The organism is Actinoplanes aureus (assembly GCF_015704865.1).
Taxonomy (GTDB): Bacteria; Actinomycetota; Actinomycetes; order Mycobacteriales; family Micromonosporaceae; genus Actinoplanes; species Actinoplanes aureus.
Window position 1 is genome coordinate 1 of sequence record NZ_JADQTO010000023.1, and the last position, 56,593, is coordinate 56,593.

At 70.6% G+C, this 56,593-nt stretch carries 49 protein-coding genes, 1 tRNA gene and 1 riboswitch (1 of these 51 cut by a window edge); of the genes, 27 read left to right on the plus strand and 23 right to left on the minus strand.

Going from position 1 to position 56,593, the window contains the following annotated elements:
* Window positions 1-877: 877 nt before the first annotated feature.
* Window positions 878-951, minus strand: a tRNA-Thr gene (locus tag I4J89_RS35580).
* Between the two features lie 138 nt (window positions 952-1,089).
* Here I4J89_RS35580 and I4J89_RS35585 point away from each other — a divergent pair.
* Entirely contained in the window at window positions 1,090-2,178 is a 1,089-nt protein-coding gene (locus I4J89_RS35585) for an ABC transporter ATP-binding protein (RefSeq protein ID WP_196418564.1), read from the plus strand.
* A 75-nt stretch (window positions 2,179-2,253) separates the two neighbouring features.
* On the opposite strand, the gene I4J89_RS35590 is transcribed toward I4J89_RS35585, so the two are convergent.
* Window positions 2,254-3,867: an outer membrane protein assembly factor BamB family protein gene (locus I4J89_RS35590; RefSeq protein ID WP_196418565.1), complete on the minus strand. Its 1,614-nt coding sequence runs from the start codon at window positions 3,865-3,867 to the stop codon at window positions 2,254-2,256.
* Between the two features lie 118 nt (window positions 3,868-3,985).
* On the opposite strand from I4J89_RS35590, the gene I4J89_RS35595 reads away from it, so the two are divergent.
* Complete coding sequence (locus I4J89_RS35595) at window positions 3,986-4,405, plus strand: GNAT family N-acetyltransferase (RefSeq protein WP_196418566.1); 420 nt, start codon at window positions 3,986-3,988, stop codon at window positions 4,403-4,405.
* Here the strand turns inward: I4J89_RS35595 and I4J89_RS35600 are convergent.
* Both I4J89_RS35600 and I4J89_RS35605 read right to left on the minus strand, forming a co-directional pair.
* A complete protein-coding gene (locus I4J89_RS35600; RefSeq protein WP_196418567.1) occupies window positions 4,380-4,877 on the minus strand; it encodes an MSMEG_6728 family protein in 498 nt (165 codons plus the stop codon). The genes I4J89_RS35595 and I4J89_RS35600 overlap by 26 nt on opposite strands.
* A gap of 94 nt (window positions 4,878-4,971) precedes the next feature.
* Window positions 4,972-5,862, minus strand: coding sequence for a hypothetical protein (locus I4J89_RS35605; protein ID WP_196418568.1), 891 nt, complete (start codon window positions 5,860-5,862; stop codon window positions 4,972-4,974).
* Between the two features lie 121 nt (window positions 5,863-5,983).
* Between I4J89_RS35605 and I4J89_RS35610 the strand changes: the two genes are divergently transcribed.
* Entirely contained in the window at window positions 5,984-7,747 is a 1,764-nt protein-coding gene (locus I4J89_RS35610; RefSeq protein ID WP_196418569.1) for an NAD-binding protein, read from the plus strand.
* Here the strand turns inward: I4J89_RS35610 and I4J89_RS35615 are convergent.
* Complete coding sequence (locus tag I4J89_RS35615; RefSeq protein WP_196418570.1) at window positions 7,724-8,944, minus strand: DUF4032 domain-containing protein; 1,221 nt, start codon at window positions 8,942-8,944, stop codon at window positions 7,724-7,726. The two genes, I4J89_RS35610 and I4J89_RS35615, sit on opposite strands and share 24 nt — an antisense overlap.
* 91 nt (window positions 8,945-9,035) lie before the next feature.
* On the opposite strand from I4J89_RS35615, the gene I4J89_RS35620 reads away from it, so the two are divergent.
* Both I4J89_RS35620 and I4J89_RS35625 read left to right on the plus strand, forming a co-directional pair.
* Complete coding sequence (locus I4J89_RS35620; protein WP_196418571.1) at window positions 9,036-10,379, plus strand: trypsin-like serine peptidase; 1,344 nt, start codon at window positions 9,036-9,038, stop codon at window positions 10,377-10,379.
* Between the two features lie 10 nt (window positions 10,380-10,389).
* On the plus strand, window positions 10,390-11,097 hold the full coding sequence (locus I4J89_RS35625; RefSeq protein WP_196418572.1) for a phosphatase PAP2 family protein: 708 nt from the start codon (window positions 10,390-10,392) through the stop codon (window positions 11,095-11,097).
* 248 nt (window positions 11,098-11,345) lie between these two features.
* On the opposite strand, the gene nagA is transcribed toward I4J89_RS35625, so the two are convergent.
* Genes nagA through I4J89_RS35640 form a run of 3 tightly spaced genes read right to left on the minus strand, consistent with a single transcriptional unit; the run spans window position 11,346 to window position 14,286 of the window.
* Window positions 11,346-12,440 (minus strand): N-acetylglucosamine-6-phosphate deacetylase, encoded by a 1,095-nt coding sequence (gene nagA, locus I4J89_RS35630; RefSeq protein WP_196418573.1) that lies wholly within the window; start codon window positions 12,438-12,440, stop codon window positions 11,346-11,348.
* A 5-nt stretch (window positions 12,441-12,445) separates the two neighbouring features.
* Window positions 12,446-13,366, minus strand: coding sequence for an ROK family protein (locus I4J89_RS35635; protein ID WP_196418574.1), 921 nt, complete (start codon window positions 13,364-13,366; stop codon window positions 12,446-12,448).
* The gene (locus tag I4J89_RS35640) at window positions 13,363-14,286 is read right to left on the minus strand and encodes an SIS domain-containing protein (protein WP_196418575.1); all 924 of its coding nucleotides are present in this window, start codon (window positions 14,284-14,286) and stop codon (window positions 13,363-13,365) included. The genes I4J89_RS35635 and I4J89_RS35640 overlap by 4 nt, the downstream gene beginning before the upstream one ends.
* A 190-nt stretch (window positions 14,287-14,476) precedes the next feature.
* Here I4J89_RS35640 and I4J89_RS35645 point away from each other — a divergent pair, with 190 nt between their 5' ends.
* From I4J89_RS35645 to I4J89_RS35660, 4 genes are all read left to right on the plus strand, one after another.
* A complete protein-coding gene (locus I4J89_RS35645) occupies window positions 14,477-15,262 on the plus strand; it encodes a DeoR/GlpR family DNA-binding transcription regulator (protein WP_196418576.1) in 786 nt (261 codons plus the stop codon).
* 42 nt (window positions 15,263-15,304) lie between these two features.
* Window positions 15,305-16,294 carry an ABC transporter ATP-binding protein gene (locus tag I4J89_RS35650; RefSeq protein WP_196418577.1) on the plus strand — a complete coding sequence of 330 codons (990 nt, stop codon included), beginning with the start codon at window positions 15,305-15,307 and terminating at the stop codon, window positions 16,292-16,294.
* Window positions 16,291-17,298 (plus strand): ABC transporter permease subunit, encoded by a 1,008-nt coding sequence (locus I4J89_RS35655; RefSeq protein WP_196418578.1) that lies wholly within the window; start codon window positions 16,291-16,293, stop codon window positions 17,296-17,298. The genes I4J89_RS35650 and I4J89_RS35655 overlap by 4 nt, the downstream gene beginning before the upstream one ends.
* A 72-nt stretch (window positions 17,299-17,370) precedes the next feature.
* Complete coding sequence (locus I4J89_RS35660; protein ID WP_196418579.1) at window positions 17,371-17,679, plus strand: DUF3263 domain-containing protein; 309 nt, start codon at window positions 17,371-17,373, stop codon at window positions 17,677-17,679.
* Window positions 17,680-17,688: 9 nt separating this feature from the next.
* On the opposite strand, the gene I4J89_RS35665 is transcribed toward I4J89_RS35660, so the two are convergent.
* A complete protein-coding gene (locus I4J89_RS35665; RefSeq protein WP_196418721.1) occupies window positions 17,689-19,911 on the minus strand; it encodes an AAA family ATPase in 2,223 nt (740 codons plus the stop codon).
* A gap of 120 nt (window positions 19,912-20,031) precedes the next feature.
* Here I4J89_RS35665 and I4J89_RS35670 point away from each other — a divergent pair, with 120 nt between their 5' ends.
* The 5 genes from I4J89_RS35670 (at window position 20,032) to thrC (ending at window position 26,686) form a co-directional block, all read left to right on the plus strand.
* Window positions 20,032-20,625, plus strand: coding sequence for a hypothetical protein (locus tag I4J89_RS35670; RefSeq protein ID WP_196418580.1), 594 nt, complete (start codon window positions 20,032-20,034; stop codon window positions 20,623-20,625).
* 46 nt (window positions 20,626-20,671) lie between these two features.
* A complete protein-coding gene (locus I4J89_RS35675) occupies window positions 20,672-23,431 on the plus strand; it encodes an alpha/beta fold hydrolase (protein WP_196418581.1) in 2,760 nt (919 codons plus the stop codon).
* Window positions 23,428-24,294: an ABC transporter permease gene (locus I4J89_RS35680; protein ID WP_196418582.1), complete on the plus strand. Its 867-nt coding sequence runs from the start codon at window positions 23,428-23,430 to the stop codon at window positions 24,292-24,294. Before I4J89_RS35675 ends, I4J89_RS35680 begins: the two co-directional genes overlap by 4 nt.
* Window positions 24,294-25,181, plus strand: a complete 888-nt coding sequence (locus tag I4J89_RS35685) for a GNAT family N-acetyltransferase (protein ID WP_196418583.1) — start codon at window positions 24,294-24,296, stop codon at window positions 25,179-25,181. Before I4J89_RS35680 ends, I4J89_RS35685 begins: the two co-directional genes overlap by 1 nt.
* 76 nt (window positions 25,182-25,257) lie before the next feature.
* Window positions 25,258-25,394: riboswitch (SAM riboswitch) on the plus strand.
* An 11-nt stretch (window positions 25,395-25,405) separates the two neighbouring features.
* Window positions 25,406-26,686 carry a threonine synthase gene (gene thrC / locus I4J89_RS35690; RefSeq protein WP_196418584.1) on the plus strand — a complete coding sequence of 427 codons (1,281 nt, stop codon included), beginning with the start codon at window positions 25,406-25,408 and terminating at the stop codon, window positions 26,684-26,686.
* A 222-nt stretch (window positions 26,687-26,908) separates the two neighbouring features.
* On the opposite strand, the gene I4J89_RS35695 is transcribed toward thrC, so the two are convergent.
* Window positions 26,909-27,346, minus strand: a complete 438-nt coding sequence (locus tag I4J89_RS35695; RefSeq protein WP_196418585.1) for a hypothetical protein — start codon at window positions 27,344-27,346, stop codon at window positions 26,909-26,911.
* Window positions 27,346-27,849: a GNAT family N-acetyltransferase gene (locus tag I4J89_RS35700; RefSeq protein WP_230860145.1), complete on the minus strand. Its 504-nt coding sequence runs from the start codon at window positions 27,847-27,849 to the stop codon at window positions 27,346-27,348. The genes I4J89_RS35695 and I4J89_RS35700 overlap by 1 nt, the downstream gene beginning before the upstream one ends.
* Window positions 27,850-28,225: 376 nt before the next feature.
* On the opposite strand from I4J89_RS35700, the gene groL reads away from it, so the two are divergent.
* Complete coding sequence (gene groL / locus I4J89_RS35705; protein ID WP_196418586.1) at window positions 28,226-29,848, plus strand: chaperonin GroEL; 1,623 nt, start codon at window positions 28,226-28,228, stop codon at window positions 29,846-29,848.
* Window positions 29,849-29,903: 55 nt separating this feature from the next.
* Here groL and I4J89_RS35710 read toward each other — a convergent pair whose 3' ends face one another.
* Window positions 29,904-34,607: an Ig-like domain-containing protein gene (locus I4J89_RS35710; RefSeq protein ID WP_196418587.1), complete on the minus strand. Its 4,704-nt coding sequence runs from the start codon at window positions 34,605-34,607 to the stop codon at window positions 29,904-29,906.
* Between the two features lie 107 nt (window positions 34,608-34,714).
* Between I4J89_RS35710 and I4J89_RS35715 the strand changes: the two genes are divergently transcribed.
* On the plus strand, window positions 34,715-36,514 hold the full coding sequence (locus I4J89_RS35715) for a glycerol-3-phosphate dehydrogenase/oxidase (protein ID WP_196418588.1): 1,800 nt from the start codon (window positions 34,715-34,717) through the stop codon (window positions 36,512-36,514).
* Window positions 36,511-36,771: a DUF4031 domain-containing protein gene (locus I4J89_RS35720; protein ID WP_196418589.1), complete on the plus strand. Its 261-nt coding sequence runs from the start codon at window positions 36,511-36,513 to the stop codon at window positions 36,769-36,771. The genes I4J89_RS35715 and I4J89_RS35720 overlap by 4 nt, the downstream gene beginning before the upstream one ends.
* A gap of 71 nt (window positions 36,772-36,842) precedes the next feature.
* Here I4J89_RS35720 and I4J89_RS35725 read toward each other — a convergent pair whose 3' ends face one another.
* Entirely contained in the window at window positions 36,843-37,481 is a 639-nt protein-coding gene (locus tag I4J89_RS35725; protein WP_196418590.1) for an HD domain-containing protein, read from the minus strand.
* Between the two features lie 29 nt (window positions 37,482-37,510).
* Between I4J89_RS35725 and I4J89_RS35730 the strand changes: the two genes are divergently transcribed.
* Entirely contained in the window at window positions 37,511-38,668 is a 1,158-nt protein-coding gene (locus I4J89_RS35730; RefSeq protein WP_196418591.1) for an FUSC family protein, read from the plus strand.
* Window positions 38,669-38,725: 57 nt separating this feature from the next.
* Window positions 38,726-40,489, plus strand: a complete 1,764-nt coding sequence (locus I4J89_RS35735; RefSeq protein ID WP_230860146.1) for a PrsW family intramembrane metalloprotease — start codon at window positions 38,726-38,728, stop codon at window positions 40,487-40,489.
* Here I4J89_RS35735 and I4J89_RS35740 read toward each other — a convergent pair.
* Window positions 40,480-40,776: a GroES family chaperonin gene (locus I4J89_RS35740; protein ID WP_196418723.1), complete on the minus strand. Its 297-nt coding sequence runs from the start codon at window positions 40,774-40,776 to the stop codon at window positions 40,480-40,482. The genes I4J89_RS35735 and I4J89_RS35740 overlap by 10 nt on opposite strands.
* Window positions 40,777-40,924: 148 nt before the next feature.
* Between I4J89_RS35740 and I4J89_RS35745 the strand changes: the two genes are divergently transcribed.
* Window positions 40,925-42,202, plus strand: a complete 1,278-nt coding sequence (locus I4J89_RS35745) for an AI-2E family transporter (RefSeq protein ID WP_196418592.1) — start codon at window positions 40,925-40,927, stop codon at window positions 42,200-42,202.
* Window positions 42,203-42,247: 45 nt separating this feature from the next.
* Here I4J89_RS35745 and I4J89_RS35750 read toward each other — a convergent pair whose 3' ends face one another.
* The 5 genes from I4J89_RS35750 to I4J89_RS35765 form a co-directional block, all read right to left on the minus strand.
* Window positions 42,248-42,583, minus strand: coding sequence for a DUF1416 domain-containing protein (locus I4J89_RS35750; RefSeq protein ID WP_196418593.1), 336 nt, complete (start codon window positions 42,581-42,583; stop codon window positions 42,248-42,250).
* A 2-nt stretch (window positions 42,584-42,585) separates the two neighbouring features.
* Window positions 42,586-43,434 (minus strand): sulfurtransferase, encoded by an 849-nt coding sequence (locus tag I4J89_RS35755; RefSeq protein ID WP_196418594.1) that lies wholly within the window; start codon window positions 43,432-43,434, stop codon window positions 42,586-42,588.
* Between the two features lie 180 nt (window positions 43,435-43,614).
* Complete coding sequence (locus tag I4J89_RS52070) at window positions 43,615-43,689, minus strand: Ms5788A family Cys-rich leader peptide (RefSeq protein ID WP_373688186.1); 75 nt, start codon at window positions 43,687-43,689, stop codon at window positions 43,615-43,617.
* Window positions 43,690-43,768: 79 nt separating this feature from the next.
* A complete protein-coding gene (locus I4J89_RS35760) occupies window positions 43,769-44,602 on the minus strand; it encodes an LmeA family phospholipid-binding protein (protein ID WP_196418595.1) in 834 nt (277 codons plus the stop codon).
* 32 nt (window positions 44,603-44,634) lie between these two features.
* Window positions 44,635-45,627, minus strand: a complete 993-nt coding sequence (locus I4J89_RS35765) for a hypothetical protein (protein ID WP_196418725.1) — start codon at window positions 45,625-45,627, stop codon at window positions 44,635-44,637.
* Window positions 45,628-45,931: 304 nt separating this feature from the next.
* On the opposite strand from I4J89_RS35765, the gene I4J89_RS35770 reads away from it, so the two are divergent.
* The 6 genes from I4J89_RS35770 (at window position 45,932) to pstB (ending at window position 52,013) form a co-directional block, all read left to right on the plus strand.
* Window positions 45,932-46,648: a winged helix-turn-helix transcriptional regulator gene (locus I4J89_RS35770; RefSeq protein ID WP_196418596.1), complete on the plus strand. Its 717-nt coding sequence runs from the start codon at window positions 45,932-45,934 to the stop codon at window positions 46,646-46,648.
* A 14-nt stretch (window positions 46,649-46,662) separates the two neighbouring features.
* Complete coding sequence (gene mshD, locus I4J89_RS35775) at window positions 46,663-47,571, plus strand: mycothiol synthase (protein WP_196418597.1); 909 nt, start codon at window positions 46,663-46,665, stop codon at window positions 47,569-47,571.
* A 366-nt stretch (window positions 47,572-47,937) separates the two neighbouring features.
* On the plus strand, window positions 47,938-49,032 hold the full coding sequence (pstS, locus tag I4J89_RS35780; RefSeq protein WP_196418598.1) for a phosphate ABC transporter substrate-binding protein PstS: 1,095 nt from the start codon (window positions 47,938-47,940) through the stop codon (window positions 49,030-49,032).
* Between the two features lie 39 nt (window positions 49,033-49,071).
* The gene (pstC, locus tag I4J89_RS35785; protein WP_196418599.1) at window positions 49,072-50,142 is read left to right on the plus strand and encodes a phosphate ABC transporter permease subunit PstC; all 1,071 of its coding nucleotides are present in this window, start codon (window positions 49,072-49,074) and stop codon (window positions 50,140-50,142) included.
* Between the two features lie 32 nt (window positions 50,143-50,174).
* Window positions 50,175-51,224, plus strand: coding sequence for a phosphate ABC transporter permease PstA (pstA, locus tag I4J89_RS35790; RefSeq protein WP_373688187.1), 1,050 nt, complete (start codon window positions 50,175-50,177; stop codon window positions 51,222-51,224).
* A gap of 12 nt (window positions 51,225-51,236) precedes the next feature.
* Window positions 51,237-52,013 carry a phosphate ABC transporter ATP-binding protein PstB gene (gene pstB / locus I4J89_RS35795; RefSeq protein ID WP_196418601.1) on the plus strand — a complete coding sequence of 259 codons (777 nt, stop codon included), beginning with the start codon at window positions 51,237-51,239 and terminating at the stop codon, window positions 52,011-52,013.
* Between the two features lie 150 nt (window positions 52,014-52,163).
* Here the strand turns inward: pstB and I4J89_RS35800 are convergent, their stop codons facing one another.
* On the minus strand, window positions 52,164-52,946 hold the full coding sequence (locus tag I4J89_RS35800) for an NUDIX hydrolase (RefSeq protein ID WP_196418602.1): 783 nt from the start codon (window positions 52,944-52,946) through the stop codon (window positions 52,164-52,166).
* Window positions 52,947-53,032: 86 nt separating this feature from the next.
* Here I4J89_RS35800 and I4J89_RS35805 point away from each other — a divergent pair, with 86 nt between their 5' ends.
* Window positions 53,033-54,010, plus strand: a complete 978-nt coding sequence (locus tag I4J89_RS35805; RefSeq protein ID WP_196418603.1) for a Gfo/Idh/MocA family protein — start codon at window positions 53,033-53,035, stop codon at window positions 54,008-54,010.
* A 107-nt stretch (window positions 54,011-54,117) separates the two neighbouring features.
* On the opposite strand, the gene I4J89_RS35810 is transcribed toward I4J89_RS35805, so the two are convergent.
* From I4J89_RS35810 to I4J89_RS35820, 3 genes are all read right to left on the minus strand, one after another.
* Complete coding sequence (locus I4J89_RS35810; RefSeq protein WP_196418604.1) at window positions 54,118-55,125, minus strand: inorganic phosphate transporter; 1,008 nt, start codon at window positions 55,123-55,125, stop codon at window positions 54,118-54,120.
* A 3-nt stretch (window positions 55,126-55,128) separates the two neighbouring features.
* Window positions 55,129-55,755, minus strand: a complete 627-nt coding sequence (locus tag I4J89_RS35815) for a DUF47 domain-containing protein (RefSeq protein WP_196418605.1) — start codon at window positions 55,753-55,755, stop codon at window positions 55,129-55,131.
* A gap of 102 nt (window positions 55,756-55,857) precedes the next feature.
* Window positions 55,858-56,593, minus strand: partial view of a PI-PLC domain-containing protein gene (locus tag I4J89_RS35820; protein WP_196418606.1) — the 3' portion only. 206 nt of this gene lie beyond the right edge of the window; the window shows 736 of its 942 coding nt (coding positions 207-942); the start codon falls outside the window, past its right edge — the gene reads right to left on this strand; the stop codon is at window positions 55,858-55,860.

A 56,593-nucleotide genomic window follows, 5' to 3' on the forward strand; every position in this document is an offset into this window, starting at 1 on the left:
GAAACTCCAAAAGAGACTCATGGCCGGCCGGGCGAAAATCCCGCTCCTACGCCAACGAGTCGTCCTCATCGCACACCTACGGCGACGCACCGCCGCAGCTCACTAACGATCTTCCGCTACGAAAATCTTGCCAGAGCCAGTCTTAGCCGTACGCCGACAATACCCATCCGTTAATGATCCAGGACACTCGGACGACGTACTGATCTGCCGCTGACAGCGTGCTACCGAGCGTCAGAGCCATCCGGTCGGTCAGACAGGCGCTCTCGCTGATTTGAGTGCGAGAGCAGCTCTCGCTGGCACTGCAATCCGATGGAGCTCCGTGAAAGTGCTGATCACGGACCGGAAGGCTGATCGCCTGGCAAGACGGTCAAGATCTCGTAGGGCGCGGTCGTTGTCTTCTGGGACGACCCGGCGGTCTGACCGATCACGCGTCCGCACCGTCGCGGCGAGGCGATGGCCCAGCACGGCGACGCTTGCTCGCCGGTCGATAGCTGCTGCAGGTTCGCCACAGCCATGCCCGACAGATTAGGCGCGCCAGCCGCAATTGCGGTCATCGTGAAGGCTCGAGCCGAAGTCCCAACCAAGATCCCTACCATCGCCGACCGCCGCCTCGGCAAGGAGCGGTGGGCTGGCCTGAAAATCATGCGCTGACCAGCGCAAACGTTCTGAGCACGCAGGTCGCGGTCGGAGGTCGAACCGACGACCTCCCGTTTACCGGACGGGATGCGGTGAAACCGTCCCCCGGATGTGCCCTGACCTGCTGATATGCGGGAGTCGTTGGGCGTGCGCGGAGACCCGCAGATGGGTGCTGTACGGGCACCAGCATCACCCTGCTTGAATCGCTGGACGAGAGTTTCCGCAGGTCACGGGCTTAGCGAGCCCCCGGTCGGGATCGAACCGACGACCTCCCGTTTACAAGACGGGTGCTCTGGCCATCTGAGCTACAGGGGCGGGCGGACCTCAGCATAACGTCCCGTTATGCGATCGCCATCTTGGCAGGTCACCTAAAAAGAAATACGGTTGCGGGGCTGTTCCTTCTACTCGGATCGTCCGGCACGTTCCTGCCGGTGGAAAGGAAGTCGATTCACCATGGCTACAGTCACGTACGAGAAGGCCTCCCGGATCTATCCGGGCTCCGAGCGCCCAGCGGTCAACGAGCTGAACCTCGAGATCGGCGACGGAGAGTTCCTCGTCCTGGTCGGCCCTTCCGGTTGTGGTAAGTCCACCAGCCTGCGCATGCTCGCCGGCCTGGAGGACGTGGACCGCGGCCGCATCCTGATCAACGACAAGGACGTCACCCACCTCCCGCCGAAGTCCCGTGACATCGCGATGGTGTTCCAGAACTACGCTCTCTACCCGCACATGACGGTGTACGAGAACATGGCGTTCGCCCTGAAGCTGCGCAAGACCCCGAAGGCGGAGATCGACCGCGCGGTCAAGGAAGCCGCCGCGCTGCTCCAGCTGGAGGAGTACCTGTCCCGCAAGCCGAAGGCACTCTCCGGCGGTCAGCGCCAGCGTGTCGCCATGGGCCGCGCGATCGTGCGTCAGCCGCAGGTGTTCCTCATGGACGAGCCTCTGTCGAACCTTGACGCCAAGCTCCGCGTCCAGACCCGCTCGCAGATCGCCACCCTGCAGGCCAAGCTCGGCGTCACCACGGTGTACGTGACGCACGACCAGGTCGAGGCCATGACCATGGGTCACCGGGTCGCGGTCATGCTGGACGGTGTGCTCCAGCAGGTGGACACCCCGCGGGCGCTCTACGACACCCCCGGCAACGTCTTCGTCGCCGGCTTCATGGGTTCCCCGGCCATGAACCTCAAGACCGTCCCGCTGACCGAGTCGGGCGCCACCTTCGGTTCGCTCAGCGTTCCGCTGACCCGCGAGCAGGTCGCCGCGGCCCAGCAGGGCGGCGACGGCAAGGTCACCATCGGTTTCCGTCCGGAGGCGGCCGAGGTCGTCAGCGAGGCGGTCGACGCGCTGCCGATCAAGGTGGACCTGGTCGAGGACCTCGGCTCGGACGCCAACGTCTACGGCCACTCGGAGGTCGGCGGCGGTTCGGAGCGCTTCGTGGTGCGGACCGAGCGTCGCTACATGCCGCACATGGGCGAGACGATCTACATCCGGCCGCAGGTCAGCGCGCTGCACGTCTTCAACGCCGGCTCCGGCTTCCGGATCTGACGTAAGGCACTGTGATCTGAAGTAAGGCACTGTGATTGGGCGGTCTCCCTGCGGGGAGGCCGCCCAATCGCGTTTTCAGCCGGCGAACCGGTACAGCACGAACTGCTCCTTGCCGACGCAGGCCAGCAGCGACGTGTTCCACGAGCAGGTGGCGGTGTAGACGTCGCGTACCTCGCCCATCGCCTCCGGGCCGTCGCCGAGGTGTACCCCGGAGAGCGCCCGGTTGCTGACCGACTGGGTGAGCGGGTCGGCGAAGCGCAGCATGTTGCCGCCGTCCAGCCGGGCGGCCCGCCCGGTCGCGGTCCACACCTTCTTGCCCTCGGCGTCGAGGAGGGTGACCTCGTCGGCGGAGGAGTTGGTGGTGGCGAGCACGGAGTCGCCGATCGGGGCCAGCGACTCGATCTCGGGGACGTCGGCTCGCCAGACCTCACCGCCGTCGACCGCGTCGACGGCGACCACCTGGTCCTTCTTGTGGTCGTATCCGTCCGTCTCGACGAAGCAGAGCCGGCCGTCCCCGCACGGCGCGAACTTGCTGACCGACGCGTCGGCCTTGGCCGTGTAGAGGGTGACCGGCAGATCGAGCTGGTCCAGCTGGTAGGCGAAGATCTTCTGCGCGTTGCTCGTCGAGTCCTGCACGAACAGCCGGCCGGCGTGGGCGAGCACCTCGTTGCTGGTCGTCGCCACGCCGTCCTTGGACTTGAGCAACTTGCCGGAGTCGAGGTCGAAGACCTTCGCCGAGCGGTCGCCGTTGATCTGCACGATCCGCGCGTCGCCGTAGGTCGGGTCGAGGAGGCGGCCGAAGACCCCGGCCGGGCGAGCCAGGTCGTCCTCGGTGGTGACCGGGACCACGAGCGAGGAGTCCGGGTCGTCCTCCTCGTGCTCCACCTTGCCGGTGGCGAGATCGAGCCAGAGCAGGCGGCCCTCGCCGCGGTCCGACAGCACCGCGGTCTCCGACCCGAAGTGCATGACGTCCGAGCTGCCCATCGGCCGTTCCCAGAGCTTGCGGCCGTTGTTGCCGGCGTCGAGGAAGACCATCTGAATCTTGCTGGACGAGGTCAGGGTGGAGAAGAAGGCGACGCCGGCGGGGAGCGCCACCATCTGCTGCCAGCCGGTGGCACCCGGGGCGGACACCTCGGTGCGCCAGGCCTCCTTACGTGACTCGGTGTCGACCGCGACCACGCCGAGCCGGCCGTCCGAGTCCGAACTCGCGTAGTAGATCCGGTCGCCGCTCACCTCGGCGTTCGACCAGCTCGACGAGATCGGCACCAGGGCGTCGTACCGCTTCTCCTGGTCCAGCGCGTGGAAGTCGAGGGCCGGGTAGCCCGGCCAGAAGATCACGGCGGCGGCCACTCCGAGCGCGACGGCGCCGGCCGCGCAGGCGGCCCAAATCCCTTTCCGGTACGCCCTATGAGCGCGTTGCGGTGCCTCCGGAGAACCCGGGATCGTCCACGTCGAGTTCGGATGGGCGGGCGAGTTGGGGTCGGCCAGGTGGTAGGGCACGTGCCCACCGGCGGCGATCGCGGCCGCCTCGGCGGCAGCCCAGGGGTCGACCGGGTGCGCGTAGCCCGGCTCGGTCGTCAGGCGTTCGGTCCGATCGCCCTGGTCCGGCGGGGTGGGCTGGGTCTCGCCGCCCCCGGTGCCGGAGTCGCCGTTGCCCGGAACCGCCATGTCGCCGCCCTTCTCCGCCACCGTTTCGGCTCGTCATGCTACCGAGCGGAACGACGATGATCAGTCATCCGAAGGCTTGGAGAGCGCTCGCCGGAATTGAGTGCTGAATCGTGATTTTTCCCCTAGCTATCGTGGCGCCATGCGTATCGAACGAGTCACTGCCGTCGCTGAAGTGCACCGCGCGGCGGATCTGTTCGACGCACCGCCGATCGAGGAGGCGACCCGCCGCTTCCTCGCCGACCCCACCCATCACCTGCTTGTGGCGTACGACGACGCGAACCGGCCGATCGGGATGATCTCGGGGGTGGAGACCACCCATCCGGACAAGGGCACCGAGATGCTCGTCTACGAGCTGGGTGTGGCACCGGTCGCCCGGCTCCAGGGCATCGGCGCCGCGCTGGTCAACGCGCTCGCCGAGGTGGCCCGGGGCAACGGCTGCTACGGCATGTGGGTGGCGACCGAATCCGACAACAAGGCGGCGCTGGCCACCTACCGCCGCGCGGGCGCCCTGGAGGAGATGACGTTCACCCTGCTCAGCTGGGATCTGAGTGAGGGATGAGCCGGGCCGGTCGGTCCGAGGCCGGCCAGACGTACGGCAGGTCGTCGGGGATGTCGTCGCCGAAGACCGGGCGGTAGTGCTCCGGGTCCTTGCGGAGCAGGGCGGACCGGTGGCTGCGATGCAGCGGTTCGTCGCCGAGCCAGGGCGGTAACTCGCCGGCTGCGGCGAGCTCCGGCTGGGTACGGACGGTGCCGACGGCGACCGCGGCCCGCAGGTCGGTGACCAGCGTGGCCGCACAGGTGTCGGCGCGGCCGGTGGCGGTCCAGACGTCGCACATGTCGAGCCCGTAGCGGACCAGGGCTTCCTCGTACCCGTGCCACATCTTGACCGCTGGGTGGTGCCGCCATCCGTACCCCGGCTGGGTAAGCCCGCGCAGCACCTGGATGGTCTCCACGCGCTGCTTGCCGAGCCGCTTCGTGTCGAGAGCCTGAGCGCTCGCGGTGAAGTCCGGAAACGGCAGGAAGGTCTGCATGCACCGATTGTCCGCCGGGCCTCGCGACGGAGTGCGGGTACGCGAAAGCGCGCGCCGCTGGACGATGCGGCGCGCGCTTTCGCTGGGGTAACGACTACTTGCCGACGAAGCCGTCGACCGGTTCCTCGTGCAGGCGCGGGTCGTCGACCTCGGCGGCGAAGCCACGCGGCGTCGACGGAGACGGGGCCGGCGTGGCCGAGGCGGGTGCCGCACTGACCGCCGGTGCCGGCTCGTCGACCGGTGCGACCGAGGCGGTCGGCGCCGGGGTGGCCGCGGCCTTCCGGGCCGGCTTCGCCCGTACCGAACGGCCACCGACCGGCAGCCCGGAGAGGTCCGACTGCAGGTTGGTGAGCTGCTGCTGGAGGTCGCCCACCGGGTTGCCGCCGCCGAGCCCGCCGAGCAGCGGGATCTCGGGGCTGCCGGCCTCGGTACGGGTGGGCGCCACCGGGCGCTCGTCCGCGGCCGGCTCACGCGTACCGGTGCCGGCCATCGCGGGCAGGCCGGCCGGCGTGAGGCCACCGAAGAGGGTGCCGTCGACGATGCTGTCGAACGGCAGGCCGGCGAACTTGAAATCCTGGCCGGCGAGCGGCATCGGGATACCCTGGATGGGCAGCCCGCCGAGCGGTCCGCGCCGCCGGTTCTGGCCGGCGTCCGGCAGGGTACGGCTGACCACGTCGGCGGCGGGCAGCAGCCGGCGGTGGTCGGCCGGCTTCTCGACCGCCTGGCCCTGCTGCTGAGCGCCCGGCTGCACCTGGAGGAGCTGCCGGTTGCCCGGCTTCAGGTCCATCAACGGTTCGCCGCTGAGCGGATCCGACGCGACGGGGCTGGACAGCCGCCAGTCGTTGGTCGGCGCCAGCGCGTACCCGAGGGCGGTCACCGGCGCATCGAGGACGCTGGGGTTCGGGAGCACATCGGCCTGGGCGGGCGCAGCCCCGAGAAGGAGGATCCCGCTGGCGATCGCTCCGGCACACCACAACTTACGCACTGTCTTCTCCAGCCACATCGGACGATGGGTTCTGGGTAATACCCACCAAGTCGGACGAATGGTTCGGATGGGGCAACGAGCGGCCCCACGAGCGGGTTCCGGCTGACTACGATCTGCGAACGTGAGTGTCGTTCCCGCCGATGACGTTTCCGAGGCCCGTGCGTCCGATGGGGACAACCGCCCCCACCTGGTGCTTTGCGGTGCGGACGCGCTGGTCTACACGCTCGCCGAGGAACTGGCGAATTCGCGTCACCGGATTCGGATCACCGTGATCACTCCGCACCGGTTGCGCCCGGACGTGCCCGATCTGGCCGCGTTGCGGGAGCACGGCGTCGAGTGGCGCAAGGCTGACCGGCTGGACGAGCGGACCTTCCGGGAGGCCGGTCTCGCGGGCGCCGCCGCCCTCGCCCTGGTGATGCCGGACGACATGGTCAACCTGCATGCCGCGCTCTGCGCCCGTGAGGTCGAGGCGAAGCTGCGGGTCGTGGCGCGGATGTTCAACACCGGCCTGGGCGACAGTGTGGTCCGGCTCTTCCCGGACAGCGCGGTGCTCTCCGACGCCGAGATGGCGGCGCCGGCCTTCGTCGCGGCGGCGCTCGGCGAGGTCGCTCCGACGCACTTCCGGCGCGCCGACCGTACCCTCTATGTCGCTCACCGCGCCGCCGTCGCCAGCCGGCGCGTGGTGCTGACCTTGACCACGACCGGCGACGACGGCGCGGTGAGCGTCCTGCCAGCGGATCCATCGCGGGAGGCGGCGAAGCCGTCCGACCTGGTGCTGGCCGAGGCCGTCGGCCGTCCACCGGGCGAGGACTTGACCCGGCGGCTCCTCGCCCGGGCCAGCCGGCGGCATCCGCTGCGCGCGATGGGACGAGTCCTGCGGGCCGCGCTGAACCGCAAGCTGGGCATCGCGGTGCTGATCACCCTGGCGATCACGGTTCTCGCCGGTGGTGTGCTGAGCCGGTTCGACGAGCCGCACTACGACTTCTGGAAGTCGATCTACGTGACGCTGCTGACCGCGGTCGGATCGTCCGATGTGGAGGTCGAGCGCCCGGCCGTGGCGCAGATCGCCCAGCTGGTGCTCACCCTCGCCGGCCTCGCGATCATTCCGCTGATCACGGCGGCGGTGGTGGACGGCATGGTGAACGCGCGGCTCGCGCTCAGCCAGGGCCGGATCGCCGGCGAGATCCGCGATCACATCGTGCTGGTCGGGCTCGGCAACGTCGGCACCCAGGTGCTCCGGCAACTCCACGATCTCGGGATCCGGGTGGTGGCGATCGACCGCCACGACCAAGCGCGCGGAGCGAAATCCGCCCGCCGCCGCGGCATACCGGTGATCGTCGGGGACGCCTCGTCCGAAGCGACCCTGCAACTCGCGTCGATCGACACCTGCCGGGCCCTCGTCGTGCTCTCCACCGACGACCCGGTCAACCTCCAGGCCGCCCTGCACGCCCGGGCCGCCCGCGAGGACCTGCGGGTGGTGCTGCGGCTCTTCGACGACGACTTCGCCAAGCGCGTCGAGTCGGCCTTCCAGATCAACATCTCGCGAAGCGTGTCCCGGCTCTGCGCACCGGTCTTCGCCGCCGCCCTGCTGGAGCGGGACGTGCACGCCACCATCCCGGTCGACCGGCACGCCGTGATGGTCGCGACCGTCACGGTGCAGGCGCGGTCCAGTCTGGACGGTGCGCCGCTGGTGCACGCCGACCATCCGGGCGAGGCCCGGGTGATCGGGATGTCCGCTGCCGGGGAGGAGTGGGTCGACTGGGTGCCGGACCGTCGCCGTGTCCTGGCCGAGGGCGACCGGATCCTGGTGGTCGCCCGGCGCGGTGGCCTGCGTGCGCTGGTCGAGCTGGCGAGCCCGCCGCTAAACGAGGCCGCTGCTCAGTGAGTCCGCCTCGATGCCGAGCACGGCCTGCTCGTCCGGCTTGTTGACCAGCACCTCGGTCAGGTAGGACTGCACCGCCGGAGCCATGCCGACGTCACGCCCGGCCTGCTCGGACAGCAGCCACTTGTGCTGGATGATCTGCGAGAAGATCTCCTGCGGCTCCAGCTTGCGGCGCAGGTTGGCCGGTACGGCCCGGACCACCGGTTCGAAGACCTCGGTGAGCCAGCGGTGCGCGGCCTGCTGCTCGTCGGTGAGGTGGCTCTCCGCCCGGTACGTGTCCAGATCGTTCAACAGCTGGCGAGCCTGGTTCTCCTCGGCGTCCAGGCCGGTCAGGCGCATCAGCCGCCGGGTGTGGTAGCCGGCGTCGACCACCTTGGGCCGCACCTTGTAACCGCCGTCCATGGTGGACATGGAGACCTCGGCGACGTCGAAGCCCATCTCGTTGAGCCGCCGGATCCGCCGCTCGATGTGGTGCCGGGCGTCCTTCGCCACTTCCTGCTCGTACGTCACCTCGTGCCACAGCCGCTCGTACCGGGTCACGATGTCGTCGACCACCTTCAACGGGTCGATCGACTCGTGCAGCAGCTCGGCGGCCTGGAGGTCGAGGCACTCGCCGAAGATGTTCAGCCGCAGGATCTCGATGTCCTCGCTGCGCTGACCCTCGGAGAGTTTCGGGTAGAGGTTGCCGGTCTCGGCGTCCACCAGGTACGCGGCGAACGCGCCCGCATCCCGCCGGAACAGCGTGTTCGACAACGAGCAGTCACCCCACGAGAAACCGGTCAGATGCATCCGAACGACGAGCGCGGCGAGCGCGTCGAGCAGCCGGTTCATCGTCTCCGGGCGCAGCACCCGGGAGAACAGCGCCCGGTACGGCAGGGAGAACTGGAGATGCCGGGTGACCAGCACGGTCTCCAGCGGTTCGCCGTCCTCGGTCTGCCGGTCGGTGGCGATGGCGATGGCCTGCACGGCCGGGAAGTCGATCCGCTCCAGGGCGCGGAGCAGGTCGTACTCCTTCTCGGCGATCCGTTCCCGGGTCTCCTTCATCGCGTAGACGGTGTCGTTCAGCCTGACGAACCGCACGACGTGCCGCGAGATGCCCTGCGGCAGTGCGACCAGGTGATCCGCCGGCCAGTCCTCGAGCGGAATGTGCCATGGCAGATCCAGCAACGCCGGGTCGATGAGGGCGGACGTGATGCGCACCGACCAAGTGTGCACTTTCGTGCGGCGCGTCGCGTCCGTACGTGGCTCGTTACACAGGTGCGAAACGGCCGACGAACCTAGCGGGAGTGGCATGCGACGCAAGACAGGCATCGTCATCGGAACATGCGCCGCGGTGGCGCTGGTCGCAACGGCCGGCGCGGTGGCGAGGTCGCACACCGATGATCGTCCCGTCGGCACCTGGCACGAGGCGCCGGGCGTCGCGCGTACCCCGGTGGCGGTGCACGGGCAGTCGCCCGCCGCGACCACCGTGGTGCCCGAGGCGGGCCGTGCGCTCGAGAAAGCACCGGCCCGCAGCGCCGAGCCGTCCGAGACGCGCGCCGCCCAAAGGCCGGGCGACGGCGACCGGCGGCTGGAATCGGCCCCGGCGACCCGGCGGCAGCGGATCGGTGAGCTGCTGCGGGTGGACCGGCTGCTCGGCTACCTGGTGGGGCCGTCGAAGGAGAGGTTCCGCTACCCCGGTGCCTCGTACGTGAAGTTGCACCTCGACCGGATGGCGCTGCTGCCCGGCGACTATGTGACCGTGTCGAACCCGGAAGGCACCGAGTCCTACCGGTACGACGCCGGCGACGCCGACGGCCGCTGGGCCATGTCGATCACCGGGGACACCGCGGTCCTCGAGGTGCATAGGGCGGTCAACCCGCTCGGCCTCGGCTCGGTGCTCGGCAGTCTGGGCGTGCACGTCGACCGGATCGCCCGCGGGTTCAAGCGGAACGAGTCGGTGCCGGCCGGCCCGGGGCGGGAGGAGTCGGTCTGCGGAGCGGACACCTCCACCGATGCGGTCTGCTACCAGTCGAAGGACGCGGTGGCGTACACCAAGTCGAAGGCGATCTCCCGGCTGCTGATCAACGGGACCGAGCTGTGCACCGCGTGGCGGGCCGGCCCGAAGAACCGTCTGGTCACCAACAACCACTGCCTCACCACGTCCGACGAGGCATACGACACCGAGGTGTGGTTCAACTACCAGTGCGCCCGGTGCGGCGGGTACGACGTCTTCAAGCCGACCAAGGTCTGGGGCGACAAGGTGCTGGCCACCGACCGGGTGCTGGACTACACGCTGTTCACCGTCGACGCGTTCACCTCGATCGAGAAGTTCGGCTATCTCACCCTCGACACCGCGCGCCCGGCCCGGGGGCAGGCGCTCTACGTGCCGCAGCACCCGGCCGGCGAGCCCACCCGGATCGCCGGCGGGCAGGGTGACCGGGCGGGCAACTGCGCGGTCGACAACCCCGACTACACCGGGTATGCGACGCATTCCGACGTCTCGTACTTCTGTGACACCGCGGGCGGTTCGTCCGGTTCGCCGGTGCTGTCCCGTGCGACGAACAAGGTGGTGGCGCTGCACCACTTCGGTGGCTGCCCCAACTCCGGGGTGCGTGGGGACCTGCTCGCCAACCGGTTGCGCGCACACCTCTAGCTTGTAAGGCGTGACCGAGACGATCGCACGGACCCGTACCCGCGGCTGGTGGCTCGATGTGCTGGCGCTGGCCGGGTTCGTGGCGATCTCACTGGCGCTGGCGAACGGCGTCTTCCTCGGCTTCGACCAGTCGGTCGCCGACTGGGCCTTCGCGCACCAGCCGAAGCCGGCCTACTGGACCGCCCGGGTCCTCAACTACCTGGGCCAGGGCGGTCAGGTGCTGACCCCGGTCGCGCTGATCCTGACCGGCATCCTGGTGCACCGGACTCGGTCGGTGCGCGCGGTGCTGCCGTTCGCCGCCGCGTTCGTCCTGACCTACCTCACCATCGGCCCGGCGAAGATCTTCTTCGACCGGGCCGCGCCGCGGTTCAAGGGCCCGGAGAAGACGGTTCTCTTCAACCCGCACGCGTCGGGCGACCTCGCGATGAGCTATCCCTCGGGCCACATGGGCAACGTCCTTGTCTGGTACGCGGTGTTCGCCATCCTCATCACCGCCCTGCTGCGCCGGCAGCTGACCCGCTGGGAGTGGTTCAGCCTCCGGGTCCTGCCCGTGGTGATCGTCTTCGTGACGACCGTTTATCTGGGTTACCACTGGGTCACCGACTCGGTCGCCGGTGTGCTGCTCGGCCTGGTCCTGGCCCGCCTGCTCACCCGCATCCCCTACGACCGGATTCCCCTGCCCGGCCTTCGCGGTTGGTCACGCCCGGCAGGTCTCTGAAAACCTTTCCGGGGGTACGGGCATGTCCGTTCCCGCCCTTTCCGACCGTCCCGCCTGCCCCGCGCGATCTTGCCGCCGCTCAAGGCCCCAACGCGCCCGCCGGGCTTAAGCGCGGCTCGCCAGCCCCCCGCGGTGCGTGGTCCGGGTCATGGGGCCGGCCTCGTGGGTGAGCCCGGCGCGGGCGCTGGGGCATTGAGTTGCAGGTGGTCGCGTGGGAGCCCGGGGTCGTCTGCGTAGGCGTACCGGAGCTAGATCTGCGCGCCTGCGCGGAGGACGTGCTTGAGTGAAAGGTCGGCCTTGAGCACTGCGATGTCGGCCCTCAGGCCGGGCAGGAGTGAGCCGATCTGGCCGGAGAGGCCCAGCAGGCGGGCCGGCGTGGTTGCGGCCATCGCTACCGCCGTGACCAGCGGGAGGCCGGCGGCTACCGCGTTGCGGAGCGCGACGTCCATGGTCAGCGTGCTGCCGGCGATGGCTCCGCCGTCGGCCAGGCGGGCCACCCGGTCGGCGACGATGACTGCCTGGCCGCCGAGTTCGTAGCGGCCGTCCGGCATGCCGGTGGCGTCCATCGCGTCGGTGACCAGGATCGAGCGGTCGGGGCCGGCGGTGCGGGCGGCGAAGGCAAGCATGCCGGGGTGCAGGTGGATGTTGTCGGCGATCAGCTCGACGGCGGCGGTCGTGGAGAGCAGGCCGACTACCGGGCCGGGTTCGCGGTGGTGCGGCGGGCGCATGCCGTTGAAGAGGTGGGTACCGACGGTCGCGCCGGCGGTCACACCGGCCTGGGTCTGGTCGAACGTGGCGTCGGTGTGCCCGATCGCCGCCAGCACGCCGTTCTCCCGCAGGTAGGTGATCGCCTCCAGCGCGCCGGGCAGCTCCGGCGCGACGGTCATCATGCGCACCGCGCCCTCGCCGATCTTGACCAGTTCGGCGAGTTCAGCGGGGATCGGGTCGCGCAGGTAGGCGGGGTTCTGGGCGCCGCAGCGGGCGCCGGACAGGTACGGGCCCTCGAAGTGGATGCCGGCGATGACGCCCTCGGCGACCAGGGGCTTGTACGCCTCGGTGGCCGAGCGCATCAGTTCGAACGGACTGCTCACCAGGCTGGCCAGCAGCGTCGTCGTGCCGTGACCCAGGTGGAAGGCGGCGGCACCGCGAGCGGCGTCCGCGTCACCGGTGGTGAAGGTGTGCCCGCCGCCGCCGTGGCAGTGCACGTCCACGAAGCCGGGCACGATCACGTCGTCGCTGACGGCGAGGTCCGGCACGATCGCGGCGATCTCCGTCCCGTCGAGCTCGAGGTGACCGGGGATGACCGCGGTGGGGGTGACGATGCGGCCGGAGATGCGCGTCATGTGCTTTATTCCTGGAGGGAGTCGAGAGCTAGCAGGGCGGCACCCAGGCAGCCGGCGGTGTCGCCGAGTTCGGCCCGGACGATCTCGGGGGTGCGGTGGAACGTGATGCCCTCGGCGACGGCCGCGCGTACCGGGCGCAGCAGGTCGTCGCCGGCCTCGGCGAGCCCGCCGCCGAGCACCACCACCTGGACGTCGTAGAGCGCCTGGGCGGTGAGCAGACCGGACGCGAGCGCCTCGGCCGCGTCCTGCCACACCCGGCCGGCCAGCTTCTCGCCGGCGGCGGCGCGGGTGGCCACGTCGAAGGCGGTGGCGTCGGCGATGCCGGAGAGCTCCGCGTAGCGCCGGCCGATCGACTTGGCCGAGGCCTCGGCCTCCAGGCAGCCGCGGGCGCCGCAGCCGCACAGCGCGCCGCCGGAGCGGACCACGACATGGCCGAGCTCGCCGGCGGCGCCGTGCGCGCCGGGGTAGCCGGCGCCGTCGATCACCAGACCGGCGGCGATGCCGGTGCCGATCGCGACGAAGAGCACGTGTCCGTGTCCGCGCCCGGCGCCCAGACGTGCCTCGGCGAGGGCGCCCACCCGGACGTCGTGACCGAGGGCGGCGGGCATGCCGAGCCGCTGAACGGCGAGATCGCGCAGGGGTACGTCGCGGAAGCCCACGTTCGCGGACCAGACCGCCACGCCGTTCAGCTCGTCGACCACCCCGGGGACGGCGATGCCGGTGGCGATCGGGGTGAGCCCGTCGGCGCGTGCCCGGCCGGCCAGTGACTCGGCGACGGCCAGGATGTTCTCGGCGACCGCCTCCGGGCCGCGGGCGGCCAGGGTGGGATGACGTTCCTCGTGGACGACGGTGCCTTCCGGCCGGACCAGAGCGCACTTCATCCCGGTGCCGCCTACATCGAGGGCGACGACTACCCGTTCGCTCATGTCAGGACTACGGAACGGGTCAGGTTGCGCGGGTTGTCCGGGTCGAGTCCCTGCGTGGTCGCGAGCAGCACGGCGACCCGCTGGGCCAGGATCAGGTCGGCCATCGGGTCGAGCGGGGCCCGGCCGCCGACCCAGCGGCCCAGCGAGGCGTATCCGCCGTGGTGGCGGCTGTGCACGTACGCCGCTCCGGTCGCCTCCACCTCGTCGGCGAGCCCCTCCGGCACCTCACCGAACGCCCACACCACGCGGCGCGGCCCGGCGATCGAGATCGGCCCGTGCCGGTAGTCCATGGCCGGATACGACTCGGTCCAGTAACCGGCCGTCTCCCGGCACTTCAGGGCGGCCTCCTCGGCGAGCCCGACGGTCCAGCCCCGGCCCAGGAAGGTGATCTGGTCGAAGAGTGCCGGGTGCACCGGCAGCGGCAGCCGTACGGCCACCTCGCCGTCCATCGCGATGGTCTCGATGTCGTGGCCGAGATGGGCGCGGAGCACCGCGAGCACGCTGGTGGCGAAGCGGGTCTGCACGACGGACTGTTCGTCGGCGAAGTCCAGCACGACGGTGTTGTCAGCGATCTCGGCGGCCGGCTGGGCGGCGTCGGCGGTGAGGACGGTGACCGGGGTGCGCTCACCGACGGTGCGCATGACGTCGACGACCTCGGTCGTGGTGCCCGAGCGGGTGATCGCGACGAGCCGGTCGTACCGGCGTCCGTACGGGAAGTCGGAGGCCTGGAACGCGTCGGTCTCGCCGTGTCCGGCCTGCTCACGCAGCACCGCGTACGACTTGGCCATGAACCAGGAGGTGCCGCAGCCGACGACCGCGACGCGTTCACCGCGCTCGGGCAGGCCCGGCGATCCGGCTAGCTTCGCGGCCTGGCGCCAGCACTCCGGCTGAGTGGCGATCTCCGCTTTTACATGGCTCATGGCTGTTCCTCACCGGTAGTTGCTGCGCATTCGCGCTCGGTTCCCGGGTATTTCGCGCGCTATTGTGCTCACGATGCTGCCGCCGGGGCAAGTTGCCATCGCCCTTCGCGCATCGGGCCGCTTTGCTTCCGGGCCTTTCGCGCACTAATGTGCACACACTTATCATGGAACGTGCATCTGGGAGTGTCGGGTGGACCGGTACGCGCGGTGGAATGCCCTGCTCGAGCTACTCACGGAGAGTGGCCGGGTAACGGTCGAGGAGGCCTCGGACCGGCTTGACGTGTCCCAGGCCACCATTCGCCGCGACTTCGACCAGCTCGCCCAGCAGCAGATGATCACGCGCACCCGGGGTGGTGCGGTCGCCAACGGAGTGTCGTACGACCTGCCCCTGCGGTACAAGAGCGCCAAGCACTCCGCCGAGAAGCAGCGCATCGGTGAGGCCGCCGCCCGCCTGGTCACCCCCGGTACGGTCGTCGGACTCAACGGCGGCACCACGATCACCGAGGTGGCCCGCGCGCTGGCGGTCCGGCCGGATCTGAACGTGAGCGGCGACGGTGCCCAGCTGACCGTGGTCACCAACGCCCTGAACATCGCCAACGAGCTGCTGGTCCGCTCCCGGATGAAGATCGTGGTGGCCGGCGGCGTGGTCCGCCCGCAGTCCTTCGAGGTGGTCGGCCCGCTCGGCGGTGCCCTGCTCAAGGAGGTCACCCTCGACATCGTCCTGCTCGGCGTGGACGCGCTCGACGTCGAGCTGGGCGCGGCCTCCCACCACGAGGGCGAGGCCGCCATGAACAGCCTGATGGTGGCCCGGGCCAAGCGGGTCGTGGTGATCGCCGACTCGTCGAAGCTGGGCGGGCACGCCTTCGCCCGGATCTGCCCGATCACCAAGGTGGAGACCCTGGTGACCGACTCCGGAGCACCACCGTCGGTGGTCGCCGCCTTCCGGGAGGCCGGCGTAGAGGTGATCACCGCCTGAGTGGGGTCCCGGTAGTGGCGTTCGTGACCTAGGGTGCGGCGAATGACCGCCGTACTCGAGATATCAGGGCTGCGGAAGACCTATCGCGGCCGCAAAGGTGTCCGGAACGCGCTGGACGGCTTCGACATGGTCGTCGAGGCCGGCCAGGTGCACGGATTCCTCGGCCCGAACGGTTCGGGCAAGACCACGACACTGCGTACGCTGCTCGGCCTGATCAAGCCCAATGAGGGCCGGATGTCGATCCTGGGCCGGGAGGTGCCGAAACACCTTCCGGAGGTGGCCCGTGAGGTCGGCGCGATCGTGGAGAGCCCACAGTTCTTCGGCAACTTCACCGCCGAGACCACGCTGTCGCTGCTGGCCGACGCCGGCGGGGTGAACCGCAACCGGGTCTACTCGGTGCTCGACCTGGTCGGGCTGCGGGACCGGTCCAAGGAGCGGGTGAAGACCTATTCGCTCGGCATGAAGCAGCGCCTCGCCGTCGCCTCGGCGCTGCTCAAGGAGCCGAAGCTGCTGATCCTGGACGAGCCGGCGAACGGCCTGGACCCGGGCGGCATCCGGGAGATGCGCACCCTGATGCGGGACCTGTCCGCAGCCGGCATGACAGTGCTGCTCTCCAGCCACATCCTCGGCGAGATCCAGCTGATCTGCGACTCGGTGACGATCATCTCGGCGGGCAAGCGGGTCACCTCCGGCTCGGTCGCCGAGGTGCTGGCCCGGCACAAGTCCGGCGCGGTCAAGGTGCGCCTGGAACCGGGCGTCGACATGATGGGCGCGGCGCAGATCCTGCGGGCGGCCGGTGCCGCGGTCACCCTGGACACCGATCACTTCACGGTCGGCAACGCGAGCAACCCGGCGCAGATCACCAAACTGCTGGCGCAACAGGAGATTTACGTGACCGAGCTGACCCCGGTCGCCGCCGACCTGGAGGACGTCTTCCTCGAGCTGACCGGCACCGCGCCGGTCGAGGGGCAGAACCGCCAGGTCGACGAGACGGCGATGTCCGCGGCGGGCAAGGGTGGGTGGGGACAGTGAGCCTGGCACGTGCGGAGTCCCGGCGGCTGTTCAAGCGCCGTTTCACCAAGCTCCTGATGGTCGGTGTGCTGCTCATCCTGGCGGCGGTCGCGGCCGGCACCTACCTCTCCAACCAGAAGGTCAGTGCGGGCCAGATCGCCGAGGCCAAGGCGGAGGCGAACCGGGACTACCAGGCCGGCCTGGTGAGCGCCGAGCAGGAGAAGCAGAAGTGTCTCGCGGCGGAGGGCACTCCGGAGATCCAGAACTGGGGCGGCAGCTGCGAGAACATCTACACGCCGAGCCCGGAGGACTACGACTACGTCTGGTACATGCCGGCGAGCTTCGAGCTGCGCCAGGAGTTCCCGGACATGATCTCCGTGTTCGCGGTGGTGCTGGCGGCCGCGGCGTTCCTGATCGGAGCGTCCTTCGTCGGGTCCGAGTGGAACAGCGGCGGGATGATGAACCTGCTGCTCTGGCGGCCGCAGCGGCTGCGGGTGCTGGGCACCAAGATGGCTGTCTTCCTGGGCTGGCTCACCGGTGTGTCGCTGCTGCTCGCCGCCGTGTGGACCGGGGTGTTCCAGCTCATCGCGCAGTTCCGCGGCACCACTGACCGGATGACGTCGGGTGTCTGGCAGTCGTTCGGCCTGATGGGTCTGCGCGGTCTCGCGCTGATCGTGGTGGCGGGCGCTCTCGGTTTCGCCATGGCCTCGCTGGGCCGGCACACCGGTATGGCGCTGGGCGCGCTGATCGGCATCGGCGCGGTGCAGATCGGCGTGTACGTGATGGCCCAGCTGGCCGGAGCCAAGTACCCGGACGTCTTCCTGGCGCCGCTCTGGCTCTTCGCCTGGCTGTACAAGGAGTTCGTCGTGGAGGACTACACATCCTGCGATTACTCGTCCACCGGCGGATGTGAACTGGATCAGTTCACGATGACGTGGCAGGTCGCGGGCACGGGCACGGCGGTGCTCGTGGTGCTCGTCGTGGGCGCTGCGATGTGGACGATGCGTAGCCGGGACATCACCTGAGGTAACGTGCGTGGGGATCGTCGGCGGCGCCTATGCTGCTGATGATCCCCCCGTCCATCCGTTGGGAGTGCCATGCAGCCCGCCGCCGAACCGACCGGAGAGCGACCGGTCGAGGAGCAGCAGCACATCCCTGCCCCGCGCTCCGACCCCGCGACGCTCACCGAGCGGGAGCAGCAGATCCTCGCCTTCGAGGCGAAGTGGTGGAAGCATGCCGGCGCCAAGGAGCAGGCGATCCGGGACACCTTCGACCTCTCCTCGACCCGCTACTACCAACTGCTGAACGCGCTGCTGGACAATCCGGCGGCACTCGAGCAGGACCCGGTGCTGGTCGGGCGCCTCCGCCGGCTGCGTTCCACCCGGGCCCGCACGCGCCGGCGCTGAGCTTCCGGATCAAGGTTGGTGCGTGGAGGCGTACGCCTCCAGCCACGCCACCTGGGTCGGCTCGAGTGACGCCCGCACCCGCTTCCGGGCCGCCGCCACGTTCGCCGCGGTGACCGTCGAGGCCTCCAGCGAGTCCCGCATCGCGGCCAGCGCTGACTCGCGGATCAGCGCCGCGCAGTCGGCCGCTGAGAAGCCCTCCAGCTCCGCGCCGAGCTTCCCCAGGTCGACCGTCTCGTCCAGCGGCACCGCCTTCGCCGACGCCCGCAGGATCGCGGCGCGTGCCTCGGCGTCCGGCGGCGGCACGTACACCAGCCGTTCCAGCCGGCCCGGCCGGAGCAGGGCCGGATCGATCAGATCGGGTCGGTTGGTGGCGCCCACCACCACGACGTTGCGCATGTCCTCCACCCCGTCCAGCTCGGTGAGCAGCGCGGCCACCACCCGGTCCGTCGTGCCGCCGTCGGTGGCCTGCCCACGGGTCGGGGCGAGCGCGTCCACCTCGTCCAGGAAGACCAGGGTCGGTGCGGCCTCCCGGGCCCGGCGGAACAGTTCGCGGACCGCCCGTTCGCTGTCGCCGACCCACTTGCTGAGCAGCTCCGCGCCCTTGACCGAGAGCACGTTCGCCTTGCCGGTCCCGGCGATCGCCTTCACCAGGTACGTCTTTCCGCAGCCGGGCGGGCCGTACAGCAGCACACCGCGCGGCGGTGAGACGCCGAGGCGGGCGAACGTGTCCGGGTAGGTGAGCGGCCACAGCACCGACTCGGTGAGCACCTGCTTCACCTCGGCCATGTCGCCGACGTCGTCCAGGGTCACCGCGGCCACTTCGAGGGTGGACTCGGCCATCGAGGTGGGGCGGACCACGTCCAGCGCGGCCTCGAAGTCGGCCATGGTGACGATCGGGGTGGCCTCGGCCTCCCGGTCGCCGACGTGCCGCAGTGCGGCACGGACCCCGGCCTCACGCGCGAGCGCACCGAGATCGGCGGCGACGAAACCGGGCGTACGACCGGCGACGTCGTCCAGCCGCACGTCCTCCGCCAGCGGCATCCCGCGGGTCAGCACGCCCAGCTGTTCACGGCGCATCGCCGCGTCCGGCAATGGCACGGTCAGCTGGACCGCGAGCAGGTCGGGGGCGCGCAGTGCCGGGTCGACCGACTCCGGCCGGCTGGTGGTGCAGATCACGGCCACTCCGGCCGCCACGGTCTCCGCCACGATCTGCCGGAAGACGGTGGAGATCGGGCCCGGCTCCTCCCGTGGCGCGAGCGCCTCGACGTCCGAGATCAGCAGGACGGCCGGTGCGTTGTCGCGTACGTCCCGGGCCAGCTCGCGCAGGCGCGCGGCCGCCGCGTTGTTGGTGAGCGCGGCCAGCTCCGGCGCCCAGATCGGAAGCACGCGCGTGCCGACGGCCGCGCCCACCGCGCGGACCAGCGCCGACTTGCCGGACCCGGAGGGGCCGGAGATCAGTACGCCGAGCGTCACCTTGGTGCCCAGCCGGGCCAGCACCTCACCGTGGTGGAACCCCAGGTCGAGCAGCTCCTCCAGCTCCTTGGCCTGGGCCCGCAGCCCGGGCAGGTCGTCCAGGCTGGGCGGCGGCACCTCCGGGTCGGTGGAGGCCGGCGCGCCGGCGCGGGCCGGCTCGGTGGTGGCGGTCCCGCCGGCCGCGGTGGGGCCGTCCTGCCAGCCGACCACGGTGTCCATGGTCACCAGGGCCGGGTCTCCGCCGGTGAGATCCGTCACGGTCAGCAGGGTGCTGGTCCACCCGTACCCCACCCGGTTGGCCAGGCTGCGCCGGGCCGCCTCGACCAGCGAGCGCTGCCCGGCCACCGCCCCTTGCCGGACAAAGGGCAGCACGTCCTGCGGCAGCAAGGAGACGTCGTCCCCGGCGCTGATCACCTTGCCGAGCAGGGCCAGGCGAAGCATCTCCGGCGAGACCACGGCGACGATCTCCGCTGGCCCGGACAGGGTCACCCGGCGGGCCTCCACGACCGGCGCCGGAACGACCGTGACCTGGCCTCCGTCCCGCAGACCGAGGTTGCCGAGGGTGAGGTCGTCGGCGTAGAGCAGCGCCCGGCTGGCGGTCGCCTCGGCCCGGGCGACGATGCCGGCGGTGGTCCGGGTTCCGATGAGCCGCACCGGGTCGCCGGGCCGCAGCGCGAGAGCCGCCATCACCTCCGGATGCAGCCGGACGATGCCGCGACGCGCATCCAGGGCCGCGGGGCGCAGAGTCGCCGTGAGCATGAGATCATCAGCCACCGCGGATGCCTCCGAGTGATTTGTTGGGGCTTTGAGGTGTCCACGCTATCCGGCACTGCCACGCCTTCGGGGAGGCCATTGATGAGGCGTAGTCCTCTCGTCGTTATGTCCGCTGTGCTCGCGCTGACCGCTCTTGGCGGGTGCAGCGACGACGACAAGGCGGATAAGTCGCCCGCCGTCTCGGGAAGCGCGGCGCCCGCCGAGTCGCCGGCCACGCCGTCGGACGAACCGACCGTGGAGAAGGGCGCGCGCAGCGCTCCGGCCGTGGCCTCGGACCCGTTCGTGGCCGGCCCGACCGGGTTCGGTCCCTACCAGGTCGACGAGACGCAGGCCGACCTGGTCGACGCCGAGCTGGTGGAGGGCCTCGCGGACGCCGCGGGCTGCACCACCGGCACCGGCAGCGCCACCTACGGTGCGCCCAAGGTGTTCCTCGCCCAGGGCAAGCTGGTCCTGGTCAAGGCGACCAGCCCGGACGCGAAGGCCGGGAACGGCGTGGGTGTGGGTTCCACCTTCGCCGACGCGCAGGCGAAGTTCCCGGGCGGCAAGCTGCTGTCCGGCCCTGGCGGCGTCCAGGGCTGGCAGGTCGTCCAGGAGACCAACGCCCTGCTCTTCGAGGCGACCGGGGACAAGGTGACCGCCGTCGCCGGCGGCCTGGCCACGAGCGTGGAGAAGAACTTCACCACCGGCTCGGGCTGCTAGTCGGTTCACAGGCATCGCTCAGCCGGATCCGGCTAGCGTGTGCCCCATGTCTGCCCTGACCGCCGGGTTGCGCCGTGCGCTGCCCCGGCTCACCCGGCGCCGGGCGATCGTCGCCGCGGTGGCGCTCGTGCTGATCGCCGCCGCGGCGGTCTGGGCGGTACGCCCCGAGCGTGCCTCCTGGACCTCCGAGGAGTTGCGGCTCACCGTCCGTTCCGGTCCGGCCGGAACCGAACCGGTCGAGCTGGACGCCCGCTTCTACCTGCCCCGGGAGCGGTCCGGGAAGGTTCCGGCGGTGCTGCTCGCGCACGGCTTCGGTGGCACCAAGAACTCGGTCAGCTCGGACGCCGAGTCGCTCGCCGACCGCGGCTATGCGGTGCTGACCTGGACCGCCCGTGGGTTCGGCCGCAGCGGCGGCGAGATCCACCTGGACAGTCCGGACTACGAGGTCAGGGACGCGCAGGGCCTGCTCGACTGGCTCGCCGCCCGTCCCGAGGTGCGTACCGACGCCGCCGGGGATCCGCGGGTCGGCGTGGTCGGCGGCTCGTACGGCGGAGCCCTGGCCCTCCTGCTCGCCGGACAGGACCAGCGGGTCGACGCGATCGTCCCCTCGATCACCTGGAACGACCTGGGCAAGGCTTTCCTACCGCAGTCGGCCGGAACCGACGCGCTGGGCGTGTTCAAGAAGTCCTGGGCCGGCCTGTTCTTCGGCAACGGCTCGGCCGATCTTCTGGAGGGTCCCCGCGAGACCGCGATCGGGGATCCGGCGTGCGGCCGGTTCGCCGCCGACGTCTGCGCCGCGTACCTGCAGATGGCCACCACCGGCCTCCCGGAACAGGCGACCCTCGATCTGCTCAGCAGGTCCAGCCCGGCCGGCGTGCTCGACAAGATCAAGGCACCGACGCTGCTGATCCAGGGTGCGGTCGACTCGCTCTTCCCGCTCTCCGAGGCGGACGCGAACGCCAAGGGCATCGCCGCGACCGGCACCCCGGTACGGGTCGCCTGGTTCACCGGCGGGCACGACGGCGGGGTCGGCCCCGACTCCGACGCGGACCGGGTCAAGTTCCTCACCGTCCAGTGGCTGGACCACTACCTGAACGGCGAGGGCGAGACCCCGAGCGACGACTTCACCTGGTCCCGGGTGGCCGGGTTCAGTGCGCTGGACCGCGGGCTGGTGACGAACGGGTACTCGGCGGACGCGTACCCCGGACTGGCCGGAACCCGCAGCGCCGAGGTCACGGTCGAGGGCCCGGCGCAGCCGATCGCCAACCCGCCGAACGGCAATCCCGGTGCGCTCAGCTCGCTACCCGGGCTCGGCGGCCGGCTCAGCTCGCTGCTCAGCGGCGGCGTCGCGATGGACGTGCCGGGCCAGTTCGCCGCGTTCACCTCGGCCCCGCTGCGCGAGGCGGTCGATGTGGCCGGATCGCCCACGGTACGGCTGAAGGTGGCGTCACCGACCGGCGAGGCGGTCGTCTTCGTCAAGCTCTACGACGTCGACCAGAACGGTGTCGCCACGCTGAGCGCCGGCCTGGTGGCCCCGGTCCGGCTGACCGGCCTGCCGGCGAACCTCAACGACGCGCAGGCGGTCACTGTCACCCTCCCCGCGATCGTGCGGCAGGTCGAGGCCGGGCACACCCTGCGGGTCACGGTCGCCACGTCCGACCAGGCCTTCCTCACGCCGGCTCAGCCGGCCACGTACACCGTCGCGGTGGAGCCGGCGGTCACCCTGCCCACGCTGGTGGGCACGCCGATCGCCAACCCGGCAATCATCTGGTGGTACGCGCTGGCCGGCGTGGTCGGCGTGATCCTGCTCGGCCTGCTGGTGGTCCTGCTCGTGCTGCGCCGCCGGCACCGGCGCCAGGAGAGCACGGTGACCGAGGAGTACGCGGACACGCCTCTCGTCGTCCGCGGCCTGCGCAAGGCGTACGGCGACGGGTTCGTGGCGGTCCAGGAGATCGGCTTCACTGTGCGGCGCGGCCAGGTCGTCGGCCTGCTCGGCCCCAACGGCGCCGGCAAGACCACCACGCTGCGGGTGCTGATGGGCCTGACCCAGCCGACCGAGGGCGAGATCTTCGTCTTCGGGCACCGGCTGGTCCCGGGCGCACCGATCCTGTCCCGGGTCGGCGCGCTGGTCGAGGGCCCGGGCTTCCTGCCGCACCTCTCCGGATATCAGAACCTCAAGGCGTACTGGCAGGCCACCGGCCGGCCGTGGGAGGACGCCCGGTTCGAGGAGGCCCTGGAGATCGCCGGACTGGGCGACTCGGTGCACCGCAAGACCCGCAAGTACAGCCACGGCATGCGCCAGCGGCTCGCCATCGCCCAGGCCATGCTCGGCCTGCCCGAGCTGCTGGTGCTCGACGAGCCGACGGACGGGCTCGACCCGCCGCAGATCGCCGAGATGCGCCGGGTCCTCCAGCGGTACGCGACCGACGGCCGGGCCGTGCTCGTCTCCAGCCACCTGCTCGCCGAGGTGGAGCAGACCTGCACGCACGCGGTGGTGGTGAACAAGGGCCGGATCGTGGCGTCCGGCCCGGTCGAGGACATCGTCGGGGACTCCCCGTCGGTGCAGCTCGACGTGACGGACGTGCCGGCCGCCACCCGGGTCCTGGCGGAGCTCGGCGTGCGGTCGGTGACCCCGGAGGGCACCTCCGGCCTGATCGTCGACATGAACGGGACGGCCCGCTCCGAGCTGGTCGCCTCGTTGGTCGGTGCCGGTATCGGGGTGGACCGGCTGGTGCCGCGGCGCCGGCTCGAGGACGCGTTCCTGGCCCTGGTGGGCGACAACTCGCGGGGGAGTGGGGACCGATGAGCGCATCAGCCGCGACCGGGTACCGGGCTACGCACACTCTGCCGTTCTGGGCCGAGGTGCGCCGGCAGGCTTCCCGCAGGCGTACCCAGCTCGCGCTCGGCTTCATGGTGGTGCTGCCGCTGATCATCCTGGCCGCCTTCGAGTTCGGCGGTGGCGGCGAGGCCGAGGAGGACTCGGACGGCGGTGGCGCGTTCAGCAGCATCGCCGACCTGGCGACCTCCAGCGGCCTCAACTTCACCCTGTTCTGCCTGGCCGTCTCGGCGGGCTTCCTGCTGGTCGTGGTGGTCGCCCTGTTCTTCGGCGACACGGTGGCGAGCGAGGCGAGCTGGGGGAGCCTGCGCTATCTGCTGGCGATTCCGGTGCCGCGCGCCCGGCTGCTCGGCGTCAAGCTGATCGTCGCGGCCGGGTACTCGCTGCTGGCGTTGCTGACCCTGGCCGGCACCGGCTTGCTGATCGGCACGCTCCGGTACGGCTGGGGGCCGCTGGGCAGCACCATCGCCGCCGAGATCCCGCCCGCCGAGGGCCTGCTGCGGCTGCTCGGCATCCTGGCGTACCTCGCGGTCACCCTGCTCGTCGTGGCCGGCCTGGCGTTCCTGCTCTCGGTCCTCACCGACGCGGCGCTGGGCGCGGTGGGCGGCGCGGTGATGCTCTGGATCCTCTCCAACATCCTGAACCAGATCGAGGCGCTCGGTGACCTGCGCACCGTGCTGCCGACGTACTACACCGAGGCGTGGCGCGGGCTGCTCTCCACCCCGGTGCAGGCCGACGAGCTGGCCAAGGGCGCGATCTCGGCGGTCGTCTACGCCACGATCCTCTGGTCGTTCGCCTTCTACCGCTTCACCCGCAAGGACATCACTTCCTGATGGAGATCCGGCCGGCGGTGCCCGCCGACGCGGCGGCGGTGGTCGCGCTGCGTGCGTCGGTCTACCCCTATCTGGTACGCGGAGAGCACGCCACCCGCCGCATGATCGCCTCTCCGCCGCCCGGTGAGGACTGGGCCGCCTTCGTCGCCGAGGCGGGCGCTGAGGTGGCCGGGTGGGTGTCGGCGTACCGGAATCCGCGGTCCGGCCTCGGCCAGATCTCGCTGCTCCACGTGCATCCGGGGCACCGCCGCCGGGGAATCGGCGCCGCCCTGTTCGCGGCGGCCGCCGGCCATCTCCGCGGGATCGGCGTGACACGCGTCGCCGGCACCACGACCGTCGAGGCCCTGGGCTTCGCCCGCCGGTACGGCTTCGAGCCGACCCGGGAGCTCCGCTACTCCGCCCTGGACCTGGCCACGCTCGGTTCGCCGGCGCCGCCCGTACCGGACGGGATCCGGCTGGTGCCGCTGCGCGACGTCCACGAGGACGCCCTGTACCAGGCCGACGTGGCGGCTGCGACTGACGAGCCCGGCGACGTACCGGGGGAGCCGACCCCGTACTCGACGTGGCGCTACGAGATCTGGGAGAACGACAGCCTGGACCGGGACGCGAGCACGGCCGCGCTGGCCGGCTCGGAGATCGTCTCGTTCTCGCTGCTGGCCCGGGACGGCGACCGGGCCTGGTCGGACATGACCGCCACGGTCCCGGCCTGGCGTGGCCGCGGCCTGGCCCGCGCGGTGAAGACCGAAGCGCTGCACCGGGCCGCGGCGAGCGGCGTGCGGACCGCCTACACCAGCAACGACGAGTCGAACGCCCCGATGCTCGCGGTCAACGTCCGCCTCGGCTACCGGCCGGTCGCCAGACAGCTCGCCTGCCTCGCCGGCATGTGAGGGAAGTCGCTCACACCTCGGGAATCCCGGGTGGCGTCCCCGGTATCTCGTCGTAAGGTGTGGGAAACAACTGAATACCTCATCCAGAGGGGCTGAGGGATACGGCCCGTTGACGCCCCGGCAACCACCAAGCATGTCTCGAAGACGAGGCCGAGCTTGGCAGGTGCTAATTCCGTCCCCGTAATGGCAGGTCGCCGCGGGGAAAGATGAGAGGGAAGGCCTCGATGACGTCTACCGTCAACGCACCCACTGCTACCACCTCCCCGGCCCGCGGCCTGATCTGTCGCGCCTGTGGCGCGGAATATCCGCTCGCCGCGCAGCACGCCTGTTACGAGTGTTTCGGCCCGCTCGAGGTCGCGTACGACGATGCGGCGCTCGCGCGGGTGACCCGGGCCCAGATCGAGGCGGGTCCGCAGAACATCTGGCGTTACGCGGGTCTGCTGCCCGCCGGGCAGGACCCGGCCACCCGGGTGACCCTCGATCCCGGCCTGACCCCGCTGGTCAGCGCTCCGGCTCTGGCCGAGGCGATCGGCCTGCAGGCGCCGCTGTACGTGAAGGACGACTCGGCGAACCCGACCCACTCGTTCAAGGACCGGGTCGTCTCGGTGGCCCTGACCGCGGCGAAGGAGCTGGGCTTCAAGCGGTTCTCCTGCGCCTCCACCGGCAATCTGGCCAACTCGGTGGCCGCGCACGCGGCCCGGGCCGGCGTGCCGAGCATCGTCTTCATCCCGGCCGACCTGGAGCCGGGCAAGATCATCACCACCGCGGTATACGGCGGTGACCTGGTCGCGATCGAGGGCTCCTACGACGACGTGAACCGGCTGTGCAGCGAGCTGGTCGAGACCGACGAGTTCGAGGACACCGCGTTCGTCAACGTGAACGTCCGGCCGTTCTACGCCGAGGGCTCCAAGACCCTGGGCTACGAGGTGGCCGAGCAGCTCGGCTGGCGCATCCCGGCCCAGGTGGTCATCCCGATGGCCTCCGGCGAGCTGCTCACCAAGGTGGACAAGGCCTTCTCCGAGCTGGTCGAGATCGGACTGGTCGAGGCGCCGGAGGGCGGCTGGACCGTCTTCGGTGCCCAGTCGGCCGGCTGCAACCCGATCGCCACCGCGCTGCACAACGACACCGACGTGATCACGCCGGTGAAGCCGACCGGCATCGCCAAGTCGCTCAACATCGGTGACCCGGCCGCCGGGCCGTACGCGATCGAGGCGGTCAAGCGGACCGGCGGCTGGATGGACTACGCCGACGACGACGAGATCCGCGAGGGCATCCGGCTGCTCGCCGAGACCACCGGCATCTTCGCCGAGACCGCGGGTGGCACCACGGTGGCCGTACTCAAGAAGCTGGTGGCCACCGGCAAGCTCGACCCGACCAAGGAGACGGTCGTCTACAACACCGGCGAGGGTCTGAAGACGATCGACGCGGTCGCCGGCCAGGTTGGACCGACGCACACGATCAAGCCGTCCCTGCGCGGCGCCCGCGAGGCCGGCCTGCTGGGATAGCTCTCCGTAACCGGCTGTCAGCCGGTTGTCGAAGATTCCCTCCTGGAGGGACTTGCGATCCGATCTCCGGATCGGCAGGATGCATGACGCGGGAGGACGCGACGCCGTACGAGGCCCCTCACCTGAGCTTGGCGACAATCTCCGAGGGACCCAACGACCCAGTGCTGACCCACAAGGGCTGCGGCCTGGAGGCACTGTGCGTCCGTCCTCCCGACCAAATTCCTACCGCCGCTTCAGGCGGGTGACCCACGGCCGCAACGGCAGCTCCTCGGGATAGCCGCCGTCTCTCAGGCCGGCGTGGCGCTCGAAGAAGTTGCGGACGCCGAAGGATCTCGTCAGCGAGTAGGACCAGCCGCAGGCGAACCAGTATGCGGGCCAGAAGAGCGGACCGAGTACGGCGTACTGGCTGGCGTGCCGGCTCTCGTGTGCCAGCAGCGCGGCCCGCTCCTCGGCCAGCAGCCAGTCCGCCGTGCGCCGGGTGAGGATGACCGACCCGACCGTGAAGCAGGAGGCCGGCGGCATCCGGAGGCGGTATCCCTCGGCGATCAGGAGTCCGTCGCGGCCGCGACGGATCCGTGCCCCGGTGAGGAACGCCAGCAGCAGGCCTGTGCCGGTGGTCCCGTTGAGCAGGGTCAGGACGGTGCGGGTGCGGGGGCGCATCAGATCCGCCTCCGCATCTGCAGCTCGGCGAGGGCCGGAACGGTCGGGTGCGGCAGTCGCACGCCGGTGTCGGTGAAGCCGAGCTTCTCGTACGCCCGGACCGCCCGGTCGTTGCCGACCACCACCTCCAGCATCAGCTCGTCGCGCCCGGACGCGGCGGACCAGTCGGCGACCGCCTCGATCAGCTGGGCCAGCACCTTCCCGCCCCGGTAGGCCGGGGTCAGGTACACCGCGAAGACGACCGTGCAGTGCGGCTCGTCCGGGACGAGGGTGCCGCCGGCGTGGCCGATCAGCGGCCCACCCGGGTCGGCGATGAACTGGGCCGTGTCCGGCCCGGTCGAGGACTGCCGGATCCGCTGCCGGTAGCCCTCGTGCGGTCGGGCGGCCGCCTGAGCGAGGGTTTCCAGGAAGGCGAGGGGACTGTCCGCCAGCATCTCCAGACGAAGTGCGCGCATTCGTCCGGCGTCCTCGGGGGTGACCCGGCGCACGGTCCAGTTCTCCATGCCGTTCTCCATACCGTCCGGCGCGGGGGCAGGCAACCTCTTCGCGACCGTGACCTGCTCTTTCAAGATCCTTACGAGGAAACCGAGCCTCGTTCGAGTGTTTCGCGAGAAGATGGGGTTTCTTGCACTCGCCACCGGGGAGTGCTAAACAAGTGATTGGCACTCGCGCCTGCTGAGTGCCAACAGGTCGGGACGGTGGGGTTCCGGTCGCGGCGCTGCCATCGGCGCCGGGGCACGGGACCGGTCGTCGCGGGCTATCCGGCTCGGCCTGAGGACGTCACATCGCCAGGTGGTGACGTCCACAGACGTTCCTCAACGTGCGGAGAGCGGGGCCGACGAGGCCCGGCGCCGCGGATGTCCGGGAGGACAACGCCGTATGGCCAAGATCATCGCATTCGACGAGGAGGCTCGTCGGGGCCTCGAGCGGGGCATGAACCAGCTCGCCGACGCGGTCAAGGTGACCCTCGGTCCCAAGGGCCGCAACGTGGTTCTCGAGAAGAAGTGGGGCGCCCCCACGATCACCAACGATGGTGTATCCATCGCCAAGGAGATCGAGCTCGAGGACCCGTACGAGAAGATCGGCGCTGAGCTGGTCAAGGAGGTCGCCAAGAAGACCGACGACGTTGCCGGTGACGGCACGACGACGGCGACCGTCCTCGCCCAGGCCCTGGTCCGTGAGGGCCTGCGCAACGTCGCCGCGGGCGCGAACCCGATGGCCCTGAAGCGGGGCATCGAGGCTGCGGTTGCGAGCGTCTCCGAGGCGCTGTCGCAGCTCGCGAAGGACGTGGAGACCAAGGAGCAGATCGCCTCCACCGCCTCCATCTCGGCCGGTGACTCCACGGTCGGCGAGATCATCGCCGAGGCCATGGACAAGGTCGGCAAGGAAGGCGTCATCACCGTCGAGGAGAGCAACACCTTCGGCCTCGAGCTCGAGCTCACCGAGGGTATGCGCTTCGACAAGGGCTACATCTCGGCGTACTTCATGACCGACGCCGAGCGGATGGAGGCCGTCTTCGACGACCCCTACATCCTGATCGCCAACAGCAAGATCTCCGCGGTCAAGGACCTGCTGCCCGTCCTCGAGAAGGTCATGCAGTCCGGCAAGCCGCTGATCATCATCGCCGAGGACGTCGAGGGCGAGGCCCTGGCGACCCTGGTCGTGAACAAGGTCCGTGGCACCTTCAAGTCCGTCGCCGTCAAGGCCCCGGGCTTCGGTGACCGCCGTAAGGCCATGCTGGAGGACATCGCCATCCTGACCGGTGGCGCCGTCATCAGCGAGGAGGTCGGCCTCAAGCTGGACGCCGCCGACCTGTCCCTGCTGGGCCAGGCCCGCAAGGTCGTCATCACCAAGGACGAGACCACCATCGTCGACGGTGCCGGCAACGCCGAGCAGATCCAGGGCCGGGTCAACCAGATCCGCGCCGAGATCGAGCGCTCGGACTCCGACTACGACCGTGAGAAGCTGCAGGAGCGCCTGGCCAAGCTGGCCGGCGGTGTTGCGGTCATCAAGGTCGGCGCGGCCACCGAGGTCGAGCTCAAGGAGCGCAAGCACCGCATCGAGGACGCCGTTCGCAACGCGAAGGCGGCCGTCGAGGAGGGCATCGTCCCGGGTGGTGGCGTCGCGCTGGTGCAGGCCGGCAAGACCGCCTTCGACAAGCTGGACCTCGCCGGCGACGAGGCCACCGGTGCCAACATCGTCAAGGTGGCGCTCGACGCCCCGCTGCGTCAGATCGCCGTGAACGCCGGCCTCGAGGGCGGCGTCGTGGTGGAGAAGGTGCGCAACCTGGAGGCCGGTCACGGTCTGAACGCCGCGAACGGTGAGTACGTCGACCTGCTGGCCGCGGGCATCATCGACCCGGCCAAGGTCACCCGCTCGGCGCTGCAGAACGCCGCGTCGATCGCCGCGCTGTTCCTCACCACCGAGGCCGTCGTGGCCGACAAGCCCGAGAAGACCCCGGCTCCGGCCGGTGCCCCGGGCGGCGGTGACATGGACTTCTAAGTCCATCGGTAACACCTCGGCACGGGCGGGTCGCTTCGGCGGCCCGCCCGTTCTGTCATCTCCGCGAGCGCCCGACCCAGTACATGACCGTGCCGGTGACGATCAGGAGCGCACCGGCCCGGGCGGCGGCGAGCACGCCGCCGGTGATGGGCAGCGGCTCGCTGGGAGCGGGCGGGGACGTCGTCGACGTGGTGGGTTCAGGCGTTGCCGACGGTTCAGGCGAAGCGGAAGCCGACGGCGTGGGCGTTGCCGGAGCGGGAGCGGACGTTGTGGGCGCGGTGGTGGCAGACGGCGTGGGCGCGGCGGAAGTGGGCGCGGGAGCGGACGTCGTAGGCGCCGGCGTGGTGGGTGCCGGCGTCGTGGGTTGCCCGGCCACCGTGATCGTGATGCGAGCCTCGGCCACACCGCCGAACCCGTCGGTCACCCGGTAGGCGAAGGTGTCCTCACCGGCCCACCCGGTGTCCGGCGTGTACCGGATCTGCCCGGCCGCCGCCGCGGTCATCACGCCGGCCTCGGCCGGGCGCGCCAGCACCGCCGTGCCGTGCTGTGGTTGATCCACCGACAGCACGGTCAGCGACTGTCCCGGATTGACGTCGGCGTCGTTGCCGAGCACGTCGATGTCGACGCCGGCGTCACTGACCGCGGTGATCCGGTCCGGGACCGCCACCGGCGGTGCGTTCGCCACGGTGACGGTGACCTGCCCGGTCGCGACGTTCCCGTTCACGTCGCGCAGGACGTACGTGAAGGTGTCCGTACCGATGTAGCCGATCTCCGGCGTGTACAGCATCGTCCCGTCCGGATTGATCCGCACGATGCCGTGCCCGGGCGGATCTCCCGCGACGACGGTGAGCGGGTCCGCCTCCGGGTCGTTGTCGTTGCCGGTGATCGTGACGGTGACCGAGGTCGCGGAGTCGGTGGTCACCGCGTCGGCGACCGCCATCGGCGCGGCGTTCAGCGTGATCCGCGCTATGCCGGTGTCGGTCCGCCCCAGGTCGTCGGCGACCACGTAGGTGAACGAGTCCGAGCCGGTCGCGCCGGCCGTGGAGCGGTACGTGACCAGATCGCCGGGTTCGTTCACGACGACGCTGCCCTTGCCGGCCGGCCCGGCCGCGGACACGGTGATCACCTGTCCGGTGTTCGGGTCGTGGTCGTTGGCGAGCACGTCCAGCTGGATCTCGGTCCCGGTCGGTGCGACGAAATCGTCGTCCACGGCGACCGGCGCGGCGTCACGTACGGTAACCGTGATGATCGCCGAATGACCCTGCCCGTCCGGATCCGTGATCGCATAGGTGATCACGTCGGAGCCGTAGAAGCCGCCCACCGGCGTGTAGGTGAGGGTGCCGTCCAGATTGCGGGTGATCGTGCCGTGCCCCGCCGCGGAGACCCCGGTCACGGTGAGCGCGTCGCCGTTCGGGTCGTCGTCGTTGCCGAGCACGTCGAAGGTGACCGCGGTGCCGGTGTCGGTGGTGACCGAGTCCGGCCGGGCCACCGGCGCCGAGTTGACCACGCCGACCGTCACGGTCGCGGTGGAGGTCCCGATTCCGTCGCTGAGCTGGTAGTCGAACGCGTCCGGCCCGCGGTATCCGGCGCCCGGCGTGTAGGTGATCCGGCGGCCGGGCCCGAGCGCCACGCTGCCGTGCGTGGGTCCGTTGCCGGTGGTGATGGTCAGCGCCTGGCCGTTCGGATCGTCGTCGTCGTTCGCCATGACGTCGATCGCGAGCGGCACGCCCGCGAGCACGGTGGCCCCGTCCGGCCGGGCCACCGGCAGCCCGTTGGCGACGGTCACCGTGACGCGCCCGGTGTCGCTGCCGCCCTGGCCGTCGTCGATCGAGTAGTCGAACTGGTCGCTGCCGGAGAAGCCGGGGCCCGGGGCGTACCGGATGGTCCCGTCGGGGCGGACCGTGGCGGTTCCGGCGGCCGGACTCGTCGCGCCGCTGACCCGTAGCGGGTCGGTGAGGTTGGCGTCGGTCGCCGAGGTCAGCACGTCGACGTCGACGGACTGGCCGTAAGCGGTGCTGACGACACGGTCGGCGGCGACCGGCCTGGCGTTGCCGACGGTCACGGTGACGGTGGCGGTGGAGGTGAGGTGCCCCAGGTCCGAGATCGTGTAGGAGAACCTCGCGGTGCCGGAGAAGTGGTCCGGCGGCTGGTAGCGGACCTGATCACCGACTTGCACCGTGGTGCCCGTGCCCGCGGCGGGCTGCCCCGCCGAGTCGAGGGCCAGCGCGTCGAAGACGGTGCCGTTCGGGTCGGTGTCGTTCGCCAGCACGTCGATCAGGACGTCGGTGTGGTACGGCGTGGTCACCAGGTCGTCGGCCGCCGCCGGTGCGGAGTTCGCGACGTCCACGTGCGCGTTTCCGGTCGACTGCCCGCCCCGGCTGTCCTGGACCGTGTAGGTGAAGCTCGCCCGCCCGGTGAAGGCCCCGCTCGGCGTGTAGGTGACCGCCCCGGCCACCAGCGTGACCGCGCCGGCGCCACTCTGCGTCTGACCGACCGCGACAACGGTGAGTGGATCACCGTTCAGGTCGCTGTCGTTGGCCAGCACCGGCAGCGTGACCGGGGTCGTCGGAGCGGTGCCGATCTCGTCGTCCACCGCGATCGGCGTGGCGTTCGCGGTCGTCACCGTGACCGTGGCGGTGTCACTGCCGCCGTGCCCGTCGTCGACGGCGTACCGGAACGTGTCGGCACCGGCCCAGGTCACCTGGGGGGTGTAGGTGATCGTCCCGTTCGCCTCCACGACGGCGGTGCCGTTGCCGGGTACGGAGGTGATCGAGACGGTGAGGCCGCCGGCCGGGTCGTCCGGGTCGGAGTCGTTGGCCCGTACGTTGATCGAGACGGCCGCGTTGTGCGTGGTGGCCGCGGTGTCCGCGCCCGCCTGCGGCCGCGAGTTCACCCGGAGCGCGGCGGTGGCGGTGTTGTTGCCGTTCACCAGGTCCGCTCCGTCGCCGCGGACGGTGAGCGCGGCCGCGGGGTCGGCTGCGGCGGTAGCGTCGGCGGTCGCCGGGATCGAGACGTTCGCCTGGTGGTTCACCAGCAGCGGGCCGAGCCCGCAGGTGACCACCGGACCGGCCGCCGTACAGCCGGCCGGCAGCGTGCCCGGGGTGACGCCGTCGGGCAGGGTGAGCTCGGCCCGGGCCGCCGGCTCGGCGTCCGGGCCGTGGTTGGTGGCGGTGGCGGTGTAGGTCACCGCGTTCGGAGCGGCGGCCCGCTGCACCGAGGCCGGGGTGACCGCGAGGGCGGCGGCGAGGTCGGCGGTCGCTTGCAGGACCGAGGAGGCGGCGGTGCCGCCACCCGCGGAGATGCCGACGCCCGTGGTACGCCCGGTGTAGCTCACGTTGAGCACGTTGGAGACGGCGTAACCGGCGGGCGCGCCCGGGTCGACCCGTACCCGGAACGTGACGTCCGTGCTGCCCAGGTACGGGATGCTGCCCAGCCGGTAGACGACTGTGCCGCCGCCGGACTCACCAGCGTCGGCGTCGGCCGCGTCGGTGACCGGCACACCCTGGACGACCAGCGAGTTCGGCACGTACGTGGTGTAGATCGGGACCGCGTCGGTGACCGTCACCCCGTCCGCGATGTCCTTGCCGTCGTTGCGCACCGTGATCCGGTACTCGAGGTCGTCGCCGCGCTCCAGCTGCCCGCCGTCCAGATCGTTCGAAGCCTTGACGGTGGTGATCCGGGGGGAGTAGAGATCCACGGCGAAGGTGAGGACGCCGGGGTAGTACGCGTCACCGCCGGTCGACAGGGTCAGTGTGGCCGTACTCGCGTTGTTCGCGAGCTTCCCGGACGCGTCGAACGTGTCGATGTCCACGCCGAACAGGTTGGCGTGATTCGGGTTACGGCCGCCGACGGCGGTCCCCTGGTCGCTGATCGTGCTGTTGAACGTGTTGTTCGCCGGGTTCGCGGTGTCGCTCAGGACCTGGCCGTTGAGTCGCAGCCCGTCCCCGGGTCGACCCAGGTCACCCTCGTACGCGACGGCGCCCACCTGGGCATCCACGGTCCCGCTCAGCGGCGTCTTGAGCCCGGTTATCGGGATGGTCGCGGTGCTGGTGCCGGAGATCGAGCCGAAGCCGTCGTAGACCCGCAGGCTGCGCATGGCCTCCGCGAGATTCTGATACGCGATCACCAGCGTCCACCCGGCGTACCGGTCGCCGCCGCGCCCGGCCTGGATGTCGGCCACCCCGTACACCCCGTTGCCGGCTCCGGCCACCAGCGAGGTGACGTCGGCGAAGCCCTGGTAGGCGCCGGTCGGGCTGATCGTGTACAGGCTGGTGGAGAGGACCTGGTGCCAGGCCGGCCCGGCCGGCGTGCGGAACCGGACCTCATTCTTGCGCGCCGGGTTGGGTGCCGCCGCACCCGCCACCCCGCCGATCAGGCCGCCGGCGCTCGGATCGGCGCCCCAGTAGAGCCCGGCGAAGAGCACCGTGCTGCCGGCCGGCATGGTCACCGTCGAGGTGCTGTCGTTGAACGTCGCCGGGTCGCCGTCCGCGTCGGTGTAGACCATCGGATACCCGTTGTTGTTCAGTTCCTCGGTGGCGGTAGAGCCCGAGCCGGTCCGGGCCGTCGCACAGTCCAGCAGGACGTAGAGCGCCGGGCACGTCACGTTGGCGTTGCCGCGGAGCAGGATCGAGCCGTTCGCGTTCACCTCGAACCGGGTGGTGAAGGGCGTCGTGATCGCCGCTTCGACCCGCTCGGGTGGAAACGCCGTCAGCGCCACGGCCAGAACCAGCAGAAGGATTCCGGCACACCGTCGGTGCACGCACTCACGCTAGAAAGTTATGGCGGCCGGGGGGCAAGAATCGGAAACGGTGGATCGCCGATGAATCCCTCGCCGGGGTGAACGGTCGAAGCGCTAACGTGGGACGGGTGCGTGATCCCTCCGTCTCCCGCTACTCGGCCGGCCGTCTCTCTCCGATCCGGCGGACCGCCGATCTGCGGCGCCTCCGCGACGAACAGTTCGACGTGCTGGTCATCGGCGGTGGTGTCACCGGTGCCGGCGCGGCGGTCGATGCGGCCTCCCGCGGCCTGAAGGTCGCCCTGGTCGAGGCCCGTGACTTCGCCGCCGGCACCTCCAGCCGGTCCAGCAAGCTGATCCACGGCGGCCTGCGCTACCTGGAGCAGCTCGAGTTGCACCTGGTGCACGAGGCGCTCACCGAGCGTGGCCTGCTTGCCACCCGGCTCGCCCCGCACCTGGTCCGGCCGGTGCCGATCCTGGTGCCCCTGCCGGCCGCCGGCCTGCCGCAGCGGGCGTGGCAGCGGGGCTACTACGGGCTCGGCGTGGCGGCGTACGACGTCTTCGCCGGGATCTTCGGCTCCGGCCGGGGCATGCCGCTGCACCGGCACCTGACCCGGGACGGCGCCCGGCACCTCTTCCCGAGCCTGCGAGCCGACAAGATCAGCGGAGCGATCCGCTACTTCGACGGCCAGGTGGACGACGCCCGCCTGGTGGTCAACCTGGGGCGGACCGCGGCGAGCCTGGGCGCGGCCGTGGTCACCAGCGCGCGGGTCACCGGCTTCCTGCGGGAGGCGCGCGAGGTGGTCGGCGTCAAGGTCCGGGACCTGGAGGCGCCGGGTTCGGAGGAATTCGAGGTACGCGCCAAGACCGTGGTCGCCGCGACCGGCGTGTGGAGCGACGACATGTCGCAGATGCTCCGCGACGTCGGCGTCCGCCCCGGCCTGCGGGTCCGCGCCTCCAAGGGCGTGCACCTGGTGGTGCCGCGCTCGGCGATCACCGGCGAGGCCGGCCTGATCCTGCGGACCGCCACCTCGGTGCTCTTCGTCATCCCGTGGGGCGGCCATTGGATCATCGGCACCACGGACACCGACTGGGAGCTCGACCGCTCCCATCCGGCCGCCTCCGCGCGTGACATCCGCTACCTGCTCGACCAGGTCAACACCGTGCTGGACCGGCCGCTCACCACCGACGACATCGAGGGTGTCTACGCCGGGCTGCGGCCGCTGCTCTCCGGAGAGGCCGACTCGACCTCCGCGCTCTCTCGCGAGCACGCCGTGGTCGAGCCGATGCTGGGCCTGCTGCTGGTGGCGGGCGGGAAGTACACCACCTACCGGGTGATGGCCGCCGACGTCATCGACCGTGCGGCGCGCCGGCTGGGCGGTCCGGTGCGGCCGTCCCGTACCGACCAGCTTCCGCTGCTCGGCGCGGACGGCTTCGCCGCCGCGTGGCGCGACCGGCAGGACATGGCCCGGCGGCACGGCGTCACCACGGGCGTGGTCGAGCATCTGCTGGAGAGGTACGGGACGCTGACCGTACATCTGCTGGCGATGATGGCCGCCGACCCGGCTCTGGCCGCCCCGCTGGCCGGCGCCCCGGAGTACCTGGCCGCCGAGGTGGCGTACGCGGCGCTCGCCGAGGGCGCGCTGCACCTCGACGACGTGCTGACCCGGCGCACCCGGATCTCGATCGAGACCGCACACCGGGGCGCCGAGTCGGTCGCCCACGCGGCCGAGGTGATGGGTGCGGCCCTCGGCTGGGACGCCACCGTCCGGGAGAAGGAGATCGAGCACTACCTGGCACGGGTGACCGCCGAGCGGCAGTCGCAGACGATGCCGGACGACGCGACCGCCGACGCGGCGCGGCTCGGGGCGCCCGACGTGCGTGGTCTCGCCGCCGACCGCCACATCGAGCTGCTCCAGGTCGATCTTTGATCCTCGTCGACGAACCCCGCTGGCCAGGGCGCGGCTGCCTCTGGTCGCACCTGGCCAGCGACCTTTCGTACGACGAGTTGCACACCTTCGCGGAGATGCTCGGCGCACCGCGCCGGGCCTTCGACCGGGACCACTACGACATCCCGGAGTTCCGCTTCCACAGCGCGCTCTGGCTCGGTGCCACCCTGGTGCCGTCCCGGGAGATCACCGCCCGGCTCCGGGCATCCGGACTGCGCCGCCCGAAACACTGTGCCTGATTGCTTCGCCTTCGGCTCGCGGGCATTGCGCCCTTTGACGCCGTCGGCGTTCGCGTTGCGCTTCAAGCGTCTTAGGCGAGCGCTTCCAGCTCGGCCGTGAGGTTGGCGCGGGCCCGGGACTCCCACTCGTCGCGGATCTGTGTGTGCCGGTAGATGGACGGGAGCTCCAGCAGGGCGGTCAGCACCTGGGTACGGCCGGCCCGGAAGGCGTCGTCGGGGACGTGCGCGTACTCGCGGCGGATCGCGCTGGTGTAGCCGGCGTACCGCTCCTCGTCGCTGGCCAGGATGGCCAGGTCGGCGTCGCAGAGCAGCTCGCCGTCGAGGTCGTCCTCCCCGGTCGCGTGGCCGGCGGTCAGCCCGACCAGCCGGGCCACCTCGGCCGCCACCTCGGGCGGTACGCCCAGGGTCTGCAACAGCCCCTCGGCGAACTCGGCGCTGTCCCGCTCGTTGGTGTCGCCGAGCGCCCGCGGGTCGTAGACCGCGTCGTGCATCCAGGCGGCCAGGCGTACCCGGTCCGGGTTGGGCGCCAGACCGGCGAACCGGTCCACCACGTCGAGCACGGCCGCGAGGTGGCTGACGTCGTGGTAATGGCGTTGCGGCTCGGTCCAGCGGCCGACCAGATACTGCGCCGCGGCGTCGAGGTCCGCGTCGCTCGCGGTGGCGCCGGCGCCGCGCGCCGCCGCCCGGAAACGATCGGGCAAAGATGTCACCTCAGCATCCTGGCACGTAGGTTGAGGCCATGATCGGCGACAACCGGTTCACCGTCGCATTGACCCGGGCTCGGGCCGGACTGATGCTCGCGGTGCAGGCCGGGCTCGCCGCCGGACTGGCCTGGTATCTGGCGCACGATCTGTTCGGCCGCCCGGTGCCCTTCTTCGCGCCGATCGCCGCCGTGATCACTCTCGCCTCGTCGGTCGGCCAGCGGCTGCGGCGCACCGCCGAACTGGTGATCGGGGTCGCGGCCGGCATCGGGATCGGCGACCTGATCATCCTGCTGATCGGCGCCGGGCCGGTGCAGATCGGCCTGATCGTGCTGCTCGCCGTGCTGATGGCGACCGCGGTGGGTGGCGGAGCGTCGCTGATCGTGCAGTCCGCCTCGTCCGCGGTGCTGGTCGCGACCCTGACCACCACCACCGGGCAGCCGTGGACCCGGTTCTTCGACGCGCTGGTGGGCGGTGGGGTGGCCCTCGCCGTGATGACCCTGCTCCTGCCGATCAACCCGCTCACCGTGGTGCGGCGGGCCGCCGACCCGGCGTTGCGGGCGTTCACCGCCGGGCTGCACGAGGCGTCCCTCGGCCTGGCCGAGGGCGACCCGGACGTGATCCAGGCGGCGCTGACCCGGCTGCGCGAGGCGGAGGACACCTTCGCGGCGTTCACCGCCGCGATCGAGGCGGCGCGGGAGAACGTGGCCTTCGCGCCGGCCCGCTGGCGTGCCCGCGGTGCCCTCGCCCAGTACGTCGACGGCGCTCCCCAGATCACCTACGCGCTACGCAACGTCCGGGTGATGATCCGCCGGGCACAGACCGCGCTGAACGACCGGGAGCGGGTCCCGGAGGTGCTACCCGCCTCGGTGCGGCACCTCGGCGACGCCGTCGACCTGCTCCGGGAGGAGTGGGCACAGGGCGCCGACCCGGTCGCGGCGCGCGAGCGTGCCCTGCGTGCGGCCGCCGAGTCGGGACGCGCCTACGAGGACGGCGTCGGTTACTCGGGTGGCGTGGTGGTGGCGCAGATCCGGACCGCGGTCGCTGACCTGCTGCGGGCCACCGGCGTCGAGTACGCGGAGGCGACCCGGCAGGTCCGCGACGCGCTCGGCTGGCACGGGCGGCCGCACGGTGCCCGGAAGCGGTCCGGCCGGCCACGGTCCGGCCCGTCCGGGTCCGGATCAATGCCTTCTTGATCTCTCGCGGGCTCCTCGGGCGCGTCTGACCGGAATCCGGTGACTAGGCTGGCGGGCATGGCCGACGTCTCGCCGACCGGGTCGCCCGACCCGGCTGCCCACCCGCAGGCGGTCAACCCCGCCGCCGGGCCGCCGCCGCACGGCGTGGCCTCCGGCCCGCCCGCCTCCGGCCCGCCCGCCTCCGGCCCGCCCGCCTCCGGCCCGCCCGCCTCCGGCCCGCCCGCCTCCGGCCCGCCCGCCTCCGGCCCATCTCTTGCCGGCCCACCTCTGTCCGGTCCACCTGTCTCCGGGCCGTCTGGCTATGGGCCGCCGGTCTCCGGAGCCGGAGCGCCGCCGGCCACCCAGGTGTGGCCGGACACCGTGGCGCACGATCCGGTCCCGCCGTACCCGGTGGCGGACGAGGCGGCGGGTGCGCCGATCCCGGGGCGGCGGATCGGCTGGCGACGCTGGCTGCCGGTCACCGCCGTGATCACGCTGATCGCCGGCGCCGCCATCGGCATGCTCGTCTTCCTCGGCTTCCAGATCGGCGTCACCGGCCTGGCCATCGGCCTCACCGCGGCGATCCTCCCGGTGCCGCTGCTGGCGAGCGCCTTCGCCTGGCTCGACCGGTATGAACCGGAGCCGGTGAAGTACCTGGTCTTCTGCTTCGCCTGGGGTGCCGCGGTGGCGACCGCGGTGGCTCTGCTGGTCAACACCGGCGCGGCGTATCTCTTCGAGGAGTTGGGGCTGCCGGACGCGCTCGTCGCGGTCCTGATCGCGCCGTTCATCGAGGAGTCGATGAAGTTCATCGGCCCGCTGCTGCTCTTCTGGCGCCGCCGGGCGGAGTGGTCCGGCATCACCGACGGCATCGTCTACTGCGGCCTCTCCGCGCTCGGCTTCGCCATGGTGGAGAACGTGCTCTACCTCGGTGGCCACGGATACGCGTCCGGCGCCAACGAGTACGGCCCGGCGACCGGCCTGCAGAACGTCTTCCTGATCTTCATCGTCCGGATCCTCTTCACCGGCTTCGCGCACCCGCTCTTCACCTCGATGGCGGGCATCGGTCTGGGCATCGCGGCGCGTTCCGCGGACCGTACGGTGCGGTGGCTGGCCCCGATCGCCGGCCTGCTCGCCGCGATGATCCTGCACGGGCTCTTCAACCTGCTTCCGACGCTCACCCAGGCGACCGGCGAGATGCTGATCATGCTGTACGGCTATCTCGGCTTCATGTTGCCGTTCTTCTTCGCCGTGGTCGGTTTCGCCATCGCGCTGCGCAGCTGGGAGGGCCGGCTGGCCGAGCGGGTCCTGCACCACTACGTGCGGGCCGGCTGGTTCGCCCCGCCGGAGGTGGCCTCGCTGGCGAGCCTGGGCCGGCGGCACTCCGCCCGGCAGTGGGCCAAGCGGGTCGCCGGGCCGGCCGGGCACCGGGCGATGCGCAACTTCCAGTTCGCCTCGACGCGGCTGGCGCTGCTCCGCGACGGCGTGCAGCGCGGCCTCGAACGGCATCCGCGGGAGCTGGAGCGGGCCCGGGCCGAGGAGCAGGAGCTGCTGGCCGCGATCACCGGTTACCGGTCGGTCTTCGCCGGGCACGATCCACAGACCCCGTCGGCGTGGTGGGACGGGCAGAGCTACCGGATCACCTTCCCGGACGGGGTGGTGCGGACCGTGGCACCCCCGGCCGAGCCCGTCATGCCGGTTCCGATGCGTCTGGCCCCGCCCCCGGTGTACCCGGGATACGCGCATTACGGCGGCTACCCGATGAGCCCGCCGCCCTTTCCCCCGGTGCCGGGGCCGTCGGGCGGTTATCCGGACCACTCACCCTGGCAGCCACCTCAGAGGTAGAGGCCCGTTCCGTCCGGCTCGACCCGGGTGGCCGCGACCGCGTGCACGTCCCGCTCGCGCAGCAGGACGTACTCCTTGCCGTGCAGCTCCACCTCGGAGCGGTCGTCCGGGTCGAAGAGCACACGGTCGCCCACCACGATCGACCGGACGTTCGGGCCGACTCCGACCGCGGTGGCCCAGGACAGGCGCCGTCCCATCGACGCGGTGGCGGGAATCACGATGCCCGCGGTGGATCGGCGTTCCCCCTCGCTGCCGTCCTGACGGACGAGGACGCGATCATGCAGCATCCGGATCGGCAATCCGGTCTCGGTACGGGCTTCGGCGCTCACAAACGGAGACGGTACGCCGGTGGCCCGGGCCCCTGTACGCGTGGTCCGGGTGCCCGCGTGGAGAGCGATTCGGGCGTCCGGGCACTACGGTGATAACCGCGTAGCAATGGTCGAGGGGGTAGGGCGGTTGAACCGCTTCCAGCGGGTTCGGGACAACTTGAAGAAGGCTTACGACACCGGGCGTGAGTCGGTGCGGATCGCCCGTGTCGACGACCCGTCGCCCGAGGTCGAAGAGGAACACTTCGCCCCGCCGCCACCCGAGGCGGCGATCGTGCACCACTCGACGAACAGCCTGGACGACGCCGACGTACCGCAGCCGCTGCGGATCGCCGCGGCGTGGAGCTGGCGTCTGATCGTGGTCGGCGTGATCGGCTGGGCGCTGCTGCGGGTGATCGGCCTGGTCAGCGTGGTGATCATCCCGCTCGCCATCGCATTGCTGCTCTCCGCGTTGCTGGGCCCGGCCGTCGGCTGGCTGCTCCGGCTGCACGTGCCCCGCTCGTTCGCCACGTTCCTGGTGCTGATCGGCGGCCTGGCCGCGGTGGTGGGCACGTTGACGCTGGTGGTGAACCAGTTCATCGACGGGGTGCCGCAGCTGACCGAGAACGCCAGCGCCGGCGTCCGGCAGATCCAGGAGTGGGCCCGGACCGGGCCGTTGCATCTCTCCGACGACCAGGTGGATCAGGCAATCGACTCGGCCCAGGACTGGGTCAACTCCAACACCTCGCAGCTGACCTCGACCGGCATCGCCACCGCGGCCACTCTGGCCGAGGTGCTCACCGGTCTGGTGCTGGTGCTGTTCGCGACGTTCTTCTTCCTGCGCGACGGGCGCCAGATCTGGCGGTTCATCGTCCGGCTGTTCCCGGTGAACGCGCGCTGGTCGCTGGCCGACGCCGGCGACGCCTCCTGGGCGACGCTCGGCTCCTACGTCCGGGCCACCGTCCTGGTGGCGTTCATCGACGCGGTCGGCATCGGCCTGGCCCTGTTGATCCTGGACGTCCCGTTCCCGTTCCCGCTGGCCGCCCTGGTCTTCCTCGGCGCGTTCATCCCGATCGTGGGCGCCAGCATCTCCGGGGCGGTGGCCGTCCTGGTGGCCCTGGTGGATCAGGGCTGGGTGGTCGCGCTCATCACGCTCGGCGCGGTGATCCTGGTGCAGCAGCTCGAGGGGCACGTGCTCCAGCCGCTGATCATGGGCCGGGCGGTGGCTATCCACCCGCTCGCGGTGATCATCGGAATCGCCTGCGGCGTGGTCGTCGCCGGCATCATCGGTGCCCTGGTGGCGGTGCCGATCATCGCGGTGTTCAACACCGGCATCCGGCGGCTGTCCCGGCGGCGTCCGGAGATCCCGCCCGACGCGGTGGTGGTCACGGCCGGCGGAAAGGGCTGAGGGCGGGACCCGTACGGGTCCCGCCCCCTCACAGAGCGTGGACGATCAGGCGGTGGCCACGTTCAGCGCGACCTCGTTAACCCCTCGGGTGGCGTCCACCGCGAGCTCACCGTTGCCGAACCGGCTGAGCGCCCGCACGGTCCAGGAGCCGGGCGCCGCGAAGAAGCGGAAGACACCCTCCGGGGAGGCGACGACCTCGGCGGTGAACTCGCCGGAGGAGTCCAGCAGACGGACGTACGCACCGCCTGCGGCCTCACCCTCGGCAGTACGCACGATGCCGGTGATGACGGTCTCCTTCTCCAGGTCCACGCTACTGGGGAGGGGCGCGGACTGGTCCGGAGCGGCGCAACCGGCGGCGACGTTGGTGGCGGGAGAAGTCATGATCACGCCTTTCCGGGTTCGTCGCCGAGCGCGATCGGCACGCCGATCAGCGAGCCGTACTCGGTCCACGAACCGTCGTAGTTCTTCACGTTCTCCTGACCGAGCAGCTCCTTGAGCACGAACCAGGTGTGCGAGGAGCGCTCGCCGATCCGGCAGTACGCGATGGTGTCCTTGCTGCCGTCCAGCCCGGCCTCGCCGTAGATCTTGGCGAGCTCGTCGTCCGACTTGAAGGTGCCGTCCTCGTTGGCCGCCTTGCTCCACGGCACGCTGATCGCGGTCGGGATGTGGCCGGCCCGCTGCGACTGCTCCTGCGGCAGGTGAGCGGGCGCGAGCAGGCGACCGGCGAACTCGTCGGGGCTGCGCACGTCGACCAGGTTCTTCACGCCGATGGCCTCGACGACCTCATCGCGGAAGGCGCGGATCGACTTGTCCTGCGGCTGGGCCACGTAGCTGGTCTTCGCGCGGACCGGCACGTCCTTGGTGTAGACGCGGGCGTCCAGCTCCCACTTCTTGCGGCCGCCGTCGAGCAGCTTCACGTCGCCGTGGCCGTACAGCTTGAAGTACCAGTACGCGTACGCGGCGAACCAGTTGTTGTTGCCGCCGTAGAGGACCACGGTGTCGTCGTTGGAGATGCCGCGCTCGGAGAGCAGAGCGGCGAACTGCTCCTGGTTGACGAAGTCCCGGCGGACCGGGTCCTGCAGGTCCTTCTTCCAGTCAATCTTGATGGCGCCCGGGATGTGGCCGCCGTCGTAGGCAGTGGTGTCCTCGTCGACCTCGACGAAGACGACGCCCGGCGTCTCCAGGTTGTTCTCGGCCCAGTCGGCCGACACGAGTGCGGTGTCGCGACTCATCGGTTCACTCCCTTGATGGTGGGTGAGGGGTGAGTCAGCGCGCGGAGAAGTGGTCGCACTCCGCGCGGACCCATGGATAGGTGGGATCACGGGCTGGTTGTGCGACGGCGCCACTGCCGGACAGGGAATTTGCCCTGGGCTTAGAGAGAGATGGTGCTCAGCACCAAGTGGCCCCGTCTGTCAGACAGGGCGACACAGGCACGCGGCCACGCGGCACAGGTCGACCGCGCGCCTCTTCGTGAGCAACAGGCTCATGGGAAGCGACACTACCAGCGTGCCCAGAGCGCGGAACAGCACCGACCACCATCCGGGAACGGGTGACTCCGGTGTGTCGTCAGACACCAGCCGCCGACAGGTTGACGTTCTGCGCCCCGGCGGTCACCCGCAGACCCTCGGGCAACGCCTGAACCTCACGCAGCGTGAGGTTCATCGGCAGCTCGGGTACGGCGAAGTCGAAGGCGAGGCTCTCGGCGAACCGGGCCACCAGATTCTGGATGAGCGGGGAGTCCGGCAGGTCCGGCGCGGTCACGTCGGAGAACCGGACCCGGACCACCTCGCCGTCGACGGTCAGCTCGGCCGTACCGGCGACCTCGATCGGCTTCTGGCCCGGAATCGTCAGCGGCGCCGAGCCGACCAGCTTGCCGTCCTTCTCGGCCAGCTTCACCCCGTCCGGGCCGACCAGCTCGGCCAGCTGGGCATAGTCGACGGTGCCGACTCCGGTGACCGTGCCGGCCACCACGTCACCCTGGCCACTGCGCAGCGTGTCCAGCGGCGCGTTGACGTCCTGAGCGCGGATGTCCAGCAGCGGCATCCGGACGGTCTCGCCGGTGCCGGTCGGTGCGGCGAAGTCCGGCAGCCCGATCCGGATCTCCTGGTACTCGCCGGCGAGGACCTGGGTCAGGAACGGCACACCGGCGATGGTGACCTCGGGCTCGCCGCTGGTGGACTTCTGGTTCGCCACCTCTTCGGAGACGCGCTGGGCCAGGACCCGCTCGGCGTACGAGGCGCCGAAGCGGTCGAGGGCGAACAGGCCCGCGAGCAGGAGCACGAGCAGCACCAGGACGACGGTCAGCAGCGCACGACCCCGGCGGCGTCGTGGACGTTCCGTTTCGTACACCTCGGCCACTGGACCTCCCCGGTCTACCCACCTGGTCTGGGGAACGTACATGCCCCCGCTGTGGGTTCACCGAAACGGCGGGGTCAGGTCAGATACCAGTGCGTCAGCGCGTACGCCGCGGCCGCCGTCAGCGCGAACCCGCCGAGCGGCCCCTGCATGTGCCGGGCCAGCCAGAACGTCGGCGCCTCGCCGGCCAGCCGGCGGCCCGCCTCGCCGAAGTTGACCGCCAGATCCACGAGGTTGGCCGCCACGGCGGCGACCAGGCCGAGCACCGCGCCCTTGGCCGGGGTGAACGGCAACACCAGGTAGCTGCCGAGCATGGCGGCGGCGAGCGTGCCGAGCATGGCACCGAGCACGATGCCGGTCGCGCCGCGCGGGACCTGTGCGGCGATCCGCGGCTTCGGGAACACCGCGTCGGTCAGACGGGCGACCATCAGCGCGACCCCGGCCCCGGTGCAGCAGACCAGGATGGTCTGCGCGCCGAGCGGCTGCCGGGTGAGCACCAGCAGGATCGCGTACGCCACCGCGCCGAGCACGATGAGCAGGGTGCTGCGCCACGAGTCCTTGGCCCGCTGCCGGTCACCGGCCCGGATCACCTGGCCGATCATGGCGACCACGAAACCGCCGAGGGCGACGAAGAGCAGCGGGAGGAATCGCGCGGACGTGCCGCTGACCGCCAGGTAGTCGGCGATCAGGGCGGTGACCGCGACGACGCCAGCGGTGGCGGCCGCGGCCGGCGGGTGCAGTGCCATGGTCCAGGCCAGCAGGCCGAGCAGCTGCACTCCGAAGAGCACGATCGCGTACGAGAGGCGCCCGTTCGGCCCGGTGGTCTGAGCGCCGATGGTCAGGGCGATGGCGAGCAGCGCGGCGAACCCGGCGATGGCGACCGAGAGTTTCGGCCGGACCGGGACGACCTCGATCTCCTCGAACTCCTCCCCGTCCTCGCTGTCGTCGGAGGGGGACTGGTCGTCCTCCCCGTCCGGGACGGCGCCGTAGAAACCGGCCTTGGGCCGGCCCGGGTTCATCCGGGCGACCTGCTGGGAGGCTTCGGCATCCCAGGGATCGTCCTGCGGCATGGAGGGGAACACGCCTGCGATCGTGCCAGACGGGTGACCGTCGTCCCAATCGCTGCGCCGGACCACGTCCGCTGCGTCACCGGCCTCCGATGAACGGGCGGTTACAAATCAGCCGTTCAGCCACCCTGAGTGCGTTCGCTACATCACTTGGGTGTGCGAGCGGGGCGTCAGGACGTATGCATCGGTTAAGGTGAGCGCAACCCACCCGTCGGTGACGCCGGGCCCCAGTTCTCCGGTGGCGGAGCGTTGAGCTGCGCAAACCGGGTCACCCGAGCGGCCTCGCGCCGCGAGGACGGAGGTGAGTGTGGAGATCCTGCTGTTGGTGACGGCACGTGCCGGCGAACCATCCGCCGTGCTGCCCGCCCTGGACCTTCTGCCCCACTCAGTACGAACCGCCCCCCGTGACGTGCGCACCCTGGTGTCCGGGCCCAGCCCGGACGCGGTTCTGGTGGACGCCCGTTCCGAGCTCTCCGAGGCGCGTGCCACGTGCCGCATGCTGCACGCCACCGGCATCGGTGTCCCGCTGATCGCGGTCGTCACCGAGGCCGGCCTGATCGCGCTCAACGCCGACTGGGGTGTCGACGACGTCATCCTGGCCAGCGCGGGACCGGCCGAGGTGGAGGCCCGCCTGCGGCTCTGCGTCGGTCGCCTCAACAACGCGACGGCCGGTGCCGGCGGCTCGATCCGGGCCGGTGAGCTCAACATCGACCCGGACACGTACGCGGCGAAGCTCAAGGGTCGCCCGCTCGACCTCACCTACAAGGAGTTCGAGCTGCTCAAGTTCCTCGCCCAGCACCCGGGCCGGGTCTTCACCCGGGACCAGCTGCTCCGCGAGGTCTGGGGCTACGACTACTTCGGTGGCACCCGGACCGTCGACGTGCACGTCCGGCGCCTGCGTGCCAAGCTCGGCTCGGAGTACGAGTCGATGATCGGCACCGTGCGTCAGGTGGGCTACAAGTTCGTGGTCCCGCCGTCCGGCCGCCAGCTGCCGGACAACGACCCCGTGTCGCTCCCGGTCTGACCTAAGATCCCCACATGACGATGCGACAGCCGGTCCGTGCCGCGGACCGGCTGTCCGCGTCTGAGGTGGACGACGTGCTCGCCCTGGCCGCGGCCGCCGCCGAGGTGGACGGCGTCTATCCGCTCTCCGAGGACGTCGTGTTGCGGGTTCGCGCCGGTGTCCCCTCCCCGGGTCGCCACCTGCTGTCCTATGCGGGCGATCGCCTGGCCGGCTATGCCTTCCTGGCCGCCGCCGATCCGGACGACGCCGAGGGCCCGGCCGGCGAGCTCGCGGTGCACCCGCACTTCCGGCGTCAGGGACACGGCACGGCGCTGCTCGCCGCGGCCGGTACGGGGCCGATGCGTTTCTGGGCGCACGGTGACGATCCCGGTGCCGCCGTCTTCGCGGAGCGCAATGGATTCGCCCGGGCCCGGGTGCTCTGGCAGATGCGCCGCTCGTTGCTCAAGCCGCTGCCGGACGTGCCGCTGCCGGACGGCGTCACGGTCCGCGTCTTCAACCCCGACTCCGACGAGCAGCGCTGGCTCGACGTCAACGCCCGCGCCTTCGCGCACCACCCCGAGCAGGGCCGCTGGACCCTCGACGATCTGCGTACGCGTGAGGCCGAGCCGTGGTTCGACCCCGCCGGCTTCCTGCTCGCCGTCGACGTCGCGGACACCCTGCTCGGCTTCCACTGGACCAAGGTGCACCCGGCCGCTGGTGACGATCCGGCGATCGGGGAGATCTACGTGCTCGGGGTCGATCCGGCCGGGCACCGGCATGGTCTGGGTGCCGCTTTGAGCGTGGCCGGTCTCCGCCACCTCGCGGACGCCGGTCTCACGGTGTCCAACCTCTACGTCGACGAGTCGAACGCGGGCGCGGTGGCGCTCTACCGCCGCCTCGGTTTCGAGATCTACAAGACGGACGTCAGCTACCAGCGTTCCTGAGTCGTGCCCGGGCCCGGCGGTCGCGCTGGGGCCTCAGCCCCGTGCGCGGCCGCGCGGTAGCCCGGGGGAGGTGTGGATCGGGCGGGACGGTCGCCTCGCGTACCGATGAAAAGCCTGGAAAGAGTAACGCTGCGGACAAGCGCATGTCTCGCTGAGGTCTCAGCTGACCGGATATATCAGGCATATCGGGTAGCAAGCGCGCGGTTCACTTAACGGACAACTGCCACTCGGCGGATGGCTACCTGCTGGGGTCGACGTGTTCACCCCCAGTTCATTTGCGACCGGGGATCCGGTCACTTCGCGCTCCTAGTTTTCCGGGTGTGAGCCGGTGAGAGGCCGGCGGCAAGTGAACCTGAAGGGACAACCGTGAAGCTCCAGCGGTCCGGTTTCGTGGCCGGCATTGCTTTGACTGCGACGATCGCGCTCACCGCGTGCGGCTCGGACAACGAGTCGGGGGGGTCGGGAAGCGGTGCGTCCGCCGCTCCGGGTAGCTGCGTCAGCGGCGCCCTGACGGCACAGGGCTCCACCGCTCAGAAGAACGCCATGGACGAGTGGATCAAGGCCTACCAGGGTCAGTGCGCCGACGCCAAGGTTGACTACCAGGGCACCGGCTCGGGGGCGGGTATCGAGGCGTTCATCGCCGGCACGGCTGACTTCGCCGGCTCGGACTCCGCTCTCAAGGAGGAAGAGGTCGCGCAGGCCGACGCCAAGTGCCCCGGTGGCAAGGCGCTCAACCTGCCGATGGTGATCGGCCCGGTCGCCGTCGTCTACAACGTGCAGGGCGTCGACGGTCTCCAGCTGTCGCCCGCCACGCTGGCGAAGATCTTCGCCGGTGGGATCACCAAGTGGAACGACGCCGCCATCGCGGCCGAAAACACCGGCGCCAAGCTGCCGGACGCCACCATCGAGACGGTGCACCGTTCGGACGAGTCCGGCACCACCGACAACTTCACCAAGTACCTCAGCAAGACCGCCGAGGCCGAGTGGACCTACGGCAACGCCAAGGCGTGGAAGGCACCGGGCGGTACCGGTGCGGCCAAGTCGGACGGTGTGGCCACCAAGGTCAAGAGCACCCCGAACACCATCTCCTACGTCGAGCTCTCGTTCGCCGAGAACAGCGACCTGCAGATGGCGAAGATCAAGAACGGCGCCGGCGAGTACGTCGAGCTGACCGGTGCGAGCGCCGGCAAGACCTTCGAGAACGCCACGGTCAAGGGCACCGACGGTGACCTGGCCCTCGAGCTGGACTACAACACCAAGACCGCGGGTGCGTACCCGATCGTGCTGGTGACCTACGAGATCGCCTGCAGCAAGGGCAGCGCCAAGGCCAAGGAGATCCAGTCCTTCCTGAAGTACACCTCGAGCACGGCCGGCCAGACGGCTCTCGCTGAGCTGGGTTACGCCCCGCTGCCCGAGACGCTGCGCGCCAAGGTCGAGGCCTCGGTCGCCTCGATCGCCTGACCCTTCGTCAATCCCTCCGAGACGACAGCGAGCGCGTAGATGGGTGAATACCCCTCCCGCTCGGTGAACGCCACCGCCGGCGACTCGGGCGTGACCAGTGGTTACGCCCGGGGCGCCGGCTCCGGTGTCTCACCGAGCAGTTACCAAGAGCCCCCGCTGGGTGGCGGCAGCGCCCTGCCCAAGAAGACCCGATTCTCGGTCGAGACCGGTTTCCGTGGCCTGTCCACGGCCGCGGGTGCGATGGTGCTGGTCATCATCATCGCCATCGCGGTCTTCCTGGTGTCCAAGGCGGTGCCGGCCCTCCAGGCCAACACGGCGAACTTCCTGACCGAGAAGACCTGGTTCCCGAACGACGCCGAGCCGGTGTTCGGTATCGCTGCCCTGGCCTTCGGGACCGTGCTCAGCTCGATCATCGCGCTGATCGTGGCGGTGCCGATCGCGCTGGCCATCGCGCTCTTCCTGTCGCACTACGCGCCCCGGCGGCTGGCCACGCCGCTGGGCTTCGTGATCGACCTGCTGGCCGCCGTGCCCAGCGTGGTCTTCGGCCTCTGGGGACGCGACGTCCTCCAGGTGCCGGTACGCAACTTCTCGGTCTGGCTCAACGAGTACTTCGGCTGGCTGCCGATCTTCGGTGGCGAGGGCCCGTTCGGGCAGTCGATCATGCTCGGTGGCCTGGTACTGGCGATCATGGTGCTGCCGATCGTCACCTCACTCTCCCGCGAGGTCTTCCAGCAGACCCCGGGCATGAACGAGGAGGCGGCGCTCGCCCTCGGTGCCACCCGCTGGGAGATGATCCGGACCGCGGTCCTGCCGTACGGCAAGCCCGGCGTGATCGCCGCGGTGATGCTGGGCCTGGGCCGGGCGCTCGGCGAGACCATCGCGCTGGCGCTGACCCTCGGTATCACCTTCAACATCTCGTTCAACCTGATCGAGAACGGCGGTAACTCCATCGCCGCCAACATCGCGAACACCTTCGGCGAGGCCAACGCCACCGGTCGGGGTGCTCTGATCGCCTCCGGTCTGGTGCTCTTCGCGATCACACTGGTGGTCAACATGACGGCGCGGGCGATCATTTACCGCCGTCGCGAGTTCCGGGACAGTGCCGCATGAGCCTTCTTGAGCGTGAGGTTCCGGGCGTCGTGATGACGCCGGACAACATCCGGAGCCGCAAGCTGCCGGTGATCGTCAACGTGCTCGTCGCGGTGGCCGCCTTCGCGGTCGCCGCCGTCATCGTGCTCGGCGCCGGGATCGGCAACTGGGTGCTGGTCGCGGTGATCGGCCTGATCCTCTACCTGGTCGGCCTCAACATCGCCGCCAGCCGGGTCGAGGGTCGTCGCGCCGCGCGCAACCGCACCATGCAGGCGCTGATCTACTCGGCCTGCGTCCTGGCGGTCCTGCCGCTCGCCTCGGTGGTCTGGACGCTGCTGTCCAAGGGCCTCGAGCGCCTCGACGGCGCCTTCTTCGGCACCTCGATGAACAACATCGGTGCGCGCGACCCGGAGGGCGGCGCCTACCACGCGATCATCGGCACGCTGGAGCAGGTCGGCATCGCGACGCTCATCGCGGTGCCGCTCGGTGTGCTCGGCGCGATCTACCTGGTCGAGTACGGCCGGGGCCGGTTCGCCAACACGGTCCGCTTCTTCGTGGACGTGATGACCGGTATCCCGTCCATCGTGGCCGGCCTGTTCATCCTCTCCTTCTGGGTCCTGATCGTCAGCCCGTGGTTCAACGACGGGAACCCGCGCTTCTCCGGCTTCGCCGCGGCGCTGGCGCTCACCGTGCTGATGCTGCCGACGATCGTCCGCTCGACGGAGGAGATGCTGCGGCTCGTTCCGGGTCCGCTGCGGGAGGGCTCGTACGCGCTCGGCGTACCCCAGTGGAAGACGATCCTCAAGGTCGTCCTCCCCACCGCCCTGCCCGGCATCGTCACCGGCGTCATGCTCGCCATCGCCCGCGCGGCCGGCGAGACCGCCCCGGTGCTCCTGGTCGCCGGCGGTGCCGCCGCGATCAACTTCGACCCGTTCGCCGGGAACCAGCAGTCGCTGGCGCTTTTCGTGTACCAGCAGGCCGGGGACGCCTCCCGGTACGCACCGGCCCGGGCCTGGACGGCCGCGCTCACCCTGGTGGCGCTCGTGCTGATCCTGACCATCGCCGCCAAGCTGCTCGCCCGCCGCAACAAGTTGTCCCGATAAGAGGTGTACCCCATGGCCAAGCGCATCGAGGCGAGCAACGTCTCGTCCTACTACGGTTCGTTCAAGGCGATCGACAGTGTCTCGATGACCGTCGAACCGAAGACGATCACCGCCCTGATCGGCCCGTCCGGCTGCGGCAAGTCCACGTTCCTGCGGTCCGTCAACCGCATGCACGAGGTGCTCCCGAACGCCCGGATCGAGGGTCGCCTCACCATCGACGACCAGAACATCTACGACGCCGACGTGGACGTCACCGCGGTCCGTCGCATGATCGGCATGGTCTTCCAGCGGCCCAACCCGTTCCCCACGATGTCGATCTACGAGAACGCGGTGGCCGGCCTCAAGCTCAACGGCGTCAAGAAGAAGGCGCTGCTCGACGAGGCGGCGGAGAAGTCGCTGCGCGCCGCGAACCTCTGGGACGAGGTCAAGGACCGCCTGGACCGTCCCGGCGCCGGTCTCTCCGGCGGTCAGCAGCAGCGCCTCTGCATCGCCCGCACCATCGCGGTCGAGCCGCAGGTCGTGCTGATGGACGAGCCGTGTTCCGCGCTCGACCCGATCTCGACGCTGGCGATCGAGGACCTGATGTTCAAGCTGAAGGACCGCTTCACGATCATCATCGTCACGCACAACATGCAGCAGGCCGCCCGGGTCAGCGACAAGACCGGCTTCTTCTCGATCGACAAGACCGGCGACCCCGGCCGCCTGATCGAGTACGACGACACCCAGAAGATCTTCAGCAACCCCACTCAGAAGAAGACCGAGGACTACATCACCGGTCGCTTCGGCTGAGTCTCACGCAACGAGAGGGTCCGGCTCTACCGCCGGACCCTTTTCGGTACGCCGCCGGCCGCTCTCGCCGAATCGGCACCTCCCCGCCGCGACGCCGCGAGCAGCAGCCGGCTCACGGCCGCAGCGCGACCGCCGGGAAACGGCACGGGGTCAGGGCCGGTTCGGTACGTGCAGGAGCACCCGGCCGTCGGCGGTGATCTCGATGCGGGGGTTGAGCGGGGTGGCGGCGTCGCGATGGGCGGCCGCGGCGACGACCTCCGGGATGGTGGCGCAGGCGGCCAGCTGGCGGAGGGTGTGCTGGGTGGGCGGCAGCATGGGCAGCTCGCCGGCCTCGGACGGGGAGATCCACGCGGTGCGGTCGGCCTCGCCGGAGACGTCCCGGGCGTCCTGGCCCTCCGGCATGAGGGCGGCGAAGAACCAGGTGTCGTAGCGCTTCGGCTCGAACTCCGGGGTGACCCAGCGGGCCCACGGCAGCAGCAGGTCGTCGCGGAGCCGCAGGCCGCGCCGGTTCAGCAGCTCGGTCATGGTGAGTTCGCGGCGCAGCACGGCGGCCCGGTCCGCCTCCCAGTCCGCGGTGCCGGCGTCGGCGACCGTGCGATCCGGCTCGGCGATCGGACCGGCCAAGACGACACCGGCCTCCTCGAAGAGCTCGCGGGCGGCGGCACCGACCACGGCCCGGGCCTGCTCGTCGGGGAGACCGAGACGCTCCGCCCAGTCGGTCCGGATGGTCTCCGGGCGGTCCGAGGGGTCCACGACGCCGCCGGGGAACGCGTACACCCCGCCGAACACCATGGTGGTGGCGCGCCGCAGCACGTACACCTGGAAGGCGTCGCCGTGCGGCCGCAGGAGGACCACGGTGGCCGCCGGGCGGGCCGGCGCGGGCGGCCCGGAGAAGTCCCGGGCCCGTTGCAGCATCGCGGGCGGGAGCACCATCGAACTAGGGTCGGACGGAAGCGGCGTCGGTTCGGTCACCGGTCGATCCTGCCACCGGGAGCGGCCGGGACGATACCGTATCGATCATGAACGGACAGAACGTGCGCTGGGGCATTCTCGGCCCCGGCGGGATAGCCAGCACTTTCGCCGCGGACCTGCCGCTGGTGCCGGGCGCCGAACTCGCCGCCGTCGGATCACGCTCCCTGGCGAGTGCGCAGGCGTTCGCCGAGCGGCACGGCTTCGCCCGGGCGCACGGCTCGTACGCGGAGCTGGCCGCCGACGACGGTGTGGACGTGGTCTACGTGGCCACCCCGCACGCCTTCCACCTGGAGGGTGCGACGCTCTGCGTGGAAGCCGGCAAGGCGGTGCTGGTGGAGAAGCCGATCACGCTGGACCTGCCGTCCGCGGCGCAGCTGGTGCAGGCCGCGCGTACCCGTGGGGTGTTCCTCATGGAGGCGATGTGGATGCGCCTCAACCCGGCGATCCGAAAGATCGCCGAGCTGGTCGAGGAAGGCGCGATCGGTTCGATAAGCGCGATCCACGCCGACTTCGGGTTGCAGGGGCCGTTTGCCACGTCGCACCGGCTGCGTGACCCGGCCCTCGGCGGCGGCGCGCTGCTCGACCTCGGTGTCTACCCGATCCACCTGACGCACCTGATCCTTGGCGCTCCGGCCATCGCGCACGCGTGGGCGCACCTGACCCCGGAGGGCGTTGACGAGAACACCGGCGTGCTCCTCGGCTACTCCTCCGGCGCGGTGGCCGCCCTGACCTGCAGCATCAACGGTGCCAGCCGGAACACCGCCTCGATCACCGGCACCGACGGCCGGATCGACCTGCCCGAGGGCTTCATGGTGCCGCGATCGTTCGTGCTGCACCGGCCGGGCAAGGCGCCGGAGACCTTCGAGCTGCCGTTCGAGGGCAACGGCTACCAGTTCGAGGCCGCCGAGGTGCAGCGCTGCCTGCTCGCCGACGAGCTGGAGAGCCCGCTCATGTCGCACGACACCACCCTCGAGGTGATGAACCTGCTGGACACACTGCGCGACCAGATCGGCGTCGTGTACTAGAGAGCCCAAGCGGTGATCTTGCTTGGCCCACGCTCAATGCTGTCTCAACGGCCGCCAGACAGCACCCACGTTGGGCCGCCACCAGCGGCCCGCGAAGTGCTGCTGGCTCAGCCGAAGAGCGGGCGGACCATGAAGTAGACGACGCAGGCGATCAGGGCGGACGCGGGGAAGGTCGTGATCCAGGCGATCACGATGTTGCCCGCGACGTTCCAGCGCACGGCGCTGAGCCGCTTCGTCGCGCCGACGCCCATGATCGCCGAGGTGATCGTGTGGGTGGTCGAGATCGGCGCGTGCAGGACCAGGGCGTTGAAGTACAGCACTGAGCTGGCCACCGTCTCGGCGGCGAAGCCCTCGGCCGGGCCCAAGTCGATGATCTTGCGGCCCAGGGTGCGGATGATTCGCCAGCCGCCCGCGTACGTGCCGGCCGCGAGTACCGCCGCCGACGACCAGTAGACCCACTCCGGGATGTGCGTGGCGTTGTCCTGGAAGCCGCCGGTGTAGAGCGCCAGCACGATGATGCCCATGGTCTTCGCGGCGTCCTGCATGCCGTGGCCGATCGACATGGCGGCCGCGGAGACCGTCTGCGCGTGCCGGAAGCCGCGGTTCAGCTTCCCCGGGTGACCGCGCCGGAAGGTCCACATGATCGCCACCATCATCGCGAAGCCGAGCATCAGGCCGACCACCGGCGAGAGCACCATCGGGATGAGGACCTTCGACAGGATGGTGTTCCACTGCACGGTGCCGCCGGCGGCGAACAGCGTGGCGCCGACCAGTCCGCCGAAGAGCGCGTGGGAGGAACTCGACGGCAGGCCGTAGTACCAGGTGATCAGGTTCCAGATGATCGCGCCGACCACGCCGGCGAACACCACGCCCAGGCTGGGTATGCCGAGCGGGAGTTTGACCAGGCCGTCTCCGACGGTCTTGGCCACCTCGCCGCCGAGGTGCGCGCCGACGAAGTTGCCGACGGCCGCCATCGCGAGCGCCACCCGCGGGGTGAGCGCGCGGGTGCTGACGCTGGTGGCGATGGCGTTGGCGGCGTCGTGGAAGCCGTTGGTGTAATCGAACGCCATCGCGGCGAGGATCACCGCCAGGACGGCGACGAGTTCGGGGTCCAAGGCCTAGGACTCCTTGACCGCAATGGTCTCGACGGTGTTCGCCACGTGCTCGAACGCGTCGCAGGCGGCCTCGAGCTCGTCGACGACCTCCTTCATCTTGAGGACGGTGAGGGCGTCGTACTCACCGGAGAAGAGGCGGACCAGCAACATCCGGTACGCCCGGTCGCCGTCGTTCTCCAGCCGGTTGATCTCGATCCAGTACTCCTCGAGGCCCTTCATCGACTTGAGCCGGGGCATGGCATCCGCGGTGATCTTCGCCTGCTGATCCAGGACGGTCACCAGCTCGTGCATCTCCCGGGGCAGCGACGGCAGGGCGGTCAGCCCGTACAGGTAGAGCAGGTTGCCGGCCGCCTCCAGGTGGTCCATCACGTCGTCGAGCTGCGAGCCCAGCGAGTAGATGTCCTCCCGGTCGAACGGGGTGATGAAGGTGGAGTTGATCTTCTTGTAGAGCTGATGGGTGATCGAGTCGCTGTCGTGCTCCACATCGCTCAGCCGGTCGGCGACCGACTGCACGTCCACTCCGGGCAGGGCCAGCTCGTTGAGCAGTTCGGTGCCCTTCACCAGGTTGAGCGCGGCCTTGGTGAAGAGTTCGTAAAAGGCGCCCTCGACGGGACGGAATGAGAACTTCACTGCGCGGACCTCGATCGACGGGCTTCTGATGGATCTGGCGGAAGGCATGCTATCGGTCCACGCTGGTTCACCCTTTCGCCACGTGCCTAAACAGGCTCGTGCTCAAACAGGCTCGCGGCGACCGGCGGTACGGGGGGCGTTGGGCCGGGGCGCGGTGCGGCGCACCGCCCTGGTCGGCAGGTGAGGCATCGGGGTGGCGCTGATCGGGTGCCGGCGGAGGTGTTTGACGAGTCCGCTGTGGTCCGAGTCGGCGATCACATCCACACCGGCGGCTCCGAGCTCGGCCCAGATCGCCGCACGCACCCGGCGCGGCCCGTCGGGCAGGCCCGAGATCCGGACCGTACGACCGTCATCGTGGGCCGCCCGGACCAGCGCGTGCAGCAGGTGTCGCTCCTCGGCGGCGATCGGTTCGCGTCCGTCCCAGCCGAACCGCCGGGTCCACGGCTCGCTGATCATCGGGACCAGAACCGGCGGCGCGGACTGCGAGCCGAGATCGTCGAAGGTGCCGTCGGCGAAGGCGTACCGGTCCGGTTCGGCGGCGAGCAGCTCGCGGGCGTCCACGATGCCGGAGACGGTCACGGTCACCACGCCCGGTGTGAGCACGCCGTTGCGGCACCGGCTCAGCAGCGCGGCGTGATCCCGGAGCTGCCGGTCCAGCATCCGGTAGGCGCGCAGCAGGGACTCCGCGTCCCGGTTCGCCCCGCCGAACTCGATCACCAGCCGGAACGGCATACCCTGATCGCGCCAGAGACGCCCGCCGGCCTGCGCCCGGGTGAAGAGCGGGGCGAGGACCAGCCGCCGCAGGGTGCGGCCGGGCTGCGGTGCGCCGGGGCCGAGG

Bases quoted from the DNA above. Each gene is read 5' to 3' on its own strand.
- I4J89_RS35585 (WP_196418564.1), top strand. From the start codon at position 1,090: ATGGCTACAGTCACGTACGAGAAGGCCTCCCGGATCTATCCGGGCTCC.
- I4J89_RS35595 (WP_196418566.1), top strand. From the start codon at position 3,986: ATGCGTATCGAACGAGTCACTGCCGTCGCTGAAGTGCACCGCGCGGCG.
- I4J89_RS35600 (WP_196418567.1), bottom strand. From the start codon at position 4,877: ATGCAGACCTTCCTGCCGTTTCCGGACTTCACCGCGAGCGCTCAGGCT.
- I4J89_RS35620 (WP_196418571.1), top strand. From the start codon at position 9,036: ATGCGACGCAAGACAGGCATCGTCATCGGAACATGCGCCGCGGTGGCG.
- nagA (WP_196418573.1), bottom strand. From the start codon at position 12,440: ATGACGCGCATCTCCGGCCGCATCGTCACCCCCACCGCGGTCATCCCC.
- I4J89_RS35635 (WP_196418574.1), bottom strand. From the start codon at position 13,366: ATGAGCGAACGGGTAGTCGTCGCCCTCGATGTAGGCGGCACCGGGATG.
- I4J89_RS35640 (WP_196418575.1), bottom strand. From the start codon at position 14,286: ATGAGCCATGTAAAAGCGGAGATCGCCACTCAGCCGGAGTGCTGGCGC.
- I4J89_RS35650 (WP_196418577.1), top strand. From the start codon at position 15,305: ATGACCGCCGTACTCGAGATATCAGGGCTGCGGAAGACCTATCGCGGC.
- I4J89_RS35660 (WP_196418579.1), top strand. From the start codon at position 17,371: ATGCAGCCCGCCGCCGAACCGACCGGAGAGCGACCGGTCGAGGAGCAG.
- I4J89_RS35665 (WP_196418721.1), bottom strand. From the start codon at position 19,911: ATGCTCACGGCGACTCTGCGCCCCGCGGCCCTGGATGCGCGTCGCGGC.
- I4J89_RS35670 (WP_196418580.1), top strand. From the start codon at position 20,032: ATGTCCGCTGTGCTCGCGCTGACCGCTCTTGGCGGGTGCAGCGACGAC.
- I4J89_RS35675 (WP_196418581.1), top strand. From the start codon at position 20,672: ATGTCTGCCCTGACCGCCGGGTTGCGCCGTGCGCTGCCCCGGCTCACC.
- I4J89_RS35680 (WP_196418582.1), top strand. From the start codon at position 23,428: ATGAGCGCATCAGCCGCGACCGGGTACCGGGCTACGCACACTCTGCCG.
- I4J89_RS35685 (WP_196418583.1), top strand. From the start codon at position 24,294: ATGGAGATCCGGCCGGCGGTGCCCGCCGACGCGGCGGCGGTGGTCGCG.
- thrC (WP_196418584.1), top strand. From the start codon at position 25,406: ATGACGTCTACCGTCAACGCACCCACTGCTACCACCTCCCCGGCCCGC.
- I4J89_RS35695 (WP_196418585.1), bottom strand. From the start codon at position 27,346: ATGCGCCCCCGCACCCGCACCGTCCTGACCCTGCTCAACGGGACCACC.
- I4J89_RS35700 (WP_230860145.1), bottom strand. From the start codon at position 27,849: ATGGAGAACTGGACCGTGCGCCGGGTCACCCCCGAGGACGCCGGACGA.
- groL (WP_196418586.1), top strand. From the start codon at position 28,226: ATGGCCAAGATCATCGCATTCGACGAGGAGGCTCGTCGGGGCCTCGAG.
- I4J89_RS35730 (WP_196418591.1), top strand. From the start codon at position 37,511: ATGATCGGCGACAACCGGTTCACCGTCGCATTGACCCGGGCTCGGGCC.
- I4J89_RS35735 (WP_230860146.1), top strand. From the start codon at position 38,726: ATGGCCGACGTCTCGCCGACCGGGTCGCCCGACCCGGCTGCCCACCCG.
- I4J89_RS35740 (WP_196418723.1), bottom strand. From the start codon at position 40,776: ATGCTGCATGATCGCGTCCTCGTCCGTCAGGACGGCAGCGAGGGGGAA.
- I4J89_RS35745 (WP_196418592.1), top strand. From the start codon at position 40,925: ATGGTCGAGGGGGTAGGGCGGTTGAACCGCTTCCAGCGGGTTCGGGAC.
- I4J89_RS35750 (WP_196418593.1), bottom strand. From the start codon at position 42,583: ATGACTTCTCCCGCCACCAACGTCGCCGCCGGTTGCGCCGCTCCGGAC.
- I4J89_RS35755 (WP_196418594.1), bottom strand. From the start codon at position 43,434: ATGAGTCGCGACACCGCACTCGTGTCGGCCGACTGGGCCGAGAACAAC.
- I4J89_RS35760 (WP_196418595.1), bottom strand. From the start codon at position 44,602: ATGTACGTTCCCCAGACCAGGTGGGTAGACCGGGGAGGTCCAGTGGCC.
- I4J89_RS35765 (WP_196418725.1), bottom strand. From the start codon at position 45,627: ATGCCGCAGGACGATCCCTGGGATGCCGAAGCCTCCCAGCAGGTCGCC.
- mshD (WP_196418597.1), top strand. From the start codon at position 46,663: ATGACGATGCGACAGCCGGTCCGTGCCGCGGACCGGCTGTCCGCGTCT.
- pstC (WP_196418599.1), top strand. From the start codon at position 49,072: ATGGGTGAATACCCCTCCCGCTCGGTGAACGCCACCGCCGGCGACTCG.
- pstA (WP_373688187.1), top strand. From the start codon at position 50,175: ATGACGCCGGACAACATCCGGAGCCGCAAGCTGCCGGTGATCGTCAAC.
- pstB (WP_196418601.1), top strand. From the start codon at position 51,237: ATGGCCAAGCGCATCGAGGCGAGCAACGTCTCGTCCTACTACGGTTCG.
- I4J89_RS35800 (WP_196418602.1), bottom strand. From the start codon at position 52,946: ATGGTGCTCCCGCCCGCGATGCTGCAACGGGCCCGGGACTTCTCCGGG.
- I4J89_RS35805 (WP_196418603.1), top strand. From the start codon at position 53,033: ATGAACGGACAGAACGTGCGCTGGGGCATTCTCGGCCCCGGCGGGATA.